At 70.3% G+C, this 55,093-nt stretch carries 53 protein-coding genes, 1 tRNA gene and 2 pseudogenes; 21 read left to right on the top strand and 35 right to left on the bottom strand.

Annotation, left to right across the window (positions count from 1 at the left end; genetic code table 11):
- From narY to narI, 3 genes and pseudogenes are all read left to right on the top strand, one after another.
- A pseudogene (gene narY, locus VNM44_RS11750) lies at nt 1–567 on the top strand (nitrate reductase subunit beta); the annotation flags it as partial.
- The gene (gene narJ, locus VNM44_RS11745) at nt 564–1,163 is read left to right on the top strand and encodes a nitrate reductase molybdenum cofactor assembly chaperone (protein ID WP_325626069.1); all 600 of its coding nucleotides are present in this window, start codon (nt 564–566) and stop codon (nt 1,161–1,163) included. The pseudogene narY and the gene narJ, both read left to right, overlap by 4 nt.
- Complete coding sequence (gene narI, locus VNM44_RS11740; protein ID WP_325626068.1) at nt 1,160–1,861, top strand: respiratory nitrate reductase subunit gamma; 702 nt, start codon at nt 1,160–1,162, stop codon at nt 1,859–1,861. Before narJ ends, narI begins: the two co-directional genes overlap by 4 nt.
- 18 nt (nt 1,862–1,879) lie before the next feature.
- On the opposite strand, the gene VNM44_RS11735 is transcribed toward narI, so the two are convergent.
- Nucleotides 1,880–3,244 (bottom strand): FAD-binding oxidoreductase, encoded by a 1,365-nt coding sequence (locus VNM44_RS11735; protein WP_325626067.1) that lies wholly within the window; start codon nt 3,242–3,244, stop codon nt 1,880–1,882.
- 75 nt (nt 3,245–3,319) lie between these two features.
- Here VNM44_RS11735 and VNM44_RS11730 point away from each other — a divergent pair, with 75 nt between their 5' ends.
- Entirely contained in the window at nt 3,320–3,859 is a 540-nt protein-coding gene (locus VNM44_RS11730; RefSeq protein WP_325626066.1) for a pyridoxamine 5'-phosphate oxidase family protein, read from the top strand.
- A gap of 48 nt (nt 3,860–3,907) precedes the next feature.
- Here the strand turns inward: VNM44_RS11730 and VNM44_RS11725 are convergent, their stop codons facing one another.
- Nucleotides 3,908–4,837, bottom strand: coding sequence for a hypothetical protein (locus VNM44_RS11725; protein ID WP_325626065.1), 930 nt, complete (start codon nt 4,835–4,837; stop codon nt 3,908–3,910).
- A 44-nt stretch (nt 4,838–4,881) separates the two neighbouring features.
- Complete coding sequence (locus tag VNM44_RS11720; protein ID WP_325626064.1) at nt 4,882–5,199, bottom strand: hypothetical protein; 318 nt, start codon at nt 5,197–5,199, stop codon at nt 4,882–4,884.
- Nucleotides 5,200–5,226: 27 nt separating this feature from the next.
- Here VNM44_RS11720 and VNM44_RS11715 point away from each other — a divergent pair.
- A tRNA-Met gene (locus VNM44_RS11715) sits at nt 5,227–5,300 on the top strand.
- Nucleotides 5,301–5,458: 158 nt separating this feature from the next.
- On the opposite strand, the gene VNM44_RS11710 is transcribed toward VNM44_RS11715, so the two are convergent.
- Entirely contained in the window at nt 5,459–5,656 is a 198-nt protein-coding gene (locus VNM44_RS11710) for a hypothetical protein (RefSeq protein ID WP_325626063.1), read from the bottom strand.
- Between the two features lie 647 nt (nt 5,657–6,303).
- Between VNM44_RS11710 and VNM44_RS17125 the strand changes: the two are divergent.
- A pseudogene (locus VNM44_RS17125) lies at nt 6,304–6,444 on the top strand (cytochrome ubiquinol oxidase subunit I); the annotation flags it as partial.
- 70 nt (nt 6,445–6,514) lie between these two features.
- Complete coding sequence (locus VNM44_RS11705) at nt 6,515–7,300, top strand: hypothetical protein (protein WP_325626062.1); 786 nt, start codon at nt 6,515–6,517, stop codon at nt 7,298–7,300.
- A gap of 96 nt (nt 7,301–7,396) precedes the next feature.
- On the opposite strand, the gene VNM44_RS11700 is transcribed toward VNM44_RS11705, so the two are convergent.
- Together VNM44_RS11700 and VNM44_RS11695 are read right to left on the bottom strand one after the other, a co-directional pair.
- Nucleotides 7,397–8,545: an NAD(P)/FAD-dependent oxidoreductase gene (locus VNM44_RS11700; protein WP_325626061.1), complete on the bottom strand. Its 1,149-nt coding sequence runs from the start codon at nt 8,543–8,545 to the stop codon at nt 7,397–7,399.
- Nucleotides 8,542–8,937 (bottom strand): RNA-binding S4 domain-containing protein, encoded by a 396-nt coding sequence (locus VNM44_RS11695; RefSeq protein WP_325626060.1) that lies wholly within the window; start codon nt 8,935–8,937, stop codon nt 8,542–8,544. The genes VNM44_RS11700 and VNM44_RS11695 overlap by 4 nt, the downstream gene beginning before the upstream one ends.
- A gap of 164 nt (nt 8,938–9,101) precedes the next feature.
- On the opposite strand from VNM44_RS11695, the gene VNM44_RS11690 reads away from it, so the two are divergent.
- From VNM44_RS11690 to VNM44_RS11680, 3 genes are all read left to right on the top strand, one after another.
- Nucleotides 9,102–10,139, top strand: coding sequence for an NAD(P)-dependent alcohol dehydrogenase (locus VNM44_RS11690; protein WP_325626059.1), 1,038 nt, complete (start codon nt 9,102–9,104; stop codon nt 10,137–10,139).
- A 131-nt stretch (nt 10,140–10,270) separates the two neighbouring features.
- Complete coding sequence (locus tag VNM44_RS11685) at nt 10,271–11,179, top strand: hypothetical protein (RefSeq protein ID WP_325626058.1); 909 nt, start codon at nt 10,271–10,273, stop codon at nt 11,177–11,179.
- Nucleotides 11,180–11,224: 45 nt separating this feature from the next.
- Complete coding sequence (locus tag VNM44_RS11680; RefSeq protein WP_325626057.1) at nt 11,225–12,283, top strand: LLM class flavin-dependent oxidoreductase; 1,059 nt, start codon at nt 11,225–11,227, stop codon at nt 12,281–12,283.
- Here the strand turns inward: VNM44_RS11680 and VNM44_RS11675 are convergent.
- The 4 genes from VNM44_RS11675 to VNM44_RS11660 form a co-directional block, all read right to left on the bottom strand.
- Nucleotides 12,274–15,276 carry an ABC transporter permease gene (locus VNM44_RS11675; protein WP_325626056.1) on the bottom strand — a complete coding sequence of 1,001 codons (3,003 nt, stop codon included), beginning with the start codon at nt 15,274–15,276 and terminating at the stop codon, nt 12,274–12,276. The two genes, VNM44_RS11680 and VNM44_RS11675, sit on opposite strands and share 10 nt — an antisense overlap.
- Complete coding sequence (locus VNM44_RS11670; protein ID WP_325626055.1) at nt 15,273–15,587, bottom strand: antibiotic biosynthesis monooxygenase; 315 nt, start codon at nt 15,585–15,587, stop codon at nt 15,273–15,275. The genes VNM44_RS11675 and VNM44_RS11670 overlap by 4 nt, the downstream gene beginning before the upstream one ends.
- Complete coding sequence (locus tag VNM44_RS11665) at nt 15,562–16,293, bottom strand: ABC transporter ATP-binding protein (RefSeq protein ID WP_325626054.1); 732 nt, start codon at nt 16,291–16,293, stop codon at nt 15,562–15,564. The genes VNM44_RS11670 and VNM44_RS11665 overlap by 26 nt, the downstream gene beginning before the upstream one ends.
- A gap of 109 nt (nt 16,294–16,402) precedes the next feature.
- A complete protein-coding gene (locus tag VNM44_RS11660; RefSeq protein ID WP_325626053.1) occupies nt 16,403–17,689 on the bottom strand; it encodes a citrate synthase in 1,287 nt (428 codons plus the stop codon).
- 84 nt (nt 17,690–17,773) lie between these two features.
- Here VNM44_RS11660 and VNM44_RS11655 point away from each other — a divergent pair, with 84 nt between their 5' ends.
- On the top strand, nt 17,774–18,622 hold the full coding sequence (locus VNM44_RS11655) for a sulfotransferase domain-containing protein (RefSeq protein ID WP_325626052.1): 849 nt from the start codon (nt 17,774–17,776) through the stop codon (nt 18,620–18,622).
- A gap of 4 nt (nt 18,623–18,626) precedes the next feature.
- On the opposite strand, the gene mgrA is transcribed toward VNM44_RS11655, so the two are convergent.
- The 6 genes from mgrA to VNM44_RS11625 all read right to left on the bottom strand — a co-directional run bounded on the left by mgrA (nt 18,627) and on the right by VNM44_RS11625 (nt 25,133).
- The gene (mgrA, locus tag VNM44_RS11650; RefSeq protein WP_325626051.1) at nt 18,627–19,652 is read right to left on the bottom strand and encodes an L-glyceraldehyde 3-phosphate reductase; all 1,026 of its coding nucleotides are present in this window, start codon (nt 19,650–19,652) and stop codon (nt 18,627–18,629) included.
- Nucleotides 19,649–21,634, bottom strand: coding sequence for an acetoacetate--CoA ligase (locus tag VNM44_RS11645; RefSeq protein WP_325626050.1), 1,986 nt, complete (start codon nt 21,632–21,634; stop codon nt 19,649–19,651). Before VNM44_RS11645 ends, mgrA begins: the two co-directional genes overlap by 4 nt.
- A 48-nt stretch (nt 21,635–21,682) precedes the next feature.
- On the bottom strand, nt 21,683–21,889 hold the full coding sequence (locus tag VNM44_RS11640) for a cold-shock protein (protein WP_325626049.1): 207 nt from the start codon (nt 21,887–21,889) through the stop codon (nt 21,683–21,685).
- 147 nt (nt 21,890–22,036) lie between these two features.
- Nucleotides 22,037–23,113 carry a sigma-70 family RNA polymerase sigma factor gene (locus VNM44_RS11635; protein WP_325626048.1) on the bottom strand — a complete coding sequence of 359 codons (1,077 nt, stop codon included), beginning with the start codon at nt 23,111–23,113 and terminating at the stop codon, nt 22,037–22,039.
- Between the two features lie 219 nt (nt 23,114–23,332).
- Complete coding sequence (locus tag VNM44_RS11630; protein ID WP_325626047.1) at nt 23,333–23,875, bottom strand: YqgE/AlgH family protein; 543 nt, start codon at nt 23,873–23,875, stop codon at nt 23,333–23,335.
- Nucleotides 23,876–23,933: 58 nt separating this feature from the next.
- Nucleotides 23,934–25,133: an Ig domain-containing protein gene (locus VNM44_RS11625; protein ID WP_325626046.1), complete on the bottom strand. Its 1,200-nt coding sequence runs from the start codon at nt 25,131–25,133 to the stop codon at nt 23,934–23,936.
- A gap of 151 nt (nt 25,134–25,284) precedes the next feature.
- On the opposite strand from VNM44_RS11625, the gene VNM44_RS11620 reads away from it, so the two are divergent.
- Nucleotides 25,285–26,304 carry an NADP-dependent oxidoreductase gene (locus tag VNM44_RS11620; RefSeq protein ID WP_325626045.1) on the top strand — a complete coding sequence of 340 codons (1,020 nt, stop codon included), beginning with the start codon at nt 25,285–25,287 and terminating at the stop codon, nt 26,302–26,304.
- A 121-nt stretch (nt 26,305–26,425) separates the two neighbouring features.
- Here the strand turns inward: VNM44_RS11620 and trpA are convergent, their stop codons facing one another.
- From trpA to VNM44_RS11590, 6 genes are read right to left on the bottom strand one after another with little or no spacing between them, the layout of a single operon-like run.
- Nucleotides 26,426–27,130: a tryptophan synthase subunit alpha gene (gene trpA / locus VNM44_RS11615; protein WP_325626044.1), complete on the bottom strand. Its 705-nt coding sequence runs from the start codon at nt 27,128–27,130 to the stop codon at nt 26,426–26,428.
- A 9-nt stretch (nt 27,131–27,139) separates the two neighbouring features.
- Nucleotides 27,140–28,270 carry a tryptophan synthase subunit beta gene (gene trpB, locus VNM44_RS11610; protein ID WP_325626043.1) on the bottom strand — a complete coding sequence of 377 codons (1,131 nt, stop codon included), beginning with the start codon at nt 28,268–28,270 and terminating at the stop codon, nt 27,140–27,142.
- Between the two features lie 50 nt (nt 28,271–28,320).
- Complete coding sequence (locus VNM44_RS11605) at nt 28,321–29,481, bottom strand: bifunctional indole-3-glycerol phosphate synthase/phosphoribosylanthranilate isomerase (RefSeq protein ID WP_325626042.1); 1,161 nt, start codon at nt 29,479–29,481, stop codon at nt 28,321–28,323.
- Nucleotides 29,481–30,500: an anthranilate phosphoribosyltransferase gene (trpD, locus tag VNM44_RS11600; protein WP_325626041.1), complete on the bottom strand. Its 1,020-nt coding sequence runs from the start codon at nt 30,498–30,500 to the stop codon at nt 29,481–29,483. Before trpD ends, VNM44_RS11605 begins: the two co-directional genes overlap by 1 nt.
- Complete coding sequence (locus tag VNM44_RS11595; protein WP_325626040.1) at nt 30,497–31,054, bottom strand: aminodeoxychorismate/anthranilate synthase component II; 558 nt, start codon at nt 31,052–31,054, stop codon at nt 30,497–30,499. The genes trpD and VNM44_RS11595 overlap by 4 nt, the downstream gene beginning before the upstream one ends.
- A complete protein-coding gene (locus VNM44_RS11590) occupies nt 31,051–32,289 on the bottom strand; it encodes an anthranilate synthase component I family protein (RefSeq protein ID WP_325626039.1) in 1,239 nt (412 codons plus the stop codon). Before VNM44_RS11590 ends, VNM44_RS11595 begins: the two co-directional genes overlap by 4 nt.
- Before the next feature lie 209 nt (nt 32,290–32,498).
- Between VNM44_RS11590 and VNM44_RS11585 the strand changes: the two genes are divergently transcribed.
- The 7 genes from VNM44_RS11585 to chrA all read left to right on the top strand — a co-directional run bounded on the left by VNM44_RS11585 (nt 32,499) and on the right by chrA (nt 38,989).
- Nucleotides 32,499–33,650 (top strand): acetyl-CoA C-acyltransferase, encoded by a 1,152-nt coding sequence (locus VNM44_RS11585; RefSeq protein WP_325626038.1) that lies wholly within the window; start codon nt 32,499–32,501, stop codon nt 33,648–33,650.
- Nucleotides 33,647–34,144 (top strand): hypothetical protein, encoded by a 498-nt coding sequence (locus VNM44_RS11580; RefSeq protein WP_325626037.1) that lies wholly within the window; start codon nt 33,647–33,649, stop codon nt 34,142–34,144. The genes VNM44_RS11585 and VNM44_RS11580 overlap by 4 nt, the downstream gene beginning before the upstream one ends.
- Entirely contained in the window at nt 34,141–34,974 is an 834-nt protein-coding gene (locus VNM44_RS11575; RefSeq protein WP_325626036.1) for a 3-hydroxyacyl-CoA dehydrogenase family protein, read from the top strand. Before VNM44_RS11580 ends, VNM44_RS11575 begins: the two co-directional genes overlap by 4 nt.
- A gap of 3 nt (nt 34,975–34,977) precedes the next feature.
- Complete coding sequence (locus VNM44_RS11570) at nt 34,978–35,940, top strand: class I SAM-dependent methyltransferase (protein WP_325626035.1); 963 nt, start codon at nt 34,978–34,980, stop codon at nt 35,938–35,940.
- Nucleotides 35,941–35,961: 21 nt separating this feature from the next.
- A complete protein-coding gene (locus VNM44_RS11565; protein ID WP_325626034.1) occupies nt 35,962–37,140 on the top strand; it encodes an acyl-CoA dehydrogenase family protein in 1,179 nt (392 codons plus the stop codon).
- Between the two features lie 92 nt (nt 37,141–37,232).
- Nucleotides 37,233–37,817 (top strand): cob(I)yrinic acid a,c-diamide adenosyltransferase, encoded by a 585-nt coding sequence (locus VNM44_RS11560; RefSeq protein WP_325626033.1) that lies wholly within the window; start codon nt 37,233–37,235, stop codon nt 37,815–37,817.
- A complete protein-coding gene (gene chrA, locus VNM44_RS11555) occupies nt 37,790–38,989 on the top strand; it encodes a chromate efflux transporter (RefSeq protein WP_325626070.1) in 1,200 nt (399 codons plus the stop codon). Before VNM44_RS11560 ends, chrA begins: the two co-directional genes overlap by 28 nt.
- On the opposite strand, the gene VNM44_RS11550 is transcribed toward chrA, so the two are convergent.
- A complete protein-coding gene (locus VNM44_RS11550) occupies nt 38,986–40,335 on the bottom strand; it encodes a putative bifunctional diguanylate cyclase/phosphodiesterase (RefSeq protein WP_325626032.1) in 1,350 nt (449 codons plus the stop codon). The genes chrA and VNM44_RS11550 overlap by 4 nt on opposite strands.
- A 303-nt stretch (nt 40,336–40,638) precedes the next feature.
- On the opposite strand from VNM44_RS11550, the gene VNM44_RS11545 reads away from it, so the two are divergent.
- A complete protein-coding gene (locus VNM44_RS11545; RefSeq protein WP_325626031.1) occupies nt 40,639–41,163 on the top strand; it encodes an A24 family peptidase in 525 nt (174 codons plus the stop codon).
- 1 nt (nt 41,164) lies between these two features.
- On the opposite strand, the gene VNM44_RS11540 is transcribed toward VNM44_RS11545, so the two are convergent.
- Nucleotides 41,165–41,902: a hypothetical protein gene (locus VNM44_RS11540; RefSeq protein ID WP_325626030.1), complete on the bottom strand. Its 738-nt coding sequence runs from the start codon at nt 41,900–41,902 to the stop codon at nt 41,165–41,167.
- A 182-nt stretch (nt 41,903–42,084) separates the two neighbouring features.
- Here VNM44_RS11540 and VNM44_RS11535 point away from each other — a divergent pair, with 182 nt between their 5' ends.
- Nucleotides 42,085–42,303, top strand: coding sequence for a DUF4314 domain-containing protein (locus VNM44_RS11535; RefSeq protein ID WP_325626029.1), 219 nt, complete (start codon nt 42,085–42,087; stop codon nt 42,301–42,303).
- Between the two features lie 127 nt (nt 42,304–42,430).
- Here VNM44_RS11535 and VNM44_RS11530 read toward each other — a convergent pair whose 3' ends face one another.
- From VNM44_RS11530 to VNM44_RS11480, 11 genes are all read right to left on the bottom strand, one after another.
- Complete coding sequence (locus VNM44_RS11530; protein WP_325626028.1) at nt 42,431–42,985, bottom strand: CAP domain-containing protein; 555 nt, start codon at nt 42,983–42,985, stop codon at nt 42,431–42,433.
- Nucleotides 42,986–43,062: 77 nt separating this feature from the next.
- Nucleotides 43,063–44,847 carry a sigma-70 family RNA polymerase sigma factor gene (locus VNM44_RS11525; protein WP_325626027.1) on the bottom strand — a complete coding sequence of 595 codons (1,785 nt, stop codon included), beginning with the start codon at nt 44,845–44,847 and terminating at the stop codon, nt 43,063–43,065.
- A 180-nt stretch (nt 44,848–45,027) separates the two neighbouring features.
- Nucleotides 45,028–45,180, bottom strand: coding sequence for a hypothetical protein (locus VNM44_RS11520; RefSeq protein WP_325626026.1), 153 nt, complete (start codon nt 45,178–45,180; stop codon nt 45,028–45,030).
- Between the two features lie 299 nt (nt 45,181–45,479).
- Entirely contained in the window at nt 45,480–46,961 is a 1,482-nt protein-coding gene (locus VNM44_RS11515; protein WP_325626025.1) for a sensor histidine kinase, read from the bottom strand.
- A gap of 92 nt (nt 46,962–47,053) precedes the next feature.
- A complete protein-coding gene (locus VNM44_RS11510; protein ID WP_325626024.1) occupies nt 47,054–47,809 on the bottom strand; it encodes a DUF192 domain-containing protein in 756 nt (251 codons plus the stop codon).
- Between the two features lie 12 nt (nt 47,810–47,821).
- The gene (locus VNM44_RS11505; RefSeq protein WP_325626023.1) at nt 47,822–48,754 is read right to left on the bottom strand and encodes a type II secretion system F family protein; all 933 of its coding nucleotides are present in this window, start codon (nt 48,752–48,754) and stop codon (nt 47,822–47,824) included.
- Between the two features lie 2 nt (nt 48,755–48,756).
- Entirely contained in the window at nt 48,757–50,646 is a 1,890-nt protein-coding gene (locus VNM44_RS11500; protein ID WP_325626022.1) for a type II secretion system F family protein, read from the bottom strand.
- Nucleotides 50,643–51,998 (bottom strand): CpaF family protein, encoded by a 1,356-nt coding sequence (locus VNM44_RS11495; RefSeq protein WP_325626021.1) that lies wholly within the window; start codon nt 51,996–51,998, stop codon nt 50,643–50,645. Before VNM44_RS11495 ends, VNM44_RS11500 begins: the two co-directional genes overlap by 4 nt.
- Before the next feature lie 4 nt (nt 51,999–52,002).
- The gene (locus VNM44_RS11490; protein ID WP_325626020.1) at nt 52,003–53,214 is read right to left on the bottom strand and encodes an AAA family ATPase; all 1,212 of its coding nucleotides are present in this window, start codon (nt 53,212–53,214) and stop codon (nt 52,003–52,005) included.
- A gap of 18 nt (nt 53,215–53,232) precedes the next feature.
- Nucleotides 53,233–53,955 carry a Flp pilus assembly protein CpaB gene (cpaB, locus tag VNM44_RS11485; protein WP_325626019.1) on the bottom strand — a complete coding sequence of 241 codons (723 nt, stop codon included), beginning with the start codon at nt 53,953–53,955 and terminating at the stop codon, nt 53,233–53,235.
- A 37-nt stretch (nt 53,956–53,992) separates the two neighbouring features.
- Nucleotides 53,993–55,093, bottom strand: a 1,101-nt coding sequence (locus VNM44_RS11480; RefSeq protein ID WP_325626018.1) for a hypothetical protein, incomplete at its 5' end; no start/stop codon positions are given.

Raw genomic sequence — 55,093 nt, 5'->3', positions numbered from 1 at the left:
GTCGCGCTGCCGCTCCATCCCGAGTACCGGACGCTCCCGATGGTCTGGTACGTGCCGCCGCTCTCGCCGGTGATGAGCCTCGTCGAAGGACCCGGCTCCGAGGCCGACCCCGACGACGTCTTCCCCGCGATCGACGAGCTGCGGATCCCGATCGAGTACCTCGCGAACATGCTGACGGCCGGGGACCCCGAGCCGGTGCGGGTCGCGCTGCGCCGCCTGGCGGCCATGCGCGGCTGGACGCGAGAGAAGAACCTCGGCGGCGAGCCCGACCCGGCGGTGGCGGCCGCGGTCGGCATGGAGCCGGCCGAGATCGACGCGATGTTCCGGCTGCTCGCGATCGCGAAGTACGACGAGCGCTACGTCATCCCGCAGGCCCACGGCGAGATCGGCATCAATCCGCACTCCCGCCAGGGCGCGTGCGGCCTCGACTTCGAGGGCGGGCCGGGGAGCTGCGGAGCGCTGGAGCAGACGAAGGACCCGTTCGGGGCCGAGCCGCTCGCCGCGCCGGGGGCCCGCAGTGGCAACGGCTCGAACGTCGCGTTCCTCGACTTTCGCAAGGCGACGTGAACGCGAAGCTCCTCTCCGTCCTGCTCGCCTACCCCGACGACACGCTCGTCGAAAGCATGCCCGAGCTCCGCGCCGCGGCAGCCCAGCTGCCGCGCGGTGAGCGCCGAGCGGTCGAAGGGGTGCTCGACGCGATCGCGGGGACGCCGCTCGCCGGGCTCCGCCGCGCGTACGTCGAGACCTTCGACTTCGACCGGCGCTGCGGCCTCCACCTCACGTACCACACGCACGGCGACCGGAGGCAGCGCGGGCTCGAGCTCGTCCGCCTGAAGCGCCGCTACGCGGAGGCCGGGCTCCCCTTCGAGGGCTCGGAGCTGCCCGACTACCTGCCCGTGATGCTCGAGTTCGCGTCGCTTCGGCCCGACGAGGGAACCGAGTTGCTCGCGTCCTTCCGGGCGCCGCTCGAGCTCGTCAGGTCCGCGCTCGCGAATCGCGGCAGCGTCTACGCCGGCGTCCTCGACGCCCTCTGCGAGGCGCTGCCTCAGCCGACGGCGCGCCAGCTCGAGGAGGCGCGCAGGCTTGCCGAGGAAGGCCCGCCCGCCGAGCTCGTCGGGCTCGAGCCGTTCGGAGCGCCCGAGCTCGCGGAGGTCGGTGCGTGAATCGCGTCGACACGTTCTTCTGGGTGCTCCTGCCGTACGTCGCGCTGACGAGCTTCGTCGTCGGCCACGTGTGGCGCTACCGCCGCGACGGCTTCACGTGGACCGCCCGGTCGACGCAGCTCCTCGAGCGCCGGCTGCTCCTCGTGGGCAGCTTCGCGTTCCACCTCGGGATCCTCGGCGTCATCGGTGGACACGTCATCGGGATCCTGATCCCGAACACGTGGACGGACGCGGTCGGAGTCTCCCACGACCTCTACCACTGGGTCGCGATCGTCGCCGGCGGCGCCGCGGGGCTCCTGCTCTCGTTCGGCGCGATCGTGCTCGTCTACCGGCGCCTCAAGATCGACCGCATCCGCGCGACGACGCTACAGAGCGACTGGGTCATGTACCCGCTGCTCCTCGTCACCATCCTGCTCGGCATGCTCTGCACGTTCGTCGGCGGCCTGATCGACGAGTACGACTACCGGGAGACCGTCTCGCCGTGGTTCCGGAGCGTCTTCACGCTCCAGCCGAAGGGCGACCTGATGGTCGACGCGCCGTTCCTCTTCCAGGCGCACGTCACGATCGCGTGGCTCCTCTACGCCGTGTGGCCGTACACGCGGCTCGTCCACGTGTGGAGCGTCCCGTTCGGCTACCTCACCCGCTCGCCGATCACGTATCGCGCGAAGCGCGGCGCCGCACGCACCGCGCTTCGCTGACAGCCGCCCGCCTCCCGGCTACGGGACGATGTTGTGGTTCAGGTGGAAGACGTTGTCGGGGTCGTACCGCCGCTTCACCTCGACCAGCCGGTCGTAGTTCGGCCCGTAGGCCGAGCGGATCGCGTCGTCCTGGTCGTCACCCAGGTAGTTGAGCCAGCGGCCGCCGCTGAAGTGCTCCGAGAGCGCGGCATACGTGTCCTTCGTCCACGCGATGTTGGCCTCGGTGTGAGCGGGGTCGGTCCACTCGGACGGCAGGAGGAGGTTCCAGCCCTCGTCGCGGTGCGGAACCGCCGTGTCCGTCGGCGCGATCCGCGTCACGGCCCCGTGGAAGTGCTCGAGCAGGATCACGGTCATCGGTGAGGGGACCGACGCGAACCGCTCCGCCATCGCGTCGATCAGCTCGTCGGACAGCCCCGTCGTGAAGCTCGAGAGCCAGTAGTTGAGCGCGCCCTTCGGATACGCGGCATCGAGCAGCGTGTTCATCACCGGGTAGGGCATCGGGCCCACCTCGACCACGAGGGGCGTGCCCCAGGTCTTGAAGGGCGCGAGATCCCGCTCTGCCTCGTCCGGCGAGCCGGTGTGGAAGACGACCATCGCCGCGAGCTTGTGGCCCGAGCCGTCCGGCGCGTGGACGAGCCCCGCGAACACCGTCAGGTCGTCGGAGCCGCCGGCGACGGCGTCCCGGTAGAAGCGCAGCATCTCGGGGGCTGCGTCGATCGGGTGCGCGATGAGGCCGCCGGTCACCGTGCTCAGTGGGTGGAGCCGGTAGACGAGAGAGGCTGCGACGCCGAAGTTCCCGCCGCCGCCGCGGAGCGCCCACATCAGGTCGGGATGGCTCTCGTCGTCGACGTTCAGCGTCTCGCCGTCCGCCGTCACGAGCTCGACGCCGATCAGGTTGTCGGCCCCGAGCCCGTGCTTCGCCATCAGCCACCCGAGCCCGCCTCCGAGCGTGTAGCCGGCGATGCCGGTCGACGAGATCGCGCCGCCGGTCACGGCGAGGCCGTGGGCGTGCGCCTCCCTGTTGAGCTCGCTCCAGATGACGCCGCCCTGCGCCCGTACGGTCCGGGCGGCGGGGTCGACGTGGATCCCCTTCATCGGCGCGAGGTCGATCATCACGCCGCCGTCCGCGACCGCGCGGCCCGCCACGTTGTGGCCGCCGCCGCGGACCGAGACCTCGAGCCCGCTCGAGCGGGCGATCCCGATCGCGTCCGCGATGTCCGCGGCGCCCTGACAGCGCGCGATCAGCGCCGGCCGCCGGTCGATCAGCCCGTTGTGGACGCGGCGCGCGTCGTCGTAGCCGTCGTCGTCGGGCAAAAGCACCGTGCCCGAGAACATCCCCGTGAGCGCCTCGAGCAGCCCGGCGTCGATCGTCGAGATCGCCATACAGACCTCCCTGTCGTTTGTCTCGACCCCTCGGTCAGTATCCCACCGTGAGGACCGCTGTGATATCCAGCGGCCGTGAGCGACCACGGCGCAGCCCCCGAGGCGAGCCGCAGGCTGACCGGCGACGCGGTTCTCGTCGACCCGCTCGTACGGGAGTTGCTCGGCAAGCGGCTGGTCGGCGTCGTCGCGACCCTCGAGGAGGACGGGTCGCCGCATGTCGTGCCGGTCTGGTTCGCGGCCCGTCGTGCAGAGGTGATCCTCGCGACCTCCTCCCGCAGCCGCAAGGCGCGGAACCTCCACCGCGATCCGCGCGCGACGCTCTGCGTGCACGACTCCCGCTCCGGCACCGAGGTCTGCGGTGCGTCGTTGCGCGGCCGTGTAGAGATCGTCGGCGGGAATGCCGCGACGGAGCTCGTGGGGCTCGTTCACCGCCGTTACCTGACCGAGGCCGCAGAGGCTCTCCCGGAGGTCGCGGAGTTCGCCGCCTATGACGACGTCGCGCTGGTGCTCACTCCGGAGAGCGCCTGGACCTGGGACGAGCGCGGCAACCCCGCGACGGAGGCGCTGCGGCTCGCGGGTGGCGCTCTCCCGCTCGAGCCGACGACGTCGCGCTGAGCTGTGCCTACCGGCGCGTCAGCTCGTGGCTCCGCCCACGATGCCGCGTCAGCAGCAGGTGAAGGCCATCGGCGGGACTGCTCCCTCCTCCGGCTCTGGCAGCTCCGACGCGGCGAGAGCTGCGCCGTGCAGGATGTCCCGCTCGCTCACCTCGATCTCCGAGAGGCCGTAGCGCGCGAGGATCTCGCGGAGGACGACGAGGCCCGCGACGATGACGGGCGCGCGCATCGGCTCGAGACCCGGGACCTGCTCCCGCTCGACGAGCGGTAGCGAGGAGAGTCGTTCCAGCGTGGTCTCCACCGAGGCGAGCGCGAGCCGGTGGCGGTGCACCGAACAGCGCTCGCCGACCGCGATCGTCGCGGCGCTCGTCACCGTGCCGGCGACTCCGATCACCGCGGTCGCATCGAGCGGGGGGAGGAGAGAACGCACGTGCGCGGCACAGGCGTCGAGCTCGTGGCGCTCCGGAGGGTCAGAGCGGAGGAACCGCTCGGTGAGCCGCACGCTGCCCGCCTCGGTGCTGACGGCCCAGGCGATCCGGCCGCCGTTCGCAGTGACGAGCTCGGTCGACCCCCCGCCGATGTCGACCACGAGCGTCCCCGTCCCGATCGCTCGGTCGCTGGCGACGCCGCGGAGCATCAGCTCGGCCTCTTCGCCTCCGTCGAGCATGCGTGTCGAGAACCCGTAGCTCCACTCGATCTCCCCGAGGAACGCCTCGCCGTTGTCTGCGTCCCGCACCGCGCTCGTCCTGACGGCGAGGACGCGCTCGGCTCCGAGGGCCTCGGCCTCGCGCCGGTAGTCGACGAGGACGTTGCGGACGCGGGCGATCGCGGTGGGGAGGAGGATTCGCCGCCGGTCGACCGACTCCCCGAGCCGTGTGATCGCCTCTCGTTGCACGACCTCCTCCACGAGGCCGTGCTCGACGTCGGCGACGAGCAGGCGTGTGGTGTTCGTGCCGAGATCGACGGCGGCGACACGCATCCCCCGCACCGTACAACTCGAGGCGCCTCCTCTTGTCGTGAGGATCAGGCGCCGGGCAGGAACCAGAGCAAGCGCCGCATCACGTGGCGGGCCTCGCGGATCGCCTGCAGCTGTACGTCGAGCCTGGCGCGCGAGACCGCGAGTCGTGCGGCCGCCTCACGGAGGAGCGCGTTCGATGCATCGGCGCGTTCGAGGTGCTCCTGGATGCCGGCGGAGACGTCTGCGATCCGGGCCGACTCGGCAGAGAACGCGCGCCCTGTCGACTTGAACCCGCGCCAGAGCACGATGCCCCGCACGATCGCGTAAGCGAGCCCGGCGAGAAGGCCGACGAGGAAGACGGCGAGAGAGATCCAGAACGCCATGATCCGGTGCTACGATAGTGGCCGCGACGCGGGGTGGAGCAGTCAGGTAGCTCGCCGGGCTCATAACCCGGAGGTCGCAGGTTCAAATCCTGCCCCCGCTACTACAAAGGCCCTGCTGATCAGGGCCTTTCGCTGTTCTCGGGCCGCTCGAGCGGCTGTGAGTGCGGAGGGCCTAGCGGAGCGTCCGTCGATCTTCCACCCCCGTGAGCCACTGAGAGCTAGCAGGACCCCTTCCGAAGTGGAGCTACACGATGCGTTGTCATGCGGCTTCGCGTCTGCGCTTTTCGAGCATCCACACGCCGAGGATGCCGGCAGCAAGGAGGAGGACGGCCACGAGGACGGCAACGCCAAAGTTGAGACCGACCAATCCCCACATGAGTGCGCCTATCACGATCGCCATGCCGCCAGTGAGAATCATCGGAGACAGCGTCGCCAGATTCCGGTCACCACGTGTCATCACTCGGTCCTCCTAAGTGGATTTGAGCGGGACCACCCGGGAGAACATCGGTCGCGCTCGTGTCGCTCACGAGGCTCGTTCGAGGGACACTGTCCTCGCTTTCGGACTAGGCTCATGATGTATTAGACGCAGTTATATAGAGCACATCGGACATACCGCAAGGAGTCGGCAACTCCCAGCAGACCGCCTGGACGTGCTCCTTGCCTTATGAGAAGGTCGCTCTACCAGCGGCGGGCGTCCGCCGCATCATTCGGGGGAGGCGCAATGAAGCGTTTGCTCGTTGCAGTCGTCGTGTCCGCGCTGAGCCTCGCCACGGCAGGGACAGCGTCCGCACAGACGGGCGGAGGAGGTAGCTCGGACAACGCACCGGGCCAGGAGCGTGCGGCCGCGCAATGCGAACAGGTCTGGTCGGACATTCAGGCAGAGCTGCGTGCTGGTGGCGGCCCCAAGTCTGGTCCGTCCGTCGGGCCGATCGGGACGTATCCGGACGGATCGGGCCCGACGAACTGCGACCATTTCTGGCAGGGTCAAGGCGCGATCGGAAACGGTTAGGCATCTTCCCGAGGAGCACCGATGCTCACCGCGAGTGAGCATCGGTGCGAACTCGCGCTCTACCCGCTCCGGTCAGACGCGGTAGCTCGCGCAGCCGACGATTCCAGTTCGGGATGAACTGGTCGATCTACGCCGAGTTCGTCGGCGACGTCTTCGGCGTCCCGCTCGCGATCGAAGGGTTCGCCGCCTTCATGCTCGAGTCGACCTTCCTCGGGCTCTGGATCTTCGGCTGGGACCTAACTCGTGGATGCAGAGCCCGATCGGCTTCGACGTCGTCGACGGTCGCGCGGGATAGGCTCGCCCTCGGTGTTCTTCTCTCTCCCGAGCTGGGCCGTAGCTCTTCTCGTCTTCGCGGTTGTCGGCGGCGCATGCGTGCTCGGCGCGGCCCTCGGCCGCTACCTACGGCGGCACACCGACGTCCTGCGCGAGCCGATCGGCGTCCTCCAGGCCGCGCTCCTCGGTCTGGTCGGGTTGATCCTGGCTTTCGGCCTGAGCCTCGCCGTGGGCAGGTACGAGGCGCGGCGGGCCGCTGTCGTCGCCGAGGCGAATGCGATCGGCACGACGTATCTCCGCGCGCAGCTCATCGCCGAGCCCGGGCGCTCCGAGTCACTCGACCTGTTGCGGCGCTACACGGATCTCTCCCTCCGGCTGTCGCACGAGGTCCCGAACAGCGCCTCCATGATGCGGACGACGGCTCAGCAGTCCATCCTCCAGAGGCGTCTGTGGCGGCTCGCCGGCCAGGCGATCGGAGCGGCGCCTACCGCGAGCGCACCCCGCCTCTACGTGGACACGCTCAACGACATGATCGACCAGGAGACGGTGCGCGTAGCGGCCCTGAACAACCGCGTCCCGGGGGCGGTGCTCGGCCTCGAGGTGATCGGGGCGGCGGTCGTCGTCGGGTTGCTCGCCCTGTATCTCGCCGTTCTCGGGCGCGGACTGCTCGCCGCGATCGTTGCCGCCGGCCTCGTGACGCTGCTCCTCCTCGTCACATTCGACCTCGACCGCCCGACGCGCGGGCTGATCAAGGTTCCGGACACACCGCTCGAGTCGTTGCGTGCCTCGATGCTCCTGCCACCGGCGGCAGGCCCGTGACGACGCCGCGAGCGCGAACAGAAAACGCGGCCACGAGGGCGAGGACCGAGGCCATCGGTGCAGCCCAAGAGAGACGGAGGCCCACTCGCCGCGGTGTCATGCCGACGTCTGCGCGCTCGATGCCGCGACGACTCCGGCGAGCCGGCGCGCCTGGCCGCCGATCACGCGGAGCATTCCGCCGAGCGTCACGTCGTACCCGACGAAGTGCAGCCCCGGTGCCTCCGCGAGCTCCTCTGCGCCGTGGACGAGCGGGACTCCGCGCTCGTCGAGGACGCCGAGGTGGCCGACGAGCGGCTCCAATCCCGTCCGGAACCCGGTCGCGGCGACGAGGACGTCCACCGCTGCACGACTGCCGTCCACGAGGACGACGGCCTCGCCGTCGAGCCGCTCGACGTCGGCCACCACCCTGACACGCCCGCTACGGATGGCATCGACGATTCCGACGTCGATCACGGGGATGACGCGCCGGCGGAGGAACTCCGAATACGGCCGCTCGGGCGCGGGCAGGCCGAGCGGCGCGAGGTCGGGGAAGGCGATCCGCCGCATGGTCGCAGCCACCCGGTCGGCGACCGAGACCGGCAGGTGCGAGCTGGCGATCCCGAGGAGTTGCGTCGGGATCCCGGCTGTGTCGCGCCGGACGATCGCCGGAGGAGTGCGGACCGAGAGGAGGACCTCGGCGGCTCCGCCGGAGGAGACGTCGGCCGCGATCTCCGCGCCGGAGTTGCCGCTTCCCACGACGAGCACGCGCCGTCCGCGAAACGGCTCCGGGTTCCGGTACGCCGTGGAGTGGACGATCTCGCCTTCGAAGGTCCCGGGCCAGTCGGGGACGAACGGGATGTTGCTGTACCCCGTCGCGACCACGACACGGTCGGCGTCGACGTCACCGCCGGCGGAGCGGACGACCCAGCGTTCGTCCTCGCGATCGATCCGGTCGACGTCGACACTTGCGCGGACGTCGAGGGCGCTCCGGGCTGCGTACGCTCGGAGGTAGTCGACCACGCCGTCGCGGGACGGCCATCTACCGGAGGAGCGCGGGATCGGGTATCCGGGGAGCCCGGAGAGCCACCGGACCGTGTGGAGGTGCAGACAGTCGTAGCGCGAGGTCCACGACGCGCCCACCTCGGTACGTTCGAGCACGACCACGCGCGCGCCCGCCTTCGCGAGCATCGCAGCCGCGGCGAGCCCCGCGGGGCCGGCGCCGACGACGCAGACGGACGGCCGGTCGGCTACCGCCGGCGCGGTCACGGACGACGGCTGCGCATCTGCGCGCGGAGCGCGTCGAGCCGACGGCGGTCCCGTTTCGTCGGTCGCGCTCCGAGATCCGCCCCCAGCGGGCGCGAGAGCTTGCGCTCGAGCGAGCGCTGTTCGCGCCGGGCGATCGACTCGGGCGTCTCCTGGTAGAGCGTGGCGGCGACCGCAGCCGGGCCTCGCTTCTCGGCGACGGCGAGAACGACGAGCTCGCGCCGCACGTCGGCGACGGTGACCTCGATGCGATCTCCGGCGCGGACGTCCTTCGACGGCTTCACGCGGACGCCGTTGACGTGCGCGCGGCCGCCGAGCACGGCCTCGGTTGCGGCGCCACGTGTCTTGAAGAGCCGCGCTGCCCAGAGCCACCGGTCGATCCGCACCCCGTCCATCCGGCCATGATTGCAGGCCTCCGCGGTGCGCCACGCGTGGTTTCCCGGGCACGGGATCAGGGCATTCGTTCCCTGCGAGGGAGCGCCCGTAGCATGTGCTTGCACGGCCGACGCCCGTCGTTGCGGCGCGCCCCGGCCGCTCAGCCGACCAGAGGAGGAACGTCATGAAGGCGTACCAGCTCGTGGAATGGCAACAGCCCCCCGAGTTCCGCGACGTCCCCGTGCCCGAGCCCGGGCCGGGGGAGGTGCTCGTCAAGGTGGGTGGCGCGGGCGCGTGCCATTCCGATCTCCACCTCATGGAGTGGCCGGAAGGCACGTTCGCGTTCGAGCTTCCCTTCACGATCGGGCACGAGAACGCCGGCTGGGTCGAGGCGCTCGGGCCCGGTGTCACGGGTCTCGATGTCGGAGAGGCGGTCGCCGTCTACGGGCCCTGGGGGTGCGGACGCTGCCGTGCGTGCCGCCTGGGGCGTGAGAACTACTGCGAGCGGGCGGCGGAGATCGGGGCGCTCGGCGGCGGGCTCGGCCGCGACGGCGGCATGGCCGAGTACCTCCTCGTCCCCTCGGCTCGCCTCCTCCTGCCGCTCGGGGATCTCGACCCGAAGGAAGCCGCCCCTCTCTCCGACGCCGCGTTGACGCCGTACCACGCCGTCAAGCGGAACCTCGAGCGGCTCGTCCCCGGCTCCGCCTGCGTGGTGATCGGCGTCGGCGGGCTCGGGCACATGGCGGTGCAGATCCTCCGCGCCGTGACCGCGACGCAGATCATCGCGGTCGACCTCGACCCTGCCAAGCTCGAGCTCGCGCGCGCCGTCGGCGCAGACGAGGTCGTTCCCTCCGATGCCGATGCGGCCGCAACCATCAGGGAGCTGACGCACGGGCTCGGCGCGAGCGCCGTCCTGGACTTCGTCGGCGCGGAGCCAACGATCGAGCTCGGCGCCTCCGTGGTCCGCCCGGAAGGCGAGGTCACGGTCGTCGGGCTCGCCGGTGGCACGTTCCCGTTCCGGTTCGGCGCGATGCCCTGGGACGCCGCCCTCACGGTGCCGTACTGGGGATCGACGATCGAGCTGATGGAGGTACTCGACCTGGCCCGCGCGGGGAAGATCCGCTCGCACGTCGAGGAGTTCTCGCTCGACGACGCTCCCGACGTCTACGAGCGGCTGCGGGAAGGGAAGATCGACGGCCGCGCGGTGGTCGTGCCCGCATAGCCCTTCGCCCCGCGACACGGCGTGACCCGTGAGCCGCCGCCGAAGGTCGGCGCCGGCTCGCGATGCCTCGAGTCGTTGTGAGCAGATCGGGTATCACTCACGCAGGGAGAAAGCTCGGAAAGGGGTTACCGATGCGCCGGATCCTGCTTCTGACGGCGTTCCTCGTCGTCATGACCGCCACCGCCGCCACGGCGAAGTCGTCGTTCCCGGAGGTGATCCCGCTGCCCAACGGCTGGCAGCCGGAAGGGATCGCGGTCGGAAACGGCACGACCTTCTACGTCGGCTCGATCCCGACCGGCGCCGTCTACCGCGGCGACCTCCGCACCGGGAAGGGCACGACGCTCGTCCAGGGCGCATCCGGCCGTGCGGCGATCGGCGTCGAGTTCGACCGCGGGCGTCTCTTCGTCGCCGGCGGCTCGACCGGCAAAGGGTTCGTCTACGACGCGCGCACCGGCGCGCTCGTCCGTGAGCTGCAACTCGCGACCGGCGGCGGCGCCACCTTCGTGAACGACGTCGTCGTGACGAAGCGCGCCGCGTACTTCACCGACTCGAACCGCGCAGTGCTCTACCGGGTTGCGCTCTCGAAGAACGGTAATCCCGCGACATCCGCCCAGGCGGTTCCCCTGACGGGCGACTTCCAGCTCGTCTCCGGGTTCAACCTGAACGGCATCGATGCGACGCCGAACGGCAAGACGCTCGTCGTCGTGCAGAGCGCTACCGGGAAGCTGTTCAGCGTCGCGCCGGGAACGGGAGCGACGAAGGAGATCTCGCTCGGCGGCAGCTCCGTTCCGAACGGCGACGGACTGCTTCTGCACGGGCGGACGCTCTACGTCGTCCAGAACCAGTTGAACAAGATCGCCGTCGTGACGCTTGCGAAGGGCTTCGCGTCGGGCACGATCGCGCGGACGATCACCGACTCGGACTTCGACGTTCCGACGACGATCGATCGGCACGGGAAGTCGCTCTACGCGGTCAACGCGCGGTTCGGCACGACACCCGACCCGTCGACCCCGTACTCGGTGGTGCAGGTGCCCCGCTGAGCCGGAGCTCCATGCTAGATTTACTTGCGTATGCAAGGAAATCACATGGAGCTGGGGATCTACACGTTCGCGGAGCTGACGCCCGACCCGGCGACGGGTCGGACCGTCAGCCCCGCAGCGCGCCTGCGTGATCTCCTCGAGGAGATCGAGCTCGCGGATCAGGTCGGTCTCGACGTCTTCGGTGTAGGTGAGCACCACCGGCCCGACTTCGCCGTGTCGGCGCCTGCCGTCGTGCTGGCCGCCGCCGCTCCGCGGACGAAGCAGATCCGGCTCACGAGCGCCGTGTCCGTGCTCGGTTCCGACGATCCGATCCGTGTCTTCCAGGACTTCGCGACGCTCGACCTGCTCTCCGCCGGTCGCGCCGAGATCATGGCGGGACGCGGGTCGTTCGTCGAATCGTTCCCGCTGTTCGGCCACGACCTGCGCGACTACGACGCGCTGTTCGCCGAGAAGCTCGACCTTCTGCTCGCGGTCCGGGAGGCGGAGCGCGTCACGTGGTCAGGGCACCATCGCGCGGCGCTCGACGACCGCGGCGTCTATCCGAGGCCGCTCCAGGATCCGCTGCCTGTCTGGGTCGCGGTGGGCGGCACGCCGGAGTCCGCTGTCCGGGCGGGCACACTGGGGTTGCCGCTCGCGCTCGGGATCATCGGTGGCCTACCGGAGCGGTTTGCTCCGTTCGCCGAGCTACACCGACGCGCAGCGGCCGAGGCCGGCCACGAGCCGCCCGCGCTCAGCATCAACTCCCACGGCTTCGTCGCCGAGACGGCGCGTGAGGCGGTCGACGTCTCCTACGGGCCCTTCGCCACCATGATGGACCGCATCGGCCGCGAGCGAGGCTGGCCGCCGATGACGCCGCAGACGTTCGAGGCCGCGCGGTCGCTCCGCGGCGCGAACTTCGTGGGGACACCCGACGAGGTCGTCGAGAAAATTCTCTTCCAGCACGAGATCTTCGGCCACCAACGCTTTCTCCTGCAGCTCTCGGTCGGGACGATGCCGCACGACCGCCTGATGAAGGCGATCGAGCTCTTCGGTACGCAGGTAGCCCCGGCCGTGCGGAAAGAGCTGGGCCGACGCGCGGCCGGCGCAGTCCCGGCTCACTCGTAGCGCAGCGCCTCCGCAGGCGCGATGCGCGACGCGCGGATGGCGGGCGCGAGCGTCGCGAGCAGCGCGACCGCGTACACGAGGACGAAGATCAGCACGAGGTCGCCCCACGGCACCACCATCTCGAGGTTCGCCCAACTCGGGGTCTTCCGCGAGTCCTCGATGATGTTCCACCCGAGGAGCAGCCCAAGGCCCGTCCCGACGACGATCGCGGTGAGCGCGACGAACGAGGACTCGAGCAGGAAGACCGTCTGGATCATCGTCCGCCGGAAGCCGATCGCGCGCATGACGCCGATCTGCTGGCGCCGCTCGACCACGGCCCTCGCGCTGATCACGCCCAGCGCCGCAACCCCGACGACGAGGCCGAGCGCCATGAAGCCCTGGATCAGCCGGTTGAACGTCTTGTTCGCGGCGACGGAGTCCTGGACGACCTTCTGGATCGACTCCGCCTCGAGGCCGTTGGTGATGAAGGCCGACTCGAGCCGCTGCGCGGCCGCGCCCGGGTCGATGCCGGGAGCGACGCTGAAGTAGTGGATCGTCGGCTCCGCCCGGCCGGGGAACGCCGCGGCGAGGGTTGACTGTGAGCTCGAGATGCCGCTCATCTCGAAGGGGGCGGAGTCGGAGAGGACGCCGATGATCGTCAGGCGCGTCTTCTCGCCCGTCTGCTTGTCGAGCACTTCGACGGGGACCGGGTCGAAGGGCTTGCCCTCGTCGGCGTAGAAGCCCGTGACCTTGAAGTCCGACGGCATGACGTTGAAGCCGAAGTTGTCGCGCCGCTGCACGACGAGGCTGTCGACGACGGCGAGGCCCACGTGCTCCTGCAGGGCCATCCATACGTCCCGTGAGCTCGTGTACCCGCGCGCGATGGAGCCGAGCTGGAACGTCGTGTGGGAGAGGAACGAGCTGTCGAGCCCGCGCACGTGGTAGTTCTCGAACGGCCGGCCCGTGCCGAGCTGACGCGCGTCGACCGCGAGAACGGATTGGCTGCCCACCACCGGATAGTCGGACGCCCGGGCGCCGAGGCGCTCGCGGAGCGCGGCGCCCATGTCCGGAATCGCGGCACGTGCCCCGGTACCCGCGCGGATGTCGAATCCACCGCCGAAGGTGTCGACATCGTTGAAGGCGGCCTGGAACGAGCCGGTCGACGTCGAGCCGGTGACGAGTGTGAAGACGACGAGGGTGAACATCGCGAGCGTCGTGCCGGTCCGGAACCGGCTCTTGAGCGGGTACGCCATCGACATCCGCAGGAGCGGCGTCAGCGCCTTGATCCGGCCGAGGGCCGCCATCATCGCGCCGAGCAGCAGGTCGGCGTTGTAGACGATCACCCAGACGGCGCCGACGACGATCATCAGCCCGGAGACGATCCACGTCGAGAAGTCCATCGCCAGGGGGCCGAAGACGGACTCCCACATGCTCCACGGGAGGAGCAGCAGGACGACCATCGTGAGCCCCGCGACCGTGTACGCGATCCGGTCCGGAATGCCGACGAGGCGCGCGAGCGGGACGAGGCTGACGATGAAGAGCGACACGCCCAGCATGAGCGGCGTCGCGGCATTCCCCGCGGTGAGGACGAGCAGGACGCCGAGCAGTCCGCCCAGACCGCCGAGGACGATCCTGCGGCGCGGGCGTACGACGGGCGGCTCGGGCAGGTTCCTGATCGCAGTGGCGATCGTCATCGTGCTCACGCGCCAGGCGGAGAACGCGACGACCACCAGGGTCAGCAGCACGCCGAGGGCAAAGGCTATGAGCAGGCTCTGCCAGGTGAACGCGAACTCGACCTGCAGGCCGGCGTCCTCGTTCTCGGCGCCGAACGCCTTGGCCATCAGGAAGACCATCCCGAAGGCGACGATCGCGCCGAGTATCGCCCCGACGATCGCGGCCACGACGTCGTATGCCGCCCCCTCGAACGTGAACATCTGGGTCAGATGGCCACGTCGCGTGCCGACGGCACGGGCGATTCCGAGCTCGCCGCGACGCTCCGCGGCGAGCATCACGAAGATCAGGAAGATCAGGAGGATCCCGGCCGCGATCGAGAACGAGCCGAACGTGGTGAAGAAGGCCATGAAGGCGCTCCCGGCCTCGTCCGCAGACTCGATCGCGTCCTGTTTGATGGTCTGCAGCTCGAGGTCGTGCGCCTGGAGGGTCGGGGTGAGCGTCCGCTCGACGGCGTCGGAGAGCGCGACGGCGCTCCCGCCGGAGCCGCGGTTGGAGATCATCACGCCGAGCACCTGCCCGTACCGCGCGTAGAAGAGCTGCGCTTCTTCGAGTGGGAGCAGCAACGCCGCGTCCGCGGTCGCGGCTCCGTTGAACTCGACCACGTCCCGCACCCGCAGGACGGCCCGGCTGCCTGCGGGATACGCGATCACGGTGTCGCCCGGCCGTACGCCGAGCTCGTCGGCGGCGTCGGTGTTCAGGTAGGCCTGGCCGGGGCTCAGATCGGCGAGCGACACGTGGCTGCCGTCGGAGCCGACGATGGGCGAGAAGCCCTTCATCCCGGCCGGGTCGGCTCCGAAGAGAGTGACCGTGGGCTCGCTCTGCTTCGTCCGCGGCGCCTGCACCGCCATGTGGTCGACCACCACGTTGACGACACCGTCCGCGAGGTTGGGGCCGAGCGTGGAGCGGATCTCCCCGGCGACCGACTCGGGGAACCAGCCGACGCCGCTCGCGTCGCCGAGATCGCCCGGGATGTCGTCCACGGCTCCCTTCGCCGAGACGACCTCGTCCGACTCACCCAGCGCCGCGGTCGCGGTGGTGCGGATCGTGTGGCTCATCGTGTCGCCGGTGACGAGCGCGGCCGCGACGATCGTCGTCCCGAGCATCAGCCCGAGCACGATGAGGCTCGTCCGCGAGCGCCGACGGCCGAAGTTGCGCACCCCGAGTCGGACGAGCACGGGGTTCCGGATGGCGAGCACGGCCAGGATCCCGAACGCCACCCCCAGCCCGATCGCGAGGATCAGGAGCAGGGTGTCGAGCGGGATGCCGAAGAGCTCGTTCACGCCTCGACAGCGACCTTGGGCGGCTCGACGTACGCGACCCGGTAGTGCTCACGGCCGGCCGGCGAGCGGTAGATCGTCACGAACTCCTCGGTGACCGAGGCGGCGAGGCCGGCGCTCGCCTTGGCTGCCTCCTCGCTCTCCCAGAACGTCAGGACCATGCCCTTCCCCTCCGGGGTGAGCATCACCGCGACGCCCTCGTAGCCCGGTGCCTCCCGGACCCTCGGCATGACGTCGGCCTTGAACTGCTCGAGAACGTCGTCGACGTCGGTGCGAAGCGTGTCGATGTCAAGCAGCGTGACCCGTGAGAACATGTTCCACCTCCAACAGCTGTTGCTCCTCGACGACCATGCCGTCGAGCATCCGCACGATGCGGTCCGTCTTGCGGCCCACGGAGATGTCATGGGTGACGATGAGGAAGCTGAGCCCTCGCTCGATGTTCAGCTGACGCATCAGGGCGACGATGTCCTGCGCGTTCTCCGAATCGAGGTCGCCCGTCGGCTCGTCCGCCCAGACGATCGCCGGGTCGTTGACGAGCGAGCGCGCGATCGTGACGCGTTGGCGCTCCCCGCCCGAGAGCTCGTCGGGGACGTGTTCGGCCCGGTGGCGGAGCCCGACGAGCTCGAGCGCGTCCAGCGCGCGGCTTCTGGCGCTGCGCGCGCTCTCCCGCGCGATGAGGAGGGGAAGCTCCACGTTCTCGACCGCGCTCAGCACCGGCATCAGGTTGTAGAACTGGAAGACGAACCCCATGTGCCGCGCGCGGTAGTCCGTGCGCTCGCGGTCGGACATCTCCGACAGGGACGTCCCCTCGATCAGAATCTCGCCCTCGTCGATGGAGTCGAGCCCGGAGAGGCAGTTGAGCAGCGTCGTCTTGCCGCAGCCGCTCGGGCCCATGATCGCCACCATCTCCCCACGTGCGAGCGTCAGGTCGACACCGCGGAGGGCCGCGACCTGCACGACCCCGGTGTCGTAGGTCTTCACGATCGACCGGGCGTCGACGATCGGCGGGCTGATGCTCATGGCAACTCCTCCAGGGCCGGTTCTCTAGCCCAGGCTCCGCCTCGCCGGCCGGTGCGCCATCGGCGCGTCCCCCGATCCGCGGGTGTGGTGAACTACGGCCCCGGCAGGCTCAGCCGCGACGCGCGCGCGGCACGTAGGGCCGTTCGCCCTCGCCGGTGTAGACCTGACGCGGCCGCGAGATCTTCTGCTCGGGGTCGGAGAGGTGCTCCTCCCATTGTGCGATCCACCCGGGCAGGCGGCCGAGGGCGAAGAGCACCGTGAAGTAATCGGTCGGATAGCCCATCGCCTGGTAGATCAGCCCCGAGTAGAAGTCGACGTTCGGATAGAGCTTCCGGGAGACGAAGTACTCGTCCTCCAGCGCGATCCGCTCGAGCTCGAGCGCGATCTCGAGCTTCGGGTTGAGCCCGGTCTGCTCGAAGACGTCGTCGGCGACGCGCTTGATCAGCTTCGCCCGCGGGTCATAGCTCTTGTAGACGCGGTGTCCGAAGCCCATCAGCCGTCCGTGGCCGGCCTTCACCTCCTCGATGAAGGCCGGGATGTTCTTCGTGTCCCCGATCTCGTCGAGCATGCGCAGGACTGCCTCGTTTGCGCCCCCGTGGAGCGGCCCGTACAGGGCGGCGATCCCCGCCGACACCGCGGAGAACGGATCGACGTGGGACGATCCCACGCTGCGGACGGCGCTCGTCGAGCAGTTCTGCTCGTGGTCGGCGTGCAGGATCAGGAGGATCTCGAGCGACCGCTGCAGGACGGGGTTCGGCTCGTGCCGGCCGCCGATCTCGAACGTCATGTTGACGAAGTTGCCGATGTAGTCGAGCTCGTTCCGAGGGAGCACGTACGGCAGGCCGCGCGAGTGACGGAACACGAACGCCGCGATGGTCGGCATCTTCGCCAGCAGCCGAAGCCGCTGCAGGTAGCGGCCCTCGGGGTCGGAGATGTTCTTTGCGTCGGGATAGAAGGTCGAGAGCGCACCGATCGCGCCGAGCAGCATGCCCATCGGGTGGGCGTCGTAGCGGAAGCCCTCGAGGAACTTCTGGACATTGACGTGGACGTAGGTGTGGTAGCGGATGTCGTCCTCGAACCGGTGCAGCTCGTCGGCTGTCGGGAGCTCCCCCTCGAGCAGGAGGTAGGCGGTCTCGAGGAACGTCGCGTCCTCTGCGAGCTGCTCGATCGGGTAGCCGCGGTAGCGGAGGATGCCCCGGTCGCCGTCGATGAACGTGATCGCGCTCCGACACGAGGCGGTGTTGAGGTAGGCCGGGTCGTACGACATCAGGCCGCCGTCACCCTCCTCGGCGCTGATCTGGCGCAGGTCGGTCGCGTGGATCGTCCCGTCGGTGATCGGGAGCGTGTACTCGTGCCCCGTGCGGTTGTCGGTGACTGTCAGCGTGTCCTCGGCCACGGTCGTCCCCTTCCTGGTCTCGTGCCGGGATCGTCTCAGATCGGCGGCGCCCGGGGCATCAGTGGAGACCCGTAGGGTTGCGCGATGCGCCGTCTGCCCGCCGAGGTCATTCCCCGGGTGCCGGAGCCCGTCCGCAAGGTCGCGCGGAATGCGGTCTGGACGTTCGGCCGACTGACCGCCCGCCGGCGGCCGCTGCCCGACTTCCTCGTGATCGGAGCGCAGAAGGCCGGGACGACGGCGCTCTACGCGTATCTCCGCTGGCATCCCGGGATCGCCGGCCCGTCGTGGAAGGAGGTCAGCTTCTTCGACAGGCACTGGTGGCGCGGCGAGGCGTGGTACCGAGGCCAGTTCCCGCTCCGAGCGGGGGAGCGGCTCGTCGGCGAGGCGAGCCCGAGCTACCTGTTCCACCCGCTCGCTCCCGAGCGGGCGCGGTCGCTCGTCCCCGGGGCGAAGCTCGTCGCGCTGCTACGCGATCCGGTCGACCGCGCCTACTCGCAGTACCAGCACGAGGTAGCGCTCGGGCGCGAGCCGTTGTCGTTCGAGGACGCGCTGGCGGCGGAAGACGAGCGGCTCGTCGGTGAGGTCGAGCGCCTGATCGCGGACCCCCGGGCATTCAGTCGTGCGTGGTGGGACCACACCTACACCGCCCGCGGCCGCTACGCGGAGCAACTCGAGCGCTGGCTCGAGGCCTTTCCGAGCGAGCAGCTGCTCGTCGTCCGCACCGAGGACCTGGGGGAGAGGCCGGCGGAGACGTATGCCTCGATCCTGGCATTCCTCGGCGCGGAGCCACACGAGCTGCCCGACTACCCGCGCGTCTTCGACCGCGACTACGAGCCGATGCGCGCGGAGACGCGCGCCGCGCTCGCCGCGACGTTCGCCGAGCCGAACCGCCGGCTCGAGGCTTTGCTCGGGCGCGAGTTGGGGTGGAGCTGACCGTCTACGCGTCGCTCGACTCGGCCCAGAGGTTGATGTCGCTCTCCGTCGCGTAGCGGTCGATCTCGGCGAGCTCCTCGTCCGAGAAGTCGAGGCGATCGAGCGCCCGAAGGTTCGCCTCGAGCTGCTCGACGCTCGACGCGCCGACCAGCGTCGACGTCATGCGGGGGTCGCGGAGCGTCCAGGCGAGCGCCATCGCGGGCAGCGTCTGGCCGCGCTGCTCCGCGATGCCGCGGAGCGCCAGGACCTTCGCCTGGGTCTGCTCGGTCAGCGCGTCGGCCGCCAGGGAGAGATCGCGGTCGATCCGCGAGCCCTCCGGGATCCCGTCCACGTAGCGATCGGTGAGCAGTCCCTGCGCGAGTGGGGAGAAGCCGATGCACCCGACGCCGAGCTCGCCGAGGACGTCGAGCAGGCCCTCCTCGATCCAGCGGTTCAGCATCGAGTACGAGGGCTGGTGGATGAGGAGCGGCGTGCCGAGCCGCTCGAGGATCTCGGCTGCCTCGCGCGTGCGTTCGGGCGAGTACGAGGAGATGCCCGCGTAGAGCGCCTTCCCCTGCCGGACGGCCGAATCGAGCGCCCCCATCGTCTCCTCGAGAGGCGTCTCCGGGTCGAACCGGTGGGAGTAGAAGATGTCGACGTACTCGAGCCCCATCCGGCGGAGGCTCTGGTCGAGGCTCGAGAGGAGGTATTTGCGCGAGCCCCACTCGCCGTACGGCCCGGGCCACATGTCGTAGCCGGCCTTGGTCGAGACGACGAGCTCGTCGCGATACGGCCGCAGATCGGTCGCCAGGAGCGTCCCGAACGTCTCCTCGGCGGAGCCGTACGGAGGGCCGTAGTTGTTCGCCAGGTCGAAGTGTGTGATGCCGAGGTCGAAGGCACGGCCCACGATCGCGCGGCTCGTCTCGAGCGGCCGGTCGGCGCCGAAGTTGTTCCACAGGCCGAGCGAGACGGCCGGGAGCAGGAGGCCGCTGCGGCCCGTCCGGCGGTAGGGCATGCGCTCGTAGCGCTCGGCGTCGGCTGCATGGCTCATTCCGTCCTCCAATCTGCCGAGGCGGCAAGCTCCTCGAACGGTCGCAGGGCCTCCGGGTCGACGAGCGAGTCGCGGCTCACCGCCCGCTCGGTCGCCTCCCCGGAGAGGATTCGTTTGACGGGGACTTCGAGCACCTTGCCCGACAGCGTCCGAGGCACCGCGGGGACGGCCCGGATCTCGTCGGGCACGTGCCGCGGGGAGCAGTCGTCGCGAATCCGCGCGCGGATGTTCGCGACGAGCTCCCCGTCCAGGCTGCGGCCCGGCTTGAGAACGACGAAAAGCGGCATGTATCCCTGTGTCCCTTCACGGGGCAGGTCGACGACGAGGGCGTCGACGACCTCGGGTAGGGACAGCACGGCACGGTAGATCTCGGCCGTGCCCATCCGGATGCCGCCGCGATTGATGGTCGCGTCGGAGCGGCCGCTGATCACGGCGGTCCCGCGCTCGGTGATCTCGATCCAGTCCCCGTGCCGCCAGACGCCCGGGAAAGTCTCGAAGTAGCTCGCCCGGTAGCGCGAGCCGTCCTCGTCCCCCCAGAGATAGAGGGGCATCGACGGCATCGGCTCGGTGATCACGAGCTCGCCGACCTCGCCGACAACCGGCTTCCCGTCCCTGTTCCACGCCTCTACGTTGGCGCCCAGCGCCCGCGCCTGGAGCTCGCCGCGGTAGACCGGCAGCGTCGGCACGCCGCCGACGAACGCGGTGCAGAGGTCCGTGCCGCCCGACGTGGAGAAGAGCCAGAGGTCGGGGCCGAGCCGGTCGTAGACCCAGTCGAACCCCTCGGGCGCGAGCGGCGAGCCCGTCGAGCCGACGGACCGGAGCCGCGAGAGGTCGCGGCCCTTTCTCGGCTCGACGCCGGCCTTCATGCAGGCGGCGATGTAGCTCGCCGACGTCCCGAAGCAGGTGACGCCTGCCTGCGCGGCGAGGTCCCACAGCGTCCCGAGGTCCGGATGGCCAGGGTTGCCGTCGTAGAGCACGATCGACCCCTCGCTCAGCAACCCCGCATTCAGGAAATTCCACATCATCCAGCCCGTGGTCGTGAACCAGAACAGCCGGTCATCGCGCTGCAGGTCGACGTGGAGGCCGACCTCCTTCGAGAGCTCGAGCAGGATGCCGCCATGGCCGTGGACGATCGCCTTCGGAAGCCCCGTCGTGCCGGAGCTGTAGAGCACCCAGAGCGGGTGGTCGAACGGCACCTGCGCGAACGTCAGCGGAGCGTCGTCTCCCTCGCGGACGAAGTCGTCCCAGCGCGTCGCGTGTCTCAGCCGGTCGAGTGAGGGAGCGTCGTCGAGGTAGCCGAGAACGACGGTGCGCTCGAGCGAGGGAATCGCCTCCTGGAGCGCCTGCACGACGTCCAGCCGATCGTGGTCGCGGCCGCTGTAGCGGTAGCCGTCGACGGCGAGCAGGACGCGTGGCTCGATCTGTGCGAACCGATCGACGACGCTCCGTACACCGAAGTCGGGTGAGCAGCTCGACCAGACGGCCCCGAGGCTCGCGCACGCATGGAACGCGGCGACCGCTTCGAGGACGTTCGGGAGGTACGCGACCACCCGGTCGCCCGGCCGGATCCCCGTCGAGCGCAGGCCGGCTGCGAGGCGCCGCGTCAGGTCGTGGAGCTCACCCCAGGTCGTCTCTTCGAGCGGCCGGAGCTCCGAGGCGTGTCGCAGGGCAACCTCATCGTCGTCGCGGTTGCGGAACACGTGCTCGGCGTAGTTGAGCCGCGCTCCGGCGAACCACTCGGCTCCAGGCATGGTGCGTGAGCCGAGCACCCGTTCGTACGGCGCCGACGCCTGGAGCTCGAAGAACTCCCAGATCGAGCCCCAGAAGCCCTCGAGGTCGCTCGTCGACCACCGCCACAACTCGTCGTAGCTGCCGGTCTCGAGCCCCCGCGACGCGGCGAGCCAGCGGGCGTACCGGGTGAGCGTCGACCGCTCGGTCCGCTCGGCGTCGGGATGCCAGAGGATCGGCGGCGCCGTGCTCATCAGGGGGAGTTGTAGCCTGGCGCGCCCGGAGGCGCGCCAGACCGCGCATCAGCCGGCGACGACGACGTTCGTCGCCTGCGGGCCCTTCTGGCCCTGCTCGGCTACGAACTCGACCTTCGCGCCTTCGGGAAGGGTCTTGAAGCCCTCGCCCGAGATGCCGCTGAAATGGACGAAGAGGTCCTTGCCGCCGTCGTCAGGGGTGATGAAGCCGTACCCCTTGGCGTCGTCGAACCACTTCACGGTTCCGGTTGCCATTGTCTAAAACACCTCCTTGCCTTGACTCACGAACGGGCAGGAAGGTGCGAGAACAGCACGACCGGACCACGCTCTGGTTGAACGACGGGAAAGTAGCAGCCGTGGCATCCGCGCAGGGCGCGGATGCCACGGCTCAGTCCGATCGGGTTATGCGGACTCCGCGAGGTCGCGGCGGCTCTTGAGCGGCCGCGAGTCGTGGTCGAGCGCGTGCTGCAGGCGTGTGAGCGCCGACTTCTCGAGCTGTCGGACGCGCTCGCGCGTCAGCTCGAGCACGCGGCCGATCTCCTCGAGGGTCAGGCTCTCTTGGCCGTCGAAGCCGAACCGCAACTCGAGCACGCGCCGCTCGCGCTCTGGCAGGCCCGAGAGGGCGGAGCGGACACGCTCGCGCTGGAACGACTCGTCGGCCTCCTCGACCGGGTCGGCGGCCGTGCGGTCGGCGAACAGGTCGCCGAGCTCGCCGTCGCCGTCCGAGCCGACCGCCTGGTTGAGCGACACCGACGCCTCGACGGCATCGAGCGCCTCCTCGACGTGGTGCAGCTTCAGGCCGGTTGCCTTGGCGAGCTCCTCGGTGGTCGGCTGGCGGCCGAGGCTGACCTCGAGCCGCTGCCGCGCGCGGTTCAGCTTCTGCTGGCGCTCCTGGACGTGCACCGGGACGCGGATCGTGGCCGACTGGTTCGCGACCGAGCGCTGACACGCCTGGCGAATCCACCACGTGGCATATGTGGAGAACTTGAACCCCTTGCGGTAGTCGAACTTCTCGACCGCGCGGTTCAGGCCGATCACGCCGTCCTGGATGAGATCGAGGAACGGCACGCCGTGCCCGCGATAGCGCTTCGCGATCGAGACGACGAGCCGGAGATTCGAGTTGATCATCCGCTCCTTCGCGGCCCGGTCGCCGCGCTCGACGCGCTTGGCGAGCGCGATCTCGTCCGCGGCGGTGAGCAGCTGGTAGCGGCCGATCTCCGACAGGAACATGCCGAGAGAGTCGGTCGTCACGGGGCCGCTGCCGGGGGAGAGGTCGAGCTCGAAGTCCTCTTCCTCCTCCGCCGCGGGCAGCTCGACGCCACGCTCCGAAAGGAGCGTCTTGAACGCCGTGACGGCTTCCTCGTCCAGCTCGTGCTCGAGGACGAGCGCGTCGAGGTCGGCGGCCTCGACCTTGCCGCGCTCCTCCGCCTCGGCGGCGAACGCGTCCAGTGCGGGAATCTCGATGATGCTGGTCTCCAAGTGTCCTCGCTTCGCTTTCGTGCGCGCGGCGCAGACGGGCCGCACGGTGTGGTGTGTGTCTGAGGTGGGACGCCGGGCGCAGCACTGCTTGCACCTTGCGGCGCGGCGTTCTCCTGAGAGTGTGAACGGTCGGGCGGCCGCTGTCATTCCCAGAGGCCGTTTCCGAACGAATTGTTTACGTTTGGCTTGCTATATCCCCCGATTCGCCGTGGACCGGCCTCAGTTGACACGCGGGTCGTCGGGCAGGAGGGCGAGAATCGCATGCGCCGGCCCTTCGCGGCGCAGCACCTCCGCCCAGAGCAGCTCGGGCGTATCGGTGAAGACATCCGAGGCTCGCGCCTCGAGCACGATCCATGAGCCCTCCTCGAGTTCGCCCTCGAGCTGCCCGGGAGCCCACCCGGCGTACCCGGCGAAGACCCTGACGCGCGCGAGCTCGCCGAGCTCGCTCACGTCGTCGATCTCTCCGGGGAGGAAGCCCACGCTCTCGACGACGGTGTCCGCCGCCGCCGGATCCGCGAAGTCCGCCAGCACGACGACGGCCTGCGGCTGGACCGGGCCACCGAGGTAAACAAGCTCGTCCGGGCCGGCGAGCGCCGACATCGGTGGAACGGCGTCGTCGACGAGCACACCCGAGACGCGGTTGAGCACGATGCCCATCGCGCCTTCGTCGCCGTGCTCGCCGACCAGCACGACCGTCCGCCGGAAGTTCGGGTCCTCGAGCGCCGGTCCGGCGACGAGGAGCTGTCCCCGTAGTGAGCTCACCACGGCATTCTCGCCCGCCCGGGACGTGTCCCGGGCGGGCGACGGAGTCATGCGCCGACTATGCGCGGACCTTGATGCGGAAGACCTTCGAGACCGGCGCGCCGTTCTCGGAGAACGCGAATACGCGAAGCCGGTAGTTGCCTGCCTTGAGCAGCGTCCCCGTCAGGCGACCGGTCGTCTCGTCGAGCTCGAGGCCGGGCGGGATCTTTCCGCTGAGCGCGAACTGCGCCGTCTTGGCGTCCTTGCCGCTCACGGGAATGCGCGCCGAGTAGAGCTTCCCGACCTTGCCGGCGGCGAGACCCTTGCCCTTGGCGAAGTCGAGCAGCGGCAGGATCGTGAACGACCACGGCACCGCGGCCTTGGCGCCGGTCGCGTCCGTCACGGTGATGGTCGAGGTGAACCGGCCGGCCGTGGTCCCGGCGCCGGTGACCGCTCCGGTGGTCGGGTTGAGCGTGATTCCGGGCGGCAGGACGCCCTCGGACGTGAACGCGTAGGGACCGCGGCCTCCGACTGCCTTCACCCCTGTCGTAAGGGCAGCGCTCACCGCGGCCTTCGCGGTCAGTCCCGTTGCCGGCGGCTTCTTGCCTGCCAGCGTCTGGAGCTCGAGCGGAGCAAGCACGAAGATCGAGAGCGGCCTCGTGTCGTTGTTCGGGGAGCCGTTTGCCTGCACCGTGAAGCTGAACGTCCCGCTCTGGGTCGGAGTCCCCGAGATGACGCCGTTCGAGGCGAGCGTGAGCCCCGCAGGGAGCGCGCCCGAGGCGAGCGACCAGGAGCTCACAGACCCGCCGGAGGCCGCGAGCGCCGGGGCGGTGTACGCCTGGCCGATGCTCGCGTCGGGGAGGGACGGTGTCGTCACGACGAGGCGCTGCACCGCGCCGCTGACGTTGATCGTGTACTGCTGGTCGGAGAAGATCCCCGGGCCCTTGCCGCCCGTCCCGCAGGTGTACGAGACCGTGATGTAGAACGTGTAGCTCCCCGACTGCGTCGGCGTTCCTCTCGCAGCCCCCTCGTCGGAGGCAAGCGTGAGCCCGGGAGGAAGCCCCCCGGAGCTCACCTGGAAGGTCGGGCAAGCATCGCCCGGCTCCTTGAGCGTGAACTGGACGGAGTAGGGCTGGCCGACGGTGGCGGCGGGACAGATCTTGGACGGGTCGCCGCTACACGGGCTGTCGGCGAAGTCGCCGGCCGACGCGCTCCCCGCGAAAGCGAGGACTGCGAAAGACGCGGCCGCGGCAAGGATGAGAACGCGGATACGACGCATTGAGCTCCCTTCGGCAGCAGTGACCGGGGTCCTGTCGCGCGCGGCGGAATCGGGCCCGGTCGCCACCTGATCGACACACAAAGCCGCGCGGCAGGGTAGCACCGTCTCTGAGAGGATTTCGTAAGGACGGCGACCGGCATAGGATCGTGTCGTGCCGACGAGGTCGCGTGAGATACGGCTCGCCGCCCGCCCGCGCGGAGCGCCGGTCGCCTCGGACTTCGAGCTGGCCGAGGTGGAGCTTCCGGATCCCGCGGACGGTCAGATTCTCGTCCGCAACGCGTTCGTCTCGGTCGATCCCTACATGCGCGGCCGGATGAACGATGCGAAGTCGTACGTGCCGCCGTTCGCCCTCGGCGAGCCGATGCGGGGAGGTGCCGTGGGGGTCGTCGTCGCGTCGCGCGACGACCGCTGGCCCGAGGGCACCTGGGTGCAGCACGACCTCGGGTGGCGCGAGGCGGCCGTCCTCGACGGCAGAGGCATCCGGGCGGTGAATCCGGAGCTCGCGCCCGTCTCGACCTCGCTCGGCGTGCTCGGTATGACGGGCCTCACGGCGTACGTCGGGATCGTCGACATCGGAGAGGTCGGGGAGGGGGAGACCGTCTTCGTGTCGGGCGCCGCGGGCGCCGTCGGGAGCATCGCCGCCCAGCTCGCCCGTGCGCGAGGCGCCGCGGTGCTCGGGAGCGCAGGAACACCGGAGAAGGTCGCCTGGCTGCGCGAGCTCGGGATCGACATGGCGTTCGACTATCGGGAGACGCCGACGAGACAGGCGCTGCGAGAGCTCGCGCCCGATGGGGTCGACGTCTATTTCGACAATGTCGGTGGCGAGACGCTCGAGGCCGCGATCGGCGCGATGCGGCTCCGCGGGCGCATCGTCGCCTGCGGGTCGATCTCGCGCTACAACGCGACGGAGGCGCTCCCGGGGCCCCGCAACATGTTCATGGTGGTGACGAAGCGCCTCCGGATGCAGGGCTTCATCGTCTCCGACCACGGCGACCGCTTCCCCGCTTTCCTCGGTGAGGTCGGTCCGCTCGTCGCGGACGGGACGATCCGCTACCGCGAGACCGTCGTCGACGGGATCGAGCGTGCCCCGGAGGCGTTCATCGGCATGCTCGAGGGCGCGAACGTCGGGAAGATGCTCGTCCGAGTCGGCCCGGGGCCCGGAGAGTCATGAGGCGCTATCTCTGCCGGGTGGTCGGCCACCGCGTTCCGGCCGGCAAACGGTTCTTCCTCACGCAGCGGCGGGCGCGCTGCGTGCGCTGCGGCAAGCGCGTTCGCGTGAACCACTGAGACCGTCAGTCGAGCGCAGCGCGGAGCGTCGCGACGTAGTCGGCGAGCGCCCCCGGCCCCTCCTCGGCCACCTGGACGGCCCGAGAGCCGACGATCACGCCGTCGACGAGCCCGGCCGCTGCCGCGGCCTGCTGCGGCGTCGAGATCCCGAAGCCGGCGTACAGAGGAACACCCTCAGCGACGGGGCGCACGCGCTCGGCGAGCCCCGCGAGCGCGGAGGAGAGCTCGGCCCGAGCGCCCGTCGTCCCGGTGAGCGTGACGAGATAGAGCCAGCCGTCGGTCGTCGATGCCGCGAGGCGAATGCGCTCGTCGGTCGACGTCGGAGCGACGAGGTGGACTCTGCGGAGCTCCGGCCGCTGGCCGGCGGGGACGTCCGAGACGATGAGGCTCGTTGCGCCGTGCGACGCGGCGTCGGCCGCGAATCGGTCCCAGCCGTACGCCTCGAGCAGCGCGGCATAGGTCATGGGGACGATCGGTGCGTCCCCGACGAGCGCGCGCGTCGCAGCGAGGCACTCGAGGCACTGTGGCGTTCGCATCCCGCGCGCGAGCGCGCGCTCGGACGCGCGCTGGATCACCGGCCCGTCTGCCAGCGGGTCCGAGAAGGGGAAGCCAAGCTCGATCACGTCCGCGCCCGCCTCGACGGCGGCGCGTGCGAGCTCCGGCGTCTCGGGCTCGCAGACGAGATAGATCACGAGCTGCTTCCGTTCCACGGGTCGCTCCTACGTTCTCTTCGCCCGCAGGGCGGAGAGAGCTTCTGCGAGGTCCTTGTCTCCCCGCCCCGACAGGCAGACCGCTACGTACTCGGCGTCGAGACCGTCGACAACGGCGAGCGCGTGCGCCGACTCGAGTGCGGGGATGATCCCCTCCGTGCGCGTCAAGCGCTCGAACGCGGCCAGGGCGTCGTCGTCGGTGCAGGGGAGGTAGGTCGCGCGACCGGTGTCACGGAGCCAGGCGTGCTCCGGGCCGACCCCCGGATAGTCGAGGCCGGCAGAGATCGAGTGTGCGTCCGCGATCTGCCCGTCGTCGTCCGAGAGGACCGAGGAGCGCGACCCGTGGAGGACGCCCGTGCGCCCCGTGCCGAGCGATGCCGCGCCGGCAGCCTCGACGCCGACGAGCCGGACATCCGCGTCGTCGACGAAGCCCGCGAACATCCCGATCGCGTTCGAGCCGCCGCCCACACAGGCGACGACGACCTGGGGGAGAGCGCCCTCCGCCTCGAAGAGCTGCTCACGCGCCTCGCGCCCGATCACCGACTGGAGCGCGCCGACGAGCTCGGGGTACGGAGCCGGCCCAACGCACGAACCGATCACGTAGTGCGTCGTCTCGACGTTCGTGATCCAGTCACGGATCGCCGCGCTCGTCGCCTCCTTCAGCGTCCTCGTGCCGGTCTCCACGGGCTCGACCGTGGCGCCGAGGAGCTGCATCCGCTCGACGTTCGGCGCCTGCCGGCGCATGTCTTCGGAGCCCATGAAGACGACGCACTCGAGGCCGAAGCGTGCGCACGCCGTCGCCGTCGCGACGCCGTGCTGGCCGGCTCCCGTCTCGGCGATGATCCGGCGCTTCCCGATGCGACGCGCCAGCACGACCTGACCGAGCGCGTTGTTGATCTTGTGTGCGCCCGTGTGGTTCAGATCCTCGCGCTTGAGGTAGAGCCGCTTCCCCGGCGCGAAGCGGTCGGCTCGGGTGATCGGCGACGGGCGCCCGACGTACGTCCGCCCGAGCTCGTCGAGCTCCTCGCGAAACGCCGGGTCGTGCTTGGCCTCCTCCCAGGCTGCGGCGAGCTCGTCGAGCGCCGGGATCAGCGTCTCGGGGACGTACCGGCCCCCGTACTCGCCGAACGTCTCGACCACGGCTTCCGGGCGTGGCTTGAGCCTCGCCCGGCTTGGTTCCGTCCCGCCCGTCACGCCCGCGCTGCCTCGACGAACGCGCGAACGCGGTCGTGGTCCTTCACGCCAGGGGACACCTCGAGCGACGACGAGGCGTCGACGGCCCAGGGCCGAACCGCCGCGATCGCGGCGCCGACGTTCTCGGGGCCGAGGCCGCCGGCGAGCACGACGCGGCCTTCGGTCGCGGCCGCACGCTCCCAGTGGTCGGGATCGTCCTCTCCCCATGGAAGGTCGACCACGCGGGCGACCGGCTCGCCGTCGCGGAGCAGCGTTGCGTCGCGACCCCGAACCTTGCCCGCCTCCACGGTGTGCACCTGGTCGAGGTCGGCGTCGCTCGGCCCTGCCTCGCCGACCCAGACAGCGACGGCGAGCATCTGCTCAGGAACGGGGAGGACGTGCGACGCCGCGCGCGGGCTCTCGGGCGCGAGTACGAAGCCGAGCAGGTCGGCACCGGAGTCCGCCGCGACCGCCACGTCCTCCTCTCGTGTGAGGCCGCAGACCTTGACGAGCGGACGCGAGAGGAGCTCTTCGAGCTTGGCGCCGGGGTCGGGCGCCCGCATGAGTATCGAGCCGACGAGGATCGCATCGGCGCCTGCCAGCTCCGCGGCGGCGCCCTGGGCACGGGACTCGATCCCCGACTCGGCGATCACGACGCGGTCGGAGGGCACGGTCGCGACGAGCTCCAGCTGCGCCGGGCGGTCGATCGCGAACGTGGAGAGGTCGCGGGCGTTGACGCCGACGACGGGCGCGTCGAGCGCAATTGCGCGACGGAGCTCGTCCGCGTCGTGCGCCTCCACGAGCGTGTCGAGGGCGAGACCTCGAGCCTCGCGTTGAAGTGCCCGCAGCGCCTCGTCGTCGAGGTCACGAAGGAGCAGCAGCACTGCATCTGCGCCGGCTTCCTTCGCCGTGCGCAGGTGCTCGGCGGTCGAGAAGAAGCCCTTCGCGAGAAGCGGTGCGTCCGTGGCCGCCCTCGCGGCACGGAGGTCGTCCCAGGTCCCTCCGAAACGCTCGTCGACGAGGACAGAGATCGCGGCGGCGCCTGCGGTTGCGTAGGCCGGGGCGATGCGAGCCGGGTCGGCGCCGGGGCGGAGGTCGCCGGCACTCGGCGAGCGACGCTTGATCTCTGCGATCGCCCCGAGGCCGGGCGTGCGCAGGGCGTCCTCGAAGCGGCCCATCAGCTCGCCTCCCGCGAGAACGCCACGAGCTCGTCCAGTCGTGCTGCCGCTGCGCCCGACTCGAGCGTCCGGCGGGCCACCTCGAGCCCTTCCCGCAGGTCCTCGGCGTGGCCTGCGGCGGCGATGCCGCCAGCCGCGTTCAAGAGGATCGAGTCGCGCTTCGGGCCGTCCCTGTCGCCGCCGAGGATCGACCGGATCTCGGCAGCGTTCTCCTGCGGGCTGCCTCCGGTCAACCCGGCGGGTGCGGACGGCTCGATCCCGAGCTCCGCGGGGTCGATCACGCGCTCGCGCACGGTTGCGTCCACGACCTCGCAGACCTGGTTCGGCCCGCACGGCGAGAGCTCGTCGATGCCGGCGAACCCGTGCACGACGAACGCGCGGCGTGTACCGAGCCGGGCCAGCGCATCGGCGATCGTGCGGACGAGCGCCGCCGAGTAGACGCCGAAGACGCCCGCGCGGGCGCCGGCAGGATTCGTCAGCGGCCCGAGGACGTTGAAGATCGTGCGGGTGCCCAGTTCCCTCCGGACAGGAGCGGCGTGCCGCATCGCCGGGTGGTGGGACGGCGCGAACATGAAGCCGAAGCCGAGCCGGTCGATCGACTCTCCGATCCGCTCCGGCGGCTGCTCGAGGACGAAACCGAGAGCCTCGAGCACGTCGGCCGATCCGGAGGCCGAGCTGACGGCACGGTTCCCGTGCTTCGCGACGGCAGCGCCTGCGGCGGCGGCGACGATCGCGGCAGCGGTCGAGATGTTCAGCGTGCGGCCTCCGTCCCCGCCCGTTCCGACGACGTCGACCAGATCGTCCCGGCTCGTGGTGACGGGCAGGACGTGCGCGCGCATCGCCTCGGCGCAGCCCGCGATCTCGTCCGCAGTCTCGCCCTTGGCGCGCAGAGCGACGAGGAACCCGGCGATCTGCGCCTGCGTCGCGTCGCCTGCCATGATCGCGGACATCACCTCGCGCGCCTCCTCGCGCGACAGGCTCCGGCCGTCGACGACCTCCGCGATCGCGCGCGTGATCACGAGAGGAAGTTCCTCGCCATCGCGGGGCCGAGGGGCGTCAGCACGCTCTCGGGATGGAACTGGACCCCCTCGATCGGGAGCTCGGCGTGGCGGACGCCCATCACCTCGTCGTCGGCGGTGCGCGACGTGACATGGAGGACGGACGGCACGGTCGTCGCCGCGAGCGAGTGGTAGCGCCCGACCTCGAGCTCCGCGGGAAGGCCCTCGTAGACGCCCCGGCCGTCGTGGGTGACGACGCTCGACTTGCCGTGCAGCAGCGCCCGGGCCTGGCCGATCCGGCCGCCGAACGCCTCGACGATCGCCTGGTGCCCGAGGCACACCCCGAGCGTGCGCGTCGTCGGCCCGAGCGCGCGGATCACGTCGATCGAGACCCCCGCGTCCTCGGGGCGCCCCGGGCCGGGCGAGACGACGAGACGGTCCGGCGCGAGCTCCACGGCCTCGCCGGGAGTGATCGCGTCGTTCCTCACCGTCACGACCTCAGCGCCGAGCTCCTCGAACAGGTGGACGAGGTTGTACGTGAACGAGTCGTAGTTGTCGATCATGAGGAGCTTCACCGCGCGGCGACCTCCCGTTCCGCGAGATCGATCGCGGCCTCCATGGCGGCGAGCTTGCGCAGGCACTCCTCGTGCTCCGCCGTCGGGTCCGAATCGGCGACGATGCCCGCGCCGGCCTGGAGATAGGCGATCCCGTCACGCATGATCGTCGTCCGGAGGGCGATGCACGCGTCCATGGTGCCGTCAGGGAGGGAATAGAGCACCGCTCCGCCGTACGGGCCGCGGCGGAAGCCTTCGAGCTCCGAGATCAACTGCATCGCGCGGACCTTGGGCGCGCCGCTGACCGTCCCCGCCGGGAAGCAGGCGCGCAGCACGTCGAACGGCGTCACGCCGTCGCGGACCTCGCCGACGACTTCGGAGACGAGGTGCGAGACGTGGGAGAACCGCTCCACCTCCATGCTCCTCGCCACGTGGACCGTTCCTGCGCGGCACACGCGCGACAGGTCGTTCCGGCCGAGGTCCACGAGCATCACGTGCTCGGCGCGGTCCTTCTCCGAGGAGAGGAGCCGCTCGACGTCGCCCTCGCTGGGCTCCGTCGTGCCCGCGATCGGGCAGAGGCTCGCGCGGCCGTTCTCGCAGGCGACCAGCCGCTCGGGGGACGAGCCCACCAGCGCGATGCCGTCGAGCTCCAGGAGGAAGAGGTAGGGGGAGGGGTTCACGCGGCGCAGGGCGCGGTAGACCTCGAGCGGCGTCGCGGAGGTCGGGCGCTCGGCTCGCTGCGAGGGAACGCACTGGAAGACGTCGCCCGCGACGATGTGCCGCTTCACGTCCCGCACCATCTCCTCGTAGCGCTCGCCGTCGGGAGTCCGCGCGATCGGTCCAGCGACGCCTCGGGTCTCGCGATGCCACGGAATGCCCGCCTCGAGACGTCCCTCGACCTCGTGCGGGTCACCGGCGAGCACCTCCGCGGTGCCGGCGCCGTGGTCGAAGCGGACGAGCGTCTCGGCGACCACGACTCGGCTCTCGGGGAAGCCGTGGCCCGGGTCCGGCAACTCGACCGTGGGCTCGAGCCTTGCGACGTGGTCGTACGCGAGGTAGCCGACCACGGGCAGGCCGAGCGCCTCGGCCTCGTCGAACGTCACGAGCCGCGAGCCCGCACCCATCCACGACGCGCGGCCGAGGCGGCCGCGCTCGACCGATTCGAGCAGGAAGCTGGCGCTCCCCATCCCGCGGAGGCGGAGGTACGCCCCGAGGGGGGTGAGGAGGTCGGTCGTGATGGTCGTGTCGGTGGTCATATGTCCCTGAGACGAAAGAGACCTCCGTCGGAGGCCTCGGGCGAAACGGATGTCGCGCTCTGCGCTAGCGCACGCTCCCGCCTCGCCCCTGGCGCCACGACCAGCCATGCGTGCGGGAGGAAGCCATCGTGGGATCGAGCGTAGCGCCCGCCCACGCGGCGCGCAACGACCGACGCCCGCCCGACACGGCGTGGCTACGCTGACCGCGCATGGCGAGCGCAGTCATCCTCTCCGCTGTCAGGACGCCCTTCGGCCGGCTCGGCGGCGGCCTCGCCAACGTCCCTGCGACCGAGCTCGGGGCGATCGCCATCCGCGCGGGGCTCGAGCGCGCGAAGGTCGACCCCGCGGAGGTTGGCTACGTCGTCATGGGCCAGGTGCTCCAGGCCGGGGCGGGCCAGGCGCCGGCGCGTCAGGCCGCGGTCGCGGCCGGCATTCCGAAGGAGGTGCCGTCCGACACGATCAACAAGGTGTGCGCCTCCTCGATCCGGGCGCTCGAGATCGCCGAGCTGATGATCGCCGCCGGCCGCCACGACGTCGTCGTCACCGGCGGGATGGAGTCGATGTCCCGGGCGCCGTACCTGCTTCCCGAGGGACGCTTCGGCTACCGCATGGGAAACGGAGAGGTTCTCGACCACATGGTCTTCGACGGCCTCACGTCCACCTTCGACGGCTTCCACATGATCCAGCAGGCCTCCGCGGTGTCGCGCGAGCTCGGCATCTCGCGCGAGGACCAGGACGCGTGGGCCGTTCGCTCCCACGAGCGCGCCGCGGCGGCACAGGACGCGGGCCGCTTCGACGACGAGCTCGTCCCCGTCGGCGACGTCGTCGCCGACGAGAGCATCCGGCGCGACACGACGCTCGAGAAGCTCGGCGCACTGAAGCCGGTCTTCGACCCGGAGGGAACGACGACGGCCGGCAACGCCCCCGGAGTGACTGACGGCGCGTCGTGCGTCGTCGTCTGCTCGGCTGCATGGGCAGAAGAGCGCGGCCTCGAGCCGCTCGCGCGGATCGTCGGGCACGCATACGTCGCGGACGACTTCGCCTACCTCGCGCGGGTGCCGGCGCGCGCCGCCGAGAAGGCGCTGACAGCTGCGGGCCGGACGATGGACGACGTCGCGCGTGTCGAGATCAACGAGGCGTTCGCGTCGGTGGCGAAGAACTCGACGCAGATGCTCGGAGCCGACGAGGAGCTCGTCAACGTGAATGGCGGCGCCGTCGCGCTGGGTCATCCGGTCGGAGCTTCGGGAGGCCGGATCGTCGGCACGCTCGTCCACGAGCTTCGTCGGTCGGGAGGCGGCCTCGGTCTCGCGGCGATCTGCTCGGGCGGCGGACAGGGCGACGCCGTGCTGCTCGAGGCGTGATCGCGCGAGTCGCGACGCTCCTCCTCGCGTCGCTCGTCCTCGCTCCCTCGGCGCTCGCGCTCGACTGCCCGAACGTCCCACTCGACGAGCGCCTCGACGCCGCCGATGCCGCGTTCGTCGGGCGTGTCGCGGGCGAACGCGCCGTGGCGACCGGGAATGTGTACCGCTTCGTCGTCGACCAGAACGTCAAGGGCCCGGTCGGGCGGGAGGTCGAGGTTCGCTCGGCGACGCGTCTCGTCGACGCCGCCGACAAGCCGATCCTTCACGACGAGGCGCTCGGGGTGCTCGCGAACCTCTCGGGCGCCGAGCTCGTCACGGAGTCGTGCCTGCTGACCGACCCGGGGGCGCTTCTCTCGGTGAGCGACGAGCCCCGGGGCAACGGGATCAGGGTCGTGATCGGGCTCGTCATCCTCGCGGCCGTTCTCGCTTACTCGATCCGTCGGCTCCGCCAGCGGCGGGCCGCGATCGTCGGCGGCGATAGGGTCGGCAGATGAGCTTCGACCGCGTCCTCGTCGTCGGCGCCGGGCAGATGGGCGCAGGCATTGCCCAGGTCGTCGCAGCGTCGGGGCGCGACGTGCTCCTGCACGACACGCTGCCCGGCGCCACCGCGCGGGGCCTCGAGGCCATCGCGACGAGCCTCGGGAAGCTGCACCAGAAGGGCGGACCCGACCCCGGGCCGGTGCTCGACCGAATCACCGCGGTCGAGTCGATCGGCGAAGCGGATCTCATGATCGAGGCGATCGTCGAGAACGCGGAAGCGAAGAAGGAGCTCCTCCGGGCCGCGGACGACGCCCTTCCCGCTCACGCGATCCTCGCCTCGAATACGTCGTCGATCCCGATCACCCAGCTGGCCGCCGCCACGTCCCGGCCGGCACAGGTGGTCGGCATGCACTTCTTCAACCCGGTGCCGGTGCTCGCGCTCGTCGAGGTGATCCGGGCCGAGCAGACGTCGGACGAGACGGTCGAGGCGATCGTCGCGCTGGCCCGCGACCTGGGTAAGACGCCGGCGGAGGCGAACGATTTTCCCGGATTCGTCTCGAACCGCATCTTGATGCCGTTCATCAACGAGGCCGCGTACGCGCTGATGGAGGGCGTCGCCGAGCCGGAGGCGATCGACACCGTGGCGCGCCTGGGGTTCGCCCATCCGATGGGGCCGCTCGCGCTCGCCGACCTGATCGGGCTCGACACGTGCGTTGCGATCATGGAAGTGCTGCACGAGGGGCTCGGGGACCCGAAGTACGCTCCGTGCCCGCTCCTGCGGCGTCATGTCGCGGCGGGCCGCCTCGGCCGGAAGTCCGGCCGAGGCTTCTACGAGTACGGATAGTCGTTGGACAGTCGTGTCGGAGCCGAGCTGTGCGCCCAGGCCGGCGAGGACGAGGCCTTCGTCGAGCGCGCGTTTCGCGACGTCCTCCGTCGTCCGCCGGACGACGAGGCGCGCGCGCGTGCCCTGGAGAAGCTCGCCGACGGAACCCTCTCTCGCGCGACGTTCCTGCACGAGCTCGTCAACGCACCCGAGGCGACCCGCGTGCGCGAGCTCGACGATGCGGTCGCGCTCGGCCTCGCCGCGCGGGCGCGCGGCGAGCGGCTGTCATGGCTGCAGGCGCCGGCCGGAACCGACGAGCGCGTCGTGGAGATCCCATGGGTTCTCTCGCGGCTCCTCGCGTCGGGACGGGTGCTCGAGGTCGGGTACGCATACGCGGAGCCGGCGTACCTCGGCGCGCTCGTCCGGGCTGCCGTCGAAGTCGTGGGCGTCGACCTTGCCGAGCGCGACGTCGAAGGTATCGAGCGGGTCGTCGCCGACGTACGCTCGCTTCCGCTCGACGACGCGAGCGTCGACCAGGTGCTTCTCGTCTCGACGCTGGAGCACGTCGGCGCGGACAACACCGGCTACGGCTTGCCTGCCGAGAGCGACCCGGGATCGCGGGCGGACGCGCTCCGTGAGCTCCGGCGCGTCCTCCGGCCGGGGGGTCGCCTCCTCGTCACGGTGCCCCTCGGCGAGCCGGGAGACCACGGCTGGTATCGACTGGACGACGTCGCAGGCTGGACGCATCTCTTCACGTCCGCGGGTCTGTTCCTCGAGGAGCAGGAGGCGTACGAGCTGACCGAAGACGGGTGGCGCGCCGCCCCGTCGTTTCGCGCGGAGGGCGTCGGCTACGGCGATCGTGGTCCCGCAGCCTCGGCCGTCCTCTGCACGGAGCTGTCGCCGGGTCGCTTCCGCAGGCTCATGACGCCCGACGGCCTCGTGCGCACGGTCAAGCGGCGGGCGCGACCGCTCCGCCACCGCTCCTGAGGCACGCCCTACACTCCCGGCGTGGACTTCGCCCTGACCGGCGAGCAGCGCGAGATCCAGGCGCTCGCGCGGGAGATCGCCGACAACGACATCGCGCCGCATGCGGGCGATTGGGATCGCGAGCACCGGTTCCCACGAGAGGTGTTCGCGAAACTCGGCTCGCTCGGCCTGATGGGCGTCTGCATTCCCGAGGAGCTCGGCGGTGCGGGCGCCGACTTCCTGTCGTACGTGCTCGTGCTCGAGGAGCTCTCCCGTGCCGACGCCGGCGTCGGAGTGACGGTCGCCGTGCACACGAGCGCCGCGACGCTGCCGATCGTCACGTTCGGCACGGAGGAGCAGAAGGCGCGCTTCGTGCCGGCGCTCGCGCGGGGAGAAGCGCTCGGCGCATTCGCGCTCACCGAGCCAGGCTCCGGATCCGACGCCGGGTCGCTGCGGACGACCGCCGTGCGGGACGGCGACGGCTGGCGCCTGTCGGGCTCGAAACAGTGGTGCACGAACGGCAGTCATGCCTCGACGTTCCTCCTCTTCGCGCGCACCGATCCCGAGACGGTCGGCGCGCGCGGCGTGTCCGCATTCGTACTCGACGCCGACCACGTCGAGGTCACGCGCGAGGAAGAGAAGCTCGGCCTTCACTCCTCGTCGACGGCGGACCTCCGCCTCGAGGACGTCCACGTCGACGGCGACCGGCTGCTCCACGAGGAGCGAAATGGATTCGCCGTCGCGATGGCGACGCTGGACGGCGGTCGGATCGGGATCGCAGCGCAGGCCGTGGGCATCGCGCAGGCCTCGCTCGACACGGCACGGGCCTATGCGCTCGAGCGGGAGCAGTTCGGCTCCAAGCTGGCCGAGTTCCAGGCGATCCGGTTCAAGCTCGCGGACATGGCGACGGAGATCGAGGCCGCCCGCCAGCTCACCCTCCGCGCGGCGTGGCTGAAGCAGGCAGGGCTGCCTCATGGGCCCGCAGGCGCGATGGCCAAGCTGTTCGCCTCCGGGGTCGCCGTCCGGGCGAGCCAGGAGGCGATCCAGGTGCTCGGCGGCTACGGGTACACGCGCGAGTTCCCCGCGGAGCGGTACTACCGCGACGCGAAGATCACGGAGATCTACGAGGGGACGAGCGAGATCCAGCGGATCGTCATCTCGCGCGAGCTCCTGAAGACCGCCGAGCGGCAGCTCGCGGCGTCTGTCCCCGCAGAGGACTGACCGCCGCGAGGCGTGGCGTTGCTCGGAGCGTCGCAGGGGACAGGCCCCTGCGGGGCCAGTCCCCACCTGGCAGTGCCCACTATCCTCAGCCCATGCCGCGGGCACGAGACGAGCCGGTTCGGCTGACGAGGATCTACACCCGCGGCGGCGACGCGGGGGAGACCTCACTCGGCGACGGTTCCCGTGTCTCGAAGCTCGACGGCCGCATCGAGGCGTTCGGGACGGTCGACGAGCTGAACGCGGCGATCGGCATCGTCCTCGCGGGTGCCGTGCCGGGCGAGCTCCGGCCTGTGCTCGAGCGCGTCCAGAACGAGCTCTTCGACGTCGGCGCCGACCTGTCCGTCCCCGCGCACGTCGAGGGACGGCTCCGGGTCGAGCAGTCGATGGTCGATCGGCTCGAGGAGGACTGCGACCGGTTCAACGCCGGGTTACCCGAGCTCAAGAGCTTCGTCCTTCCCGGTGGGACGACGGCGGCAGCCGGGATCCACCTCGCACGGACGATCTGCCGTCGCGCCGAGCGCGAGACGCTCAGGGCGGCGACGGTGACGGAGCTCGGGCCGCTCGTTGCGGTGTACCTGAACCGCCTCTCCGACCTCCTCTTCATCCTCGCACGAAGCGCAAACGCCCTCGCGCACCACGACGAGCCGCTCTGGAAGCCAGGCGCGACACGCGGCTGACGGAGGGTGGTACGGCCGCCGAGGTCTTCGCCGTCGCGGTGCGGCTCGGCTTCACCTCCTTCGGCGGCCCGGTGGCGCACATCGGCTACTTCCGCGAGGCCTACGTCGTCCGGCGTCGTTGGCTCGACGAGCGGGAGTTCGCCGAGCTCGTCGCCATCGCGAACCTCCTGCCCGGCCCGTCGTCGAGCCAGCTGGGGATCGCGATCGGGGCGCGCCGGGCGGGTCGGCTGGGCGGGCTCGTCGCCTGGCTCGGCTTCACCCTCCCGTCGGCCGTCGTCATGACCGTCCTCGCGTTCGCTGTTGCGTCGGCTGACGTCGCCGACGCGGGATGGGTGCACGGCCTGGAGCTCGTTGCGGTGCCGGTGGTCGCATTGGCCGTGCTCGCGATGCGCCGCTCGCTCGCGCCCGACGTCCCGCGGCTGGTCCTGGCGGTCGCAGGAACGGTCGTCGCGCTCGCGTGGAGCGGGTTCGGCGGACAGGCTGCGGCGATCGTGCTCGGCGCGTTCGTCGGCGTCGTCCTTCTGCGGGACTTGGGTCGACCGCCCGCCTCCAACGAGCGCTCTTCCAGGCCAGGGCTGCTGCCGCTCGCATGCCTCGTGGTGTTTGCAGCACTCCTCTTCGGGCTTCCGGCGCTCCTCGCCCCGGGAGACGACGGCGCGCTCGCGCTGGTCGACGCGATGTTCCGGTCGGGCGCGCTCGTCTTCGGCGGCGGGCATGTCGTCCTCCCGCTCCTGCACGACGCGGTGGTCGCCCCCGGTTGGGTCGGAGAGCAGGAGTTCCTCGCGGGTTACGGGCTCGTCCAGGCGATGCCCGGGCCTCTGTTCACCTTCTCGGCGTATCTCGGTGCGGTGCGCGATCCGGAGCCGAGCGGGATCGCGGGTGCCGCCATCGCTCTCGGGGCGATCTTCCTGCCCTCGTTCTTGCTGCTCGGGGGCGTCCTGCCGCTCTGGTCGTCGATCCGGCGACACGGCATCGTGCAGGCGGCGCTCGCAGGCGTCGGCGCGGCCGTCGTGGGCGTACTCGCCGCGGCGCTGTGGAACCCCGTGCTGACCACCTCGATCGGCGGAATACGCGACGTCCTCTTCGCGGCAGGGTTGCTCGTCCTGCTGCGCGTCCTACCCGTCTGGGCCGTTGTCCCCCTTGCGGCCGCCGCCGGGGTGCTGGTCTTCTAGCTCGCCACGGCGACGACCGGCCACGTCCCGGTGAGCCAGTCGGCCAGCTTCCCGGCCGGCATCGGGTGGCCGAGGTAGAAGCCCTGCGCGTGGTCGCAGCCGAGCGCGAGCGCGGCCTCCCAGGCGAGCTTGCTCTCGACTCCCTCCGCCACCGTCTCGAGCCCGAGGCCATGGGCGAGCTCGACGAGCGACCTGACGATTGCGTCGGCCCTACCGCCCCGCCCGGCCTCGTGGAGGAACATCGCGTCGATCTTCACCTGGTGGAGAGGCAGCGTCCGGATCGCGGCCACCGAAGAGGCACGGCCGAGGTCGTCGAGCGACAGGCGGACTCCGAGCTCCTTCAGGTGGGCGATCACGGTCGCGTCCAGCTCCGAGCCTGCACCCGGGCCGGACGGGACGACCTCGAGCGTGAGGCGCTCCGGTGCGATCTCGCTCTTCCGCAGCAGGCGCTCGAGGCCCGCCACGAGCTCCCCGTCGTCGATCATCCGGTACGGAACGTTGATCGCCACGCCCAGCTCGTGGCCCTGCGCCTCCCACTCGCCGAGGCAGCGAAGGGCGTCGCCGGCGACGGCGAGCGTCAGCTTCCGCACGAGCGGCGTCCGCTCGACGTGCGGCACGAAGTCCGCGGGGCCGACGAGCGTGTCGCCCCGAACCCGCCGCACGAGCGCCTCCGCCGTCCGCACGACGCCCGATGGGAGCTCGACGATCGGCTGGTAGTGAACCACGATCTCGCCCTGCTCGAGCGCGTACTCGAGATCCCTCACGACCCCGCCGTCGAGTGGTGCCCGCGTAATCACCGACTCGTCGCTCGTGTCTCGCTTCGTTGCGTACATCTGGTTGTCGGCGCGCGCGAGCAGCTCCTCAGGCGAGACGCCGTCCTCGGGGAAGAGAGCCCACCCGATCGAGGCGTCGAGCTCGACGACCCCGCCGTCGACCCGGTACGAGCGCCGGAGGGCGTGGCGGATACGGCCGGCCAGTGCAGCGGCTTCCTCGTCCTCGGACGTCCCGAGGGAGAGCACGACGAACTCGTCGCCGCCGACGCGCGCGACGGTGTCGGTCTCGCGGACGACCGACTCGAGTCTGCGACTGGTGGCGCGCAGCACCTTGTTACCGACCTCGTGCCCACGGATGTCGTTGACGCCCTTGAAGCCGTCGAGGTCGACCACGAGGAGCGCGAACGGCTCGTTCGAGCGCCGCGAGCGCGCGAGCGCCTGCGCGATGCGGTCGTCGAGGAGATCGCGGTTCGGAAGGCCGGTGAGCGGGTCGCGGAGCGCGAGCCGCTGCGCCGCCAGGATCCTCGTGACGAGGAACGTGGTGGCCGCGCCCGCATACCCGGCGAGCGCCATGGAGAGAAAGAATGCTTCCTGCGGCCGGTCCGTGAGGCTCAGGTTGAGTGCCGCAATGCTTCCGAGCCCGAACAAGCCCACTGCCGCCGCGGGCCATGCCAACCAGCGTCGAGCAGCCCGTCGATCGAGAGCCTCACGCACTTCCCCCTCTGTTTCTCGCGCCCCGACGCCATGGAGCGGGCGCGTGCTCCGCAGTGACCGGATCGTCGCCGAGGAGGCCGCGGGCGGCCCCTCCCCGGGTGGGTGAATCCCGTCCCTCGTTCGGGGGAGAGGATCGCCCCACTTCGCGGTGAATCCCGCTCCGTGCGCCTTCGGCTCGCTGCGCTCGTCGTCTGGCTCGCGCTGGCAGCGGCGTGCCTCGCGGTCTTCGGCGTCACGGTCGAGGCGATCGTGAACGTGCTCGGATGCGCGGTCGTCGTCGCCGTCACCGTCACCGACCTCGAGCGTCGGATCGTCCCGAACCGCATCGTCCTGCCCGCGCTCGCTGTCGCGCTCGTCGTGCAGACGATCCGCGATCCGAGCGTGGAGTGGTTGCTTTCCGCCCTCGGCGCGGGAGGCTTCTTTCTCGTCCTCGCACTCGTCTACCCCGCAGGGCTCGGCATGGGCGACGTGAAGCTCGCAGCCTTCCTCGGCGCCTGGCTCGGCTGGAATGCGTTCGTCGGCCTGTTCATCGGCACGCTGCTCGGCATGCTCCCCGCGCTCGCCGTGCTCCTGCGGCGGGGTGCGGCTGGACGACGCACCACGCTTCCGTACGTGCCGGCGCTCGCGGCGGGCGCAGTGATCGGGCTGTTCTTCGGCGACGCGATTCTCGACGCCTGGCTCGGCTGAGCTACTCGTCGACCGGCAGGGCCATGGGCTCGAGCACGGCGCAGCTACGGTCGTCGCGCGGGAAAGGCGATGCCGTGATCCGCACGCAGCGGTAGTAGCCGTCCTCCAGCTCGACGAGCTCTCCAGGCTCCGGCGGCGGGCCGGTGCGTACGACGAGGCGATACCGGTCGGCTGCGGCGAGCGCGACGTGCTCGTCCTCGCGGACGACCCGACGTACGCCGGCGCCCTCCAGGGTGCGGCCCAGGTCGTCAAGCTGACGCGCGAGCTCGGCCAGCTCCGCGGCCCTGTGCTCGAGCTCGACCTCCCGGAGCCGGACTGCCTCCTCGCGTCGTTCGATCGCCGCGGCACGCAGCTCGACAGCGCCGAGCGCGCGTCGGCGATCCTCGACCTTCGCCTCGGCGTGCTCGAGGGCGGCCTCGCGGCCGTCGAGGTCTGCCGACCTGACGCTCAACTCCGCTTGCCGGAGGTCGAGCTCGGCCGCACCGTCGCGCAGGATCTGCTCGACGCGGTAGTGCAGCTCGCGCGCACGCTCCTCCCGGTGTTCGAGCTCCTCGACCGCCGCGCGGATCTGTGCCGAGCGCTCCTCGAGCTCGCGTCCGCGCTCGGCGATGAGCTCCGCCACGGCGTCCGCGGCGTCGGAGGGCGTGAACAGTCCGCGGAGCCGGCCGCGCTTGTCGCCGCCTGTACCGCGACCGGGCCACTGCTCCCACTCGCGCTCGTTCCGTGCCTGGCCCTGCATCCGTCTCCCTTCGCCGGAAAGCGCCGGCGGCACATCCTCAGCCGTCGAGTTCGAATGAGCCGCCGGCGCCCTCCGGCGTTCGTCGCCCCTCGACCCTTTCCTGCCCGAAGGGGTAGGTCGACTCATCCGTCCGGGGGAGGATGGCGGGGCCTGTTGTGCGTACAAGAGTGAATATGGATGCAATGGGTGCTCGTCTCCTCGCCGCGCGCATCGCGGCGGGCGTGCGCATCGGAAGCGTGATCGAACTCGTGTCGGACAGCGACCCCGAGCTCCGGGCCGGTGACCGCGGCGTCGTCCGCGGGATCGAGGCCGGCGGCACGGTCGTCGTGGAGTGGGAGCGCGGCTTCGACCGCGCAATCGACCCGCGGCAGTCCGCGTTCCGCGCGCTTCCTGCGGCGTAAGAACTCAAGCGGCCGGGGACTGGCACCGCGGGTGCCTGTCCCCCGTGGGCGTGGCCGTGCACAGAACGTCGTGCTAGGACGCAATCGTCACAGCGGTCAGCCCCCTTCGGCGACAGACCCCTAGATGTCAGCGGCTGCCGAGGTCGAGTGTGACGACCCAGGTCGACTCGCCGCCGAAGACTCCGCCGGCTGCGGGGTTGAACATGATCGCGAGGCCGGCCTCGTGGAAGAGGCCGCGCAGAAGGTTGGCGCGGTGCCCCGGCGAGCCCATCCAGGCGTCGACGATCGCTGCGGCGCTCGGTGTCGAGCCGCCGAACATGGCGAGGTTCTCACCGACCGTCCACGCTCCCGAGCGTGGCGCATAGAAACGCTTGATCCGTTCCGAGAACGCTGTTCCGTTGCGGGACTCGTGCGAGAAGAACCCGTAGATCGCCATCGCGCGGGAGTGGGCTGCGGCGGAGCGCGACAGCGCTTGAGATGCGGCGAGACCTCCGAGGCCGCGTCGTGTGCGTACAGCGTTGATCTCCCGCAACACAAGCTCCTCGAGCGAGGGTGCGCGGGTCACCGAGGACTTCGACGCGGTCGTCGCGCCCCGAGCCGTGCCGGTTGCACCGGCCGACGACGCGGCGAAAGCGCTCGCGAGCGCTACGAGCAACACGACGATCGTCCGGCCGCGGAGCATTGCGCATCCTATCGTCGATTCGAGGCTCGGAGCGCGACCCCCCTTTTGGGGGTTCGTGTCTCTCGGCAACGCCGGCTCTAGGGCTTGCCGTTGTCCTGCCCGTAGGCGTTGCCGACGCCGCAGCCCTGGCCCTTGCCCGGGCCGCTACCGGCACCTGGGCAACCCGGCGTGGTGGTGGTGGTCTCACCCGCCGATGTGTCGGTGGTCGGGGTCGGCGCCGGCGCCGGCCCCGGCGATTCGCTCGTGCCGCCAGATGTCGGTTCGGGGGTTGGGGTCACCGGGTGGCTTCCCCCTGCGGACGAGCCTCCGGCTCCTGGCTGTGGGTTCCCGCTGCCGTTGCCGTTCGATGCGCCCGGTCCGACGGGCGGCGCGGTCGGCTTCGCCGCCGGCGGTGTGGGCTTCGGCTTGGGCTTCGAGGCTGCCTTGGGATTGCGGACCTTCGGCTTCTTCGGCTTCGCCTTGGCGGGCGTGGTCGTGCCCTTCGGTGGCGCGGACGCCGCCGTGGGTGACGCGCCCGGCGCGCCTCCGCCCGAGACCGAAGGCGCGGAAGACGGCGTGGTGGCTGCCGGTGTCCCGGCGGCGGCTGCTGGGGTCCCGGAGCCGCTGCCTGTGGCAGGCCCGGTGCCGGCGTCCCCGGCGGATCCAGCCCCGTCCTTGGTCGCCCCTGCGCCGCTGCCGTTCGCGGATCCGGTGGTCCCGTCGCTCGCGGTCTCGCCGCCCGCGACCTGACCGACCACGGAGGTCTCGCTCTCCATCGCGACGCCGCCTGCGACTGCGTTGGCGCCGTGCTGGGCGCCGCTGGACGGGCTCGCCCCCCGGGCCGGCGGAAGTGTGGTCGCCTTGGTCCCAGCTGGACCCTTCTGGTTCTGGCCGGTGGCCGTCGTGCGCTCGTGCGTCGCGCTTGGGCTCGCGGAGGTGGACGACGGGGATTCGCCCTGGGCGAGCTGCACACCCTTGTAGGCGAGGCCCGTCGCGACGGTCGCTGCGACGATCACCGCCGCCACTTTCACTGCGGCGGCAACGAGCGACCCACCCGCGACGGCTCCGCCGCTCGTCGCGCCCCCGACGCCCACACCGGTCGCGCCGGCCGCGCCGTTCGACGCGGTACCCGTCGCGCCGAGGCCGATGGTCGGCAGCGACGCCGCAGCAGAGGCGCTCGGCACGCCCTTGAAGAGCGCAAGGCCGACTGGGATCGGAAGGACGGCGAGACCCTTGAACGCATGCCGCTGGCGCTTCTGCATCTGCGCCAGCCGGGCGCAGTCCGGGCACTCGGCGAGATGCTCGTCGAGCCGCCGCCGATCCTTGCGTGACAGCCGACCGTCGAGCTGCTTCGACATCGCGAGCTCGGCGTTCTGGCAGGTGACGACATTCTCGAGCTCCTCGGCGAGCGACCGGCGCGCCCGGAAGAGCAGCGTCTCGAGCGCCGATGTCGTGAGCCCGAGCAGGCCCGCGATCTCGTTGTACGACCGTCCCTCGAGCTCCCGCATGACGAGCGCCTCGCGCTGCGCCGGCGGGATCCGCTGGAGCGCGCGGACGAGCTCGTCGACCTCGATGTCCTCCTCGGCCGGCGTCTCCGGCACGTCGTGGACGAGCTCCACCTCGGCCGGTCGGGAGGCTGCCTGGCGCCAGCGCTGCCGCACGACGTTCTGCGCGATCGCAACCAGCCATGCCGAGGCGTTCTGCGGCGACTCGCCGCGCTCGAGCGCCCGGAGCGCGTTGACGAACGTCGTCTGCGTGACGTCTTCCGCGTCCGCGTGATTGCCGAGGACGGCATACGTGTAGCGGTAGACCTCGCCGACGTGATGCCGGTAGAGGTCGTCGAGCGCGGCGTTTGCGCGCGTGCTGGTTTCAGTGGCAGCCATTGCCGGCTCTCAGGATCACGTATTCCGCCGGCGCGCGCATCCCCCTTACAGAGTCTTTACAAGCGAACACGCAAGTTTTCCGGCCGCCGCGCATCTTCCTGGGTGAAGGGCCAAGAGAAACACGATGAAGAAGCTTTCACTCACGAACCTCCTCCTCCTTGCTTTCGTCGTCCCGGCGGCTCATGCGGTCGAGCCGTCGGCGGCGCCGAACGCAGGTTGGTCATGGAGCGACAGGACGAACATCTTCGGCCGGTGTGTGTCGATGACGGCAGTAAAGCTCGCTGCGGCGCAGGCGGCCGCCGCGGCGAGGCCGTCACTTTCGAAGCGATGCACGATGGCTCTCGCCCGCGGGGGGTCGGCGCTCGGGAGCCTTGGCCGTTGCATGTCGGACAAGGGGCGGCTCCTGCAGCCGTAGAGGGGTCCCACATCGCTGCTCACCCCGGAGTGGGGGCCGGGGAGGGCAGAGAGTTGGGGAGGGCTACCGGCGGCGGAGCCCTCCCCTTCATTTTTTTGGGTCTAGCGAGGTCCGTCCCCGGGGGTCTGTCCGCGGGGCCTGTCCTCCGTGAAGCGTGGTCTTGGTCGGGAGCGCCGCGGGGACGGGCCCCTGCGGGGGACAGGCCCCTGGGGCCAGCTCAGCGGAAGGCCGACCGCTCGTCGGGCGTCACACGCGGCAGGGCGAACGTCAGCATCGTCGGGCCGCCCGGGGTGCTGTCGATCTCGAAGGTGCCTCCGAGCATCCGCACGCGCTCGCCGATCCCGACGATGCCGAGGCGGCCTCGCTGCGCCGCCCGGGCGAGCGCGCGTCCGACCTCGAAGCCGTGGCCGTCGTCGGTCACGCGCACCTCGATCGAGGCGCGGCGCATGCGGAGCCGGATCTCCGCCGTCGACGCGCCCGAGTGCTCTCGGATGTTCGACAGCGACTCCTGGATCGCGCGATACACGGCAATCCGTTGTGCCGAGGTCAGCGACTCGGGGTCTCCGCGGATCTCGAGCCGCGTGTCGATCCCCGTCCGCTCCGCGAAGGAGTCGACCTCGCGGTGGAGGATCTCGCCCAGCGGACGCGTGATGATGCTCCGTGACTCGAGCGACCGCGAGAGCTCCCGCAGCTGGCGGTCCAGCTCCGTGACGCGTGCCAGGATGTCGTCGAAACGACCCACGGCGCGCTCACGATGCGCGTCGTCGACGAAGGGGTAGACCTGGTCGCGCAGCAGGGAGACCTCCGCGCCGAGCGAGAGCACGTCCTGGATCGGGCCGTCGTGGAGATCGAACCCGATGCGCATGAGACGTTGCTCGCCGGCCCGCACGAGCACCCGTTCGCGCTCGGCGGAGCGCTCGAGGAGGAGCTCGCGCTCGTAGATCGCCGACATCGCCGTGGCCGTGGTGGAGAGATAGGCGTCCGCTCGGGAGACCGGGTCACCGACCCGGGCGACGATCGCCGCACACGGGGCGTTGAACCGACGAACGAGCGATGAGCGAAGCGTTCGCCCGCCGAGCAGGCTCATGGGGCCGCCCCGGCGGAGTGCCGCCTTTGCCGTGGCACGAGCGCGGCGGCTCGATGCGCCGTCGCCGAACGACAGCACAGGGTCCACGACGCCGTCGTGCGTCCGCCAGAGAGAGACGTCGCTCGCGACGCCGAGGTGAACGAGGAGCCGAAGCTGCATCTCGCACGCGACGAACGGCGGCAGCTCGAGCAGGAGCCCGTTCAAGCACGCGATCCGGTGGAGATCGAAGCGGGCCGCTTCGAGCGGCTCGTCACGCGTCTCCGCGAGGGTCGCGACCGCAACGGCAGCGTCGTGCTCGTCCAGTTGCCCCTCTGCCGCGAGAGCGACAACGACGTTTGCCACGTAGACACCGACGGCAATCCGGTCTGCGGCGTCGCTCCGTCCCGCGCCGTCGTACGCGGCGAGCGCGACGCGGTGGGCTGCCTTGAGATACGGCTGGGCGCGGTCGTGGGTCTCCGCCTGCAGCGCTCGGTGCGCGGCGTCGAGCCTCTGCGCGCCGCCATGACCTCCCGGCGCCGTTGCCGGCGAACGTGACGGCGATGCATCCTGGAGATTCGTGAGCGGCGCGACGGAACCTGCCGCGGACGTACCGCCCGCCGGAAAGCTGGTCATGGTCCTCGCCTGATCGATTGTTCGCTTGGAGTCATCTCGTGTCGCCCCCTCGTTCACCCTGTCGGACACGACCCCTGCACGAACCCCTGAGACTACACGGCTTTTCGCTCGATCGCGTCCTCGATCGCGGCGACGACGCCCTCCGTGTCGTCCCATTTCTCGTACACGCGCATGCCGGCCGGGGCGCGGTCGGCGGCGTCCTCGCCGACGAGGACGACGGTCGCCTCGGGACGCCGCGCGCGGGTCACGTTCGCCAGGCGGAGTCCCTCCGTCATGGCGCCGGCGTCGATCACGACGACGTCCGCCGCCTCGCCTCCGGCAGCCTCTGCCGCGCCCTGAGGCGGCACGCTGGCGACGACGCCGATGCCCTTCCCGTCGAGCAGAAAGCGGACGAGCTTCAGGTAGCGCTGGTCGGTGGAGGCGAGCACGACAGCGCCGCGTCGCTCGCCCTCGAGATCTGCGACGGGGATCGGCGCCGCCTCGTCTGCAGCGCGCGCCGCCCAGGCGACACGGTCGCCGAGCGCGAGCCCGCGCCGCTCACACTCGCCGGCGCGGAGCTCGACGACCTCCCGGGCCCCGCGGCAGGAGGCGGTCTTGAAGGACGGCAGATTCGGCACGATCTTGACCACGATCTGGTCGGCGTCGAGAAAGACGACATCGATCGGGAACCGCATGAACGCCGTGTGAATCGACCACGCCGGGCGGAGGAGGACAGCGTGACCCGACGGGAGCTCCTTCTTGCCGAGGAGGCCGCGGAGCCGCCGACCCGTCGAGTCGGCGACCACCACGGATTCCGCGACGACCCTTCCGTCCTCGCGGCGAAGCGTCAGGTTCGGGACCTTGCGCACGGCGGGCGCCGGCTACTCGCCCGTCCCGCCGCCGAGCACGTCCAGGATTCGGATCATCACCGGCAAGAGGATGACGATGAAGAGCGCGGGCATGATGAGGAAGAGGATCGGGAAGAGGATCTTCACCGGCGCCTTCTGGGCGCGCTCCTCTGCATACGCCCGCTGGCGCTTGCGTAGCTCGATTGCGAGGTTCCGCATGATCTGGCCCGTGGAGACGCCCATCGTCTCACCCTGCGCGATCGACCTCGAGAACATCCGGACGCCCGGCGTGTCCACGCGGGCCAGAAGGTTCTCGAGCGCCTCGACGAGAGTCAGGCCCATGTTCTGCTCCTGGAGTGTGAGACGCACCTCCGAGGACAGGGGCTCCTTGATCTTCCCGGCGGCGAGCCTCAGCGACTGGGGGAAGCTGAGGCCGGCCTCGAGGGTCACGACGAGGAGATCGATCAGGTCGGGTAGGCCACGCTCGACCTGGTCCCGGCGCTTCCTCGCCCGCGAGTCCACGACGAACGTGGGGAGGACCCAGCCCAGCACCGCCGCACCGATCGTGCCGAGCACGACGAGCCACGCCTGGGCTCCGCCGACGCCGGTCAGCAGCAGCCACAACACGGCAAGCCCCAACGCCGCGAGGAACTGTGTCCCGAGCAGGCGTTCAGGCGTGGTCGTGTACATGCCCGCGGCGATCAAGCGAGCGCGGTAGTTCTTTCCTCTGAGACGCGAGAAGCGCTGTCCCAGCCAGCGGCCCGTGCTACCCGCGAAGTCGCCTACGCGAACACGGAGGCCCGGCCCTTCTTCGGTCGAGGTGGGAAGTGTCCCGGCGAAGCCGTACGCGCTGATTTGCTCCAGCGTCTCGGTCGACGGCCCCGCGGGGCTCGTGAGCGCCCGGATGACCATCGTGACCGCGACTGCGAGGAGGAAGAGCCCGATGAGTGCTACGACATGAATCATGGTCAGAGCTCGATCGTGATGATTCGACGGATGACGTAGAAGCCCAGGATCATCATCAAAACAGCCGCCACGGACGCCACTTGGCCGACCGTCTGATGGATGAGCGGGTCGAGGTGCGACGGGTTGACGAGCAGCAGGAAGACGAGGATCCCCACTGGGACGAGGGCGATCACCCAGCTCGAGAACTTGCCCTGGGCCGTCAAGACCTTGACGAGACGGCGAATGTCCATCCGCGCGCGGATGTTCGCCGTCACCTGATCGAGAACCTCGGCGGTGTTACCGCCTGCCTCACGCTGCACGAGCGCGAGGACGGCGACCTGATCCATGTCGCTCGACTGCATTCGCTGTGCGGTCACCTCGAGCGCCTCGTCGAGCGGGATCCCGAGCTGTTCGTCGGTGACGACGCGGCTGAACTCCCGCTTGGACGGCTCGGGCGCCTCGTCGGCGACCACGCCCATGGCGCCGGCAAGGCTGTGGCCGGCCCGGAGCGCGGAGGCGAGCACGTCGAGGTTCTCGGGAAGCTGCTCGCTGAAATCGTTCCGGACGGCCCGAGCCCTCCCGCGGACGAAGAGGTTGAGGCCGATCGGCGGTATGACGCCGAGGACGAACCAGAACGGCCCGAGCGCGACGGCAGCGACGACAGCGATGAGAAGCCCGCCGAGGACCGCCAGCCACACCATTCTGCTCGGATCGTGCTTGATCTGTGCGACGTCGACGTCGTCGGCAAACCCGGACATCCATTGCATCTTCCGCTGCTTCTGCTTCTGCTGGCTGACCGCAAGGAGCAACGCATCGACTTCCTTGCGCCGCTCGGTTGCGCGCTCCTCTGCCGGAAGCGTGACGAACTCTCCGAGCCTCGCGACGAGCGCTCTGTTCGAGCGCAGGCTCCAGAGCGAGCGGAGCGTGAAGATCGCGAGCGCCAGGACGAGCACGACCACCAGCGGGATCAGGAACCACGACTGAAGGAGCTTGTCCCGGAAGGCCGGCTCGTACGGCGCGGCGGTACCGGTCGACGGGCTCTGATACGAGAACGACACGGGCTCTGCGCCCTTGACGGCGACCTCGACGTCGACCTGCTGGTCCGGCTGCGCGGTCGAGCGGTACCGCAGAAGGTACTCGTTCGAGAGCTGGAAGCCGAGCTCGTCGTAGATCTTCGTCAGGGCATCGGGCGACGTGGCCGCCGCGTACGTGCCGCCCGTCTGGTCTGCGATTCGCTGGAGGTCGTCGGCGGTGAAGTCGGGCGACTCGATGCCGACCGTGAACACGCGGATGCTCTGATCCTGGAGCTGAGCCAGAGCCGAGTCGAGGTTCGTGACGCTGCCGACGTCGTCTCCGTCCGAGAGCAGGACGATCCGTGCCGCGCCGAGCGCCGAGCCGCGCACCTGTGCGACCGCCGCCGCGAGGGCGTCGTACAGGCGTGTTCCTTCGGCCAGCTTCGGAGGCTTGGCGAGCACCGCCTTGATCTGCTTCTGGTCGGTCGTCAGCGGCAGCGCGACGGTCGGCTTCACGTTGAAGAAGACGACCGACAGCGGCTGCCCGGGGTTGCGTGCCGCGAACGCCCGTGCCGCCTCCATCGCCGAGTTGATCGAGCCCTTCATGCTGTTCGAAGCGTCGATCAACAGCACGGTGCCGATCCCCTCCGCCGATGCGGCCGAGAGCACACTGAGGTTCTTGACGGCGTTGCCGTCTTCCGTGACCGTGACATCGTCCGCCGTCAGCACGGACCCCTTCGCGTCCGGCAACGTGAGGACATAGGCGCGGTCCGGGAACAACGCGCTCCCGGCCTCGACGACCTGCACGCTGCCGCTATCCGCAGCGGCGGCCGGCAGTGCCGCGACCGCAGCGACGACAGCGGCCGCGGCGAGCCAGATGAGACGAGCGCGACGCGTCACCGTCGGAGGTCCGCGACGTTCGCAGTGACGGGCCGGTGCGTGAAGAGCCCCGCCGGAAGCTCGATGCCGCGCTTCGCGAACTTGTCGAGGAAGATCGGCCGCAGCCCGGTGGGCTGAAGCTTTCCGTTGATGGTTCCGTCGGGCGCGAACGAGTCGATCTTGAACTCGAAGATGTCCTGCAGGGTGATGACGTCGGACTCCATGCGCTGTACCTCGGTCACCGCGGTGCAGCGACGGGAGCCGTCCTCCATCCGCTCGATGTGGACGATCAGGTCGAGCGCCGAGGAGACCTGCTGGCGGATGGCGCGGACCGGGAGGTCGTAGCCGGCCATCAAGACCATCGTCTCGATACGCGCGAGCGCGTCGCGCGGCGCGTTGGCGTGGACGGTCGAGAGCGACCCGTCGTGGCCCGTGTTCATCGCCTGGAGCATGTCGAGCGCCTCGGGACCGCGGCACTCGCCGACGATGATCCGGTCGGGTCGCATGCGCAGCGAGTTGCGCACGAGGTCGCGGATGGGGATCGCACCCTCGCCCTCGATGTTCGGCGGGCGCGCCTCGAGGCGGAGGACGTGCCGCTGATGCAGCTGCAGCTCGGCCGCGTCCTCGATGGTCACGATCCGCTCGTGGTCGGGGATCGCCGACGAGAGGCCGTTCAGGAGCGTCGTCTTGCCGGAGCCCGTACCGCCCGAGATGAGGACGTTGAGCTGCGCCTGGATGCACCGGCGGAGGAAGTCGACGGACTCCTCGCTGAGCGAGCCGATGTTGACCATGTCCTGCAGCCCGAGGCGCTTGCGCGCGAACTTCCGGATCGTGAGCAGCGGGCCGGAGAGCGAGAGCGGCGCGATGATCGCGTTGACGCGCGAGCCGTCGGGCAGGCGTGCGTCGACCATCGGCGAGGACTCGTCGATGCGACGGCCGATCTGCGCGACCATCCGGTTGATGATGCGGCGCAGGTGCGATTCGTCCGAGAAGCGCACGGTCGTCTCGTAGAGGCGTCCCTGACGCTCGATCCAGATTTCGCCCGGCCCGTTGACCATGATCTCCGTGATGGAGTCGTCGGCCAGCAGGCGCTCGAGCGGGCCGTAGCCGAGGATGTCGTCGGCGATCTCCGACGTCAGCCGCTCGCGATCCTCGCGCGAGATTCCCGTCTCGCCGGAGAGGTGACGGCGGATGTCCGCGATCACGCGGTCGCGCATCCCGACCGGGTCGAGCACCTGGCCGGTGAGCTGTGGCCCGAGCTCGCTGATCACGAGCATGTGGATCGAGTTCTTGAGGTCGGCGAACGGCTCCTTGGTCTGCTGCTGGACCGCCGCCGCCGGCTTGGTCGTGACGAGTCGCTCGTGGAGCTCCATGCGGCTACTTCCTTCTGAAGCGGAACAGGGATCGGGAGTGGCTGCGGCCAGACGGCTCTGCCGTGGCTGCGGCGAGCGCCTCGCCATTGGCGGCCGGCTCCGTGAGGAACAGGCCGGCGAGGTCGTGGAAGGACGCGGCCGCGTACGACTGCGGGCGCGACAGCGTGATCGGGATGCCCTCGTTCACCGAGCGGGGGATCTCGCGATCGGACGGAATGAAGATGTTCGGCTCGGCCCCGAGCACCATGACCACGTCGTGCTGGCTGATGCCGACGCGCGTGTCGGCGCGGTTCAGGACGAGCTGGATCTTCTTCGGGTCGTAGTCCATCAGCCCGAGCGTCTCGAGCCCGAGCTTCGTGTTCTTGAGCGAGAGCGAGTCGAGCGTGCCGACCATGACCAGATCGGAGCTCGCGTCGATGGTGGCGATCACCTCGGCGGTGAAGCCGGGGGGCGTGTCGGCGATGACGAAGTCGTACGCGCCCCGGGCGACGACGAGAACGTCGCGCAGGAGCTCGATCGTGATCGCGCTCGCCTGGTCGGGGCGCGCCGGCGCGAGGAGGACGTCGACGCCCGTGTCGTGCGTCATGACGTAGTCCGCCAGCTTGTCCGCGTCGAGCGAGCCGCCCGAGATCGCGAGGTCGTACATCGTCTTCTCCGGCGGAAGCCCGAGGCAGAGCGCGACGTCGCCGAACTGGAGGTCGAGGTCGATCACCATCACCTTCTGGCCCGCGAGCGCGAGCGCGACCGCGAGGTTGCAGGAGGTGAGCGTCTTGCCCGTGCCGCCCTTCGGCCCGAGCACGCAGATGAGGCGCCCGTCCTTGCGGTCGCCGCCGCCGACCGTGCCCCTTCGCGGGGCACGGGTGATCGCCTTGCTCATCGCGAACCGGAGCTGCTCCTTCGACTGCGGGAACAACGCCATGTCCGCCGCTCCGGCCTCGAACGCCCGCCGGAGGAACCCGTTCGGCGACGACGTCGAGAGGACGATGATCGGCACGTCGGGAGCAGTCCGGTGCGCACTGTCGATGATCTGCAGCGAGCGGTCGTCCTCCCGGCCCTGGCACGCGACGAGCATCACGTCGACGTCCTTGTCGTGGAGGAGTCGAACCGTCTCGTCGACGCCGTCGGTGACGCCGACGAGCTCGAAGGTCGGATCGTCGGGCAGGGCCCGCTGGACGTCGAAGACGTCCAGCCCCTCGACCGCGACCAGTGCGCGCATGGAGCGATCCATCGTGGTCTACCGCTGTCCCTGGATCTCGCGGAGGAGCTCGATGCTCGTGATGGACTTCTTCGGGGCGTTCTTGGCGTCACCTGCCGGGCGCAGGAGGAACCAGAGCGTGCCCGAGTCCGATGCCAGAGCGAGCTTCTGTGCGAGCCCTGCGTCGGCACGGAGGATCGCCGGTGCGCCGTCGCCGGCCGGTGCCCTCATCACGAGCACGTTCGGTGCGAGCAGGCCGAGAACCGTGCCTCCGCTCGCTCCGGTGCCGTAGTAGATGTCCACACGGTCGCCGCTCGAGACGAACCCGACGAGCCCGCGAGCGCCGGACACCGGGATCGCGACCGCTCGCTGCTTACCGGTGAGCTGCGTCGGGATCGCGTCGGTGAGGCCCGCGGTCAGGTCGGCGGTGGTGATCTGCTGGCCGGGGAAGATGTCTGCGACCGCCACGCGCCCGTTCAGGTACGCCGGGTCGGAGATCGCGCCGACCTTGAGGTCGTCCTTCGCGAGGGTCGCGGCCTGGAAGAGCTGCTTCTCGGCAATGACGGTGCCGGATGTGCCCTTCGGGATGAGGTTCTTCGCCACGAGCACCGGCGTCTCGGCCGTCGAGCTCTTGACGCTCGAGCGGTACTGGACGAGGTACGCGATCAGCAGGATGGCGGCCAGCACCGCGGCGGCGATGCCGAGCGCGAGCGTCCAGCCGCGGGACTGCTGAACCTTGGTTGTGAGCGAGGTGTTCGACACGGGGGAGTTCCTCCTGGGTTCCTCTCTTATCGGCAGATCATCGGACGAGCGTAGGCCGGCAGAACGTCAGCAGGTCCTCGGTGCAGACGGCGTTCTCGTCGACCGGGCCGGGCTCGTACTGGACGCCCGCGACGAAGACGCCCTGCACCGTTCCCTTGTCGGGCGCAGCGTACGGGACATTGTTGAAGTCGGGGTCTGGGCACGGGTCGTTTTCGGATGCGTTCTGACCCTTCCAACCCATCACGTAGAAGCTCGCGAAACCGAGAATCGGGACCTCGACCTTCGAGCCCGACACGTTCTTGAGCGCCTGGTACGGGATGATGAACAGGCTGATCACGCGGGGATCGCTGAGGTCTCCGCCCTTCTGGACCCAGCCGTTCGGGTCGCCCGGCTTCCCGTCGTAGTTCCCGCAGTACGCCTCGGCCGCGGTCTTCCACGAATGGCACTTGTTCGTGCTGGTGTCGAGCGACGGGTCTTTGCAGTTCTGGGTCGCCACGATCATCCAATCGCCTGTCTGACCGTTCGAGCTTCCGGGCGCTTGCAGGACGCAGCGCCACGGGTTGGTGGACGAGTTGGTGCCGTACGGCGGCGGCATCGGCGTCGTCGAGTACCAGAGGTTCCAGTCCGGACACTCCTTCGTTCCCGTGTTCCACCACGGCCCGTTGACGAACGGATTCTCACCGAACCAAGGGTCGCAGCCGCCACGGAAGAGCAGGAACTCCTTGCCGCTGGACACAGCTGGATCGCACGCGACGAGCTGGCTGCCCTGTGACGATTCCGTGCGCAGGGTGGTGAAGATTCCGGGGCGGAGCACGGACCGGATGCCGATCGTCGGGAAGACGGTTACGTCAACATTTCCGTCGGTGACGTTGTCGAACGGCGCATTCGGAAGCCCGCCCGCGAACGGCGAGCCCGATGTGCGGACCAGGTCGAGCGCGCCTGCGGACTCCTGCGTGCCGATGTACGACTGCTGAGCTAGCTCGTCATAGGACTTCTGGCCACCCGTTGGGGGAGTCCAGAAGACCTTGACCGTGACCGGGTTGTCGCCCGTCTCGGGATTGCTGCCCTGCTTGTTGGTAGACGCGACGATCGGCGTGCCATTCGTGATCCACATTCCCGTCGGGTTGCTGCCAGAGGG

The organism is Gaiella sp., assembly GCF_035558935.1.
Taxonomy (GTDB): domain Bacteria; phylum Actinomycetota; class Thermoleophilia; order Gaiellales; family Gaiellaceae; genus Gaiella.
The sequence above is the reverse complement of the archived record's forward strand: the minus strand, read 5'-3'. Positions and strand labels throughout refer to the sequence as shown.

What these genes read in the sequence shown, in the direction of transcription:
- VNM44_RS11515 (WP_325626025.1), bottom strand. Translation starts at nt 46,961, where the DNA reads ATGACCAGCTTTCCGGCGGGCGGTACGTCCGCGGCAGGTTCCGTCGCG.
- VNM44_RS11655 (WP_325626052.1), top strand. Translation starts at nt 17,774, where the DNA reads ATGCGCCGTCTGCCCGCCGAGGTCATTCCCCGGGTGCCGGAGCCCGTC.
- VNM44_RS11720 (WP_325626064.1), bottom strand. Translation starts at nt 5,199, where the DNA reads ATGGCGTTCTGGATCTCTCTCGCCGTCTTCCTCGTCGGCCTTCTCGCC.
- VNM44_RS11530 (WP_325626028.1), bottom strand. Translation starts at nt 42,985, where the DNA reads ATGCTCCGCGGCCGGACGATCGTCGTGTTGCTCGTAGCGCTCGCGAGC.
- VNM44_RS11535 (WP_325626029.1), top strand. Translation starts at nt 42,085, where the DNA reads ATGGGTGCTCGTCTCCTCGCCGCGCGCATCGCGGCGGGCGTGCGCATC.
- VNM44_RS11645 (WP_325626050.1), bottom strand. Translation starts at nt 21,634, where the DNA reads ATGAGCACGGCGCCGCCGATCCTCTGGCATCCCGACGCCGAGCGGACC.
- VNM44_RS11685 (WP_325626058.1), top strand. Translation starts at nt 10,271, where the DNA reads ATGCGCCGGATCCTGCTTCTGACGGCGTTCCTCGTCGTCATGACCGCC.
- VNM44_RS11590 (WP_325626039.1), bottom strand. Translation starts at nt 32,289, where the DNA reads ATGACCACCGACACGACCATCACGACCGACCTCCTCACCCCCCTCGGG.
- VNM44_RS11670 (WP_325626055.1), bottom strand. Translation starts at nt 15,587, where the DNA reads ATGTTCTCACGGGTCACGCTGCTTGACATCGACACGCTTCGCACCGAC.
- VNM44_RS11710 (WP_325626063.1), bottom strand. Translation starts at nt 5,656, where the DNA reads ATGACACGTGGTGACCGGAATCTGGCGACGCTGTCTCCGATGATTCTC.
- VNM44_RS11575 (WP_325626036.1), top strand. Translation starts at nt 34,141, where the DNA reads ATGAGCTTCGACCGCGTCCTCGTCGTCGGCGCCGGGCAGATGGGCGCA.
- VNM44_RS11690 (WP_325626059.1), top strand. Translation starts at nt 9,102, where the DNA reads ATGAAGGCGTACCAGCTCGTGGAATGGCAACAGCCCCCCGAGTTCCGC.
- VNM44_RS11640 (WP_325626049.1), bottom strand. Translation starts at nt 21,889, where the DNA reads ATGGCAACCGGAACCGTGAAGTGGTTCGACGACGCCAAGGGGTACGGC.
- VNM44_RS11725 (WP_325626065.1), bottom strand. Translation starts at nt 4,837, where the DNA reads ATGCGTGTCGCCGCCGTCGATCTCGGCACGAACACCACACGCCTGCTC.
- VNM44_RS11490 (WP_325626020.1), bottom strand. Translation starts at nt 53,214, where the DNA reads ATGCGCGCACTGGTCGCGGTCGAGGGGCTGGACGTCTTCGACGTCCAG.
- VNM44_RS11605 (WP_325626042.1), bottom strand. Translation starts at nt 29,481, where the DNA reads ATGGGCCGCTTCGAGGACGCCCTGCGCACGCCCGGCCTCGGGGCGATC.
- VNM44_RS11525 (WP_325626027.1), bottom strand. Translation starts at nt 44,847, where the DNA reads ATGGCTGCCACTGAAACCAGCACGCGCGCAAACGCCGCGCTCGACGAC.
- VNM44_RS11585 (WP_325626038.1), top strand. Translation starts at nt 32,499, where the DNA reads ATGGCGAGCGCAGTCATCCTCTCCGCTGTCAGGACGCCCTTCGGCCGG.
- VNM44_RS11695 (WP_325626060.1), bottom strand. Translation starts at nt 8,937, where the DNA reads ATGGACGGGGTGCGGATCGACCGGTGGCTCTGGGCAGCGCGGCTCTTC.
- VNM44_RS11665 (WP_325626054.1), bottom strand. Translation starts at nt 16,293, where the DNA reads ATGAGCATCAGCCCGCCGATCGTCGACGCCCGGTCGATCGTGAAGACC.
- VNM44_RS11550 (WP_325626032.1), bottom strand. Translation starts at nt 40,335, where the DNA reads ATGGCGCTCGCCGGGTATGCGGGCGCGGCCACCACGTTCCTCGTCACG.
- VNM44_RS11495 (WP_325626021.1), bottom strand. Translation starts at nt 51,998, where the DNA reads ATGGAGCTCCACGAGCGACTCGTCACGACCAAGCCGGCGGCGGCGGTC.
- VNM44_RS11735 (WP_325626067.1), bottom strand. Translation starts at nt 3,244, where the DNA reads ATGGCGATCTCGACGATCGACGCCGGGCTGCTCGAGGCGCTCACGGGG.
- VNM44_RS11540 (WP_325626030.1), bottom strand. Translation starts at nt 41,902, where the DNA reads ATGCAGGGCCAGGCACGGAACGAGCGCGAGTGGGAGCAGTGGCCCGGT.
- VNM44_RS11505 (WP_325626023.1), bottom strand. Translation starts at nt 48,754, where the DNA reads ATGATTCATGTCGTAGCACTCATCGGGCTCTTCCTCCTCGCAGTCGCG.
- VNM44_RS11625 (WP_325626046.1), bottom strand. Translation starts at nt 25,133, where the DNA reads ATGCGTCGTATCCGCGTTCTCATCCTTGCCGCGGCCGCGTCTTTCGCA.
- VNM44_RS11560 (WP_325626033.1), top strand. Translation starts at nt 37,233, where the DNA reads ATGCCGCGGGCACGAGACGAGCCGGTTCGGCTGACGAGGATCTACACC.
- mgrA (WP_325626051.1), bottom strand. Translation starts at nt 19,652, where the DNA reads ATGAGCCATGCAGCCGACGCCGAGCGCTACGAGCGCATGCCCTACCGC.
- VNM44_RS11680 (WP_325626057.1), top strand. Translation starts at nt 11,225, where the DNA reads ATGGAGCTGGGGATCTACACGTTCGCGGAGCTGACGCCCGACCCGGCG.